This is a genomic window from Burkholderia sp. Ap-955, assembly GCF_011753045.1.
Lineage (GTDB): Bacteria > Pseudomonadota > Gammaproteobacteria > Burkholderiales > Burkholderiaceae > Burkholderia > Burkholderia lata_D.
Genome location: NZ_VWWH01000051.1, coordinates 1 through 52,520, shown reverse-complemented (window position 1 = coordinate 52,520; position 52,520 = coordinate 1). Strand labels below are relative to the sequence as shown.

Sequence of the window (52,520 nt, the reverse complement as noted above, 5' to 3'; positions counted from 1 at the left end):
TGCCTGATGACCATAGCGAGTCGGTCCCACCCCTTCCCATCCCGAACAGGACCGTGAAACGACTCTACGCCGATGATAGTGCGGATTCCCGTGTGAAAGTAGGTAATCGTCAGGCTCCCTAAGCCAAGAACCCCCGCCCGAAAAGGCGGGGGTTTTTGCATTTGGGTGGCGGAAATGCATGGGGGAGCGGAGTGGGCGGCCTGGCCATATCCAGGCGCCGCATGCGTCGATTCCGGCACTTTGCCGTTCTCGAGCAACCAACAGCGCTGCTACCACCAAAATTTTTAGGTGTGTTCCGCCACGCCCCCACACCAATCTGGCAGGTACCGAAGCGTCGAATGCGGCGTTGACGCGGGCCTCCATTGTTCTCGAGCGACCTACAGCCCCGTACCACCGAAATCTCCCGGTGCGTTCTCCTTTGGCCCACATCAATCGGCACGTCAATGAGTGCCTATATAACGTCGATCCATTCATGGATGGCGCCGTAATGGCAGAGGATGAGCAATTTTGGCTGAAAATGGCTGGTAATTGAGACGTCTGGGCGAAAGACATCCTGAGGCATCGACCGCGCCTTCGACACGCTGTGGCGACGTGATCGTCGGCGCACACAACGAACTCGGCGCCAAATCGTCATAAAAATCTATGCGCATAAAGTCCATTCGGGCGACATGCGCGGCAGAGCGGGGTGCAAGCCCTTCGGGGTAATATCGCCTTTCGTCCCGATTCCCGGCGCTTCCAGGCAACCGTGGGTGATCGGTGTCCTCCGTATTCCGTCTCCTGCACAATTCATGACTGACAGCCCAGCCCAAGGTGGTCGGACGACCGACTTCTTGCCGTATCTCGTCGCCGCGACGTTCTTCATGGAGTACCTCGACACGACCGTGATCGCGACCGCGCTACCGCAAATGGCGCGCTCGTTCGGTGTCGGACCGAACGCGCTGAGCCTCGGGATGACGGCCTACATGCTGGCGCTGGCAGTGTTCATCCCGATCAGCGGCTGGATCGCGGACCGCTATGGCTCGCGCACGGTATTCGCCAGTGCAATCGTCGTCTTTACCGGTGCGTCGGTGCTGTGCGGGTTGTCCGAGGGTGTCGTGACATTCACCGCCGCGCGCCTGCTGCAAGGCGTCGGCGGGGCGATGATGGTGCCGGTCGGGCGCATGATCGTCGTTCGCAGCACCGAGAAAGCGAAGCTGATGCGCGCGATCGCGACGATCACGTGGCCAGGCATCGTCGCACCTGTCGTCGGGCCGCCGATCGGCGGCTTCATCACGACCTATGCGTCATGGCGGTGGATCTTCCTGCTGAACGTCCCGTTCGGCATTGCCGCACTGGTCTGCACCTGGCTGATCGTCCGGAACACGCGGGCCGACGAGCAACGGCCGCTCGACTGGCTCGGCTTCGTGCTCGCCGGGGGCGCGCTGACCTGTCTGCTGATCGGTACCGAAGCGGCCGGCCAGCAGGACGTCCACTTTACGCGCGCAGCCGTCCTGGTGGGTGCAAGCGTGCTGTTCGGCGTCGCCGCCTGGTGGCATGCGCAACGTTGCGCGCATCCGCTGCTCGATTTCACCACATTGAAAGTGCCGACGTTCTCGGTGACCGTGATCACCGGGTCGATCACGAGAATGGCCATCAATGCCGTACCGTACCTGCTGCCGCTGCTGTTCCAGATCGGTTTCGGGCTATCGCCGTTCCAGTCCGGCCTGCTGCTGCTCGCGAGTGCGCTCGGCAATCTCGGGATGAAGGCGGGAACGTCGTGGATTCTCGACCGCTACGGCTTCCGGCGAGTCGCACTCGTCGACGTGACGATAGTCGGCCTCTTCACGATCGCATGCGGCTGGCTGACTGCATCGACGCCGCTGATGATCACGCTGTTCGTCGTATTCGTCTACGGACTGACGCGGTCGATGCAGTTCACGACGCTCGCCACGCTCGCCTATGCGGATATCCCGGCCCGGCAGACAAGCGCGGCCAGCACGCTGTGGAGCGCTGCTCAGCAGATGACGATCGGGATGGGCATCGCGTTCGGTGCATTGTCGCTTCGACTCGCGGCGTTGGTGCGGGGCGATGCGGTCGGCATGCACTACGTACTCGACGACTTCCGCTGGGCATTCGTCGCAGCGGGCGTACTCGCATTGCTGACGTTGCCGGGCTATGCACGGCTCGCCTCCGATGCGGGTGACCGGCTACGGGCAAATGTGGCGCGCGGGTAGGCCGGGTTTTCTGTCGCCTGTGTGCGGCGACAGGTGAGCGTCTGGGCTCTCTGTCGCGCACTCCAAACGTGGGCCCAGCGCGCAGCGACGGTCTGACGAGAAGCGAAAAGGTCATCTGTCATGGTGGCTGACCGAACTGACCGCCTGGTGATACCCGCTCGCGAAGAACCCTGATCGATCACGCGCGATTGGCACGTCGGATGCGCGGTATGTCCCGCGAGAATTCACCTGCGTGGCGGATGGCGCGGCAGCGTCGTGCTCGTTCCGATAGCCGTCACTGCGCGTCATGGAAGATGATGCCGACCGTGTGGCGATGGCCGCTCCGAATCCGGCTGACGCCGTGGCGCAGGTTGACGCGATAGACGCCGCGCGTTCCCTGCACGGGCCTGCCGTGCACGGCGAAGATGACGGCGTCGCCTTGTGTCAGTGGCACCACTTCCGCGCGCGACTGCATGCGTGGTCGCTGTTCCGTCAGCACGAATTCGCCGCCCGTGAAATCGCGGCCCGGCGCCGACAGCAGGATCGCGATCTGGAGCGGAAACACGTGCTCGCCATACAGGTCCTGATGAAGGCAGTTGTAGTCATCGGCGCCGTATTGCAGGATCAGCGGCGTCGGTCGCGTCTGTCCTGCCGCGTGGCAGCGATCGAGGAAGGCCGCGTGGTCTGCCGGATAGCGGACGTCGATCCCGAGTGCCTTGTTCCAGCGATTCGCGATAGGCGCGAGATGCGGGTAGAGCGTCGCACGCAGCTCGGCGATGATCGCGGGGAGCGGATACGCGAAATACTTGTATTCGCCGCGACCGAACCCGTGCCGCGCCATCACGACGCGCGAGCGATAGAGTGCATCGTGCGGATAGCGCGATGCGATCGTCGCGCACTCGCTTGCCGAGAGCAGGCCAGGGACGCGCGCACATCCGTAGCGATCGAGATCGGCGTCGACAGTCGTCCAGTCGATCGCGTCGATGCGTTGTGCAATGTCGAGCGATTCGACGGCAGGTTGCAGGTCGGCAATGTTCACGGGCGTCCCTCGGTTCGTCAGCAATGTGGCGCCATGTAGTCGTGCGGAATGCTTCGGGCACGTCGTCCGCACGATTGAGTCCACGGTCAATGTTGATGAGCCCAGTCTACGGATGTCCACGCGCCGGCGCGCTCCAGATCTTGCGCTTCAATTCGGGAAAGAAAGAGGGGGAGCGCTCGCGGCGGCATGGGCGCACCGAGTGCCTCGACGCGTCGAATTGGAGAAGCGGAGAAGCGGAGAAGCGGAGAAGCGGAGAAGCGGAGCGGAGAAGCGGAGAAGCGGAGAAGCGGAGAAGCGGAGAAACGGAGAAACGGAGAAACGGAGAAGCGGAGAAACGGAGAAACGGAGAAACGGAGAAACGGAGAAACGGAGAAACGGAGAAACGGAGAAACGGAGAAACGGAGAAACGAGGGTCGAGTTTTCTACGGCGGGTGGCCGGCTCCTGCCGGCCCCCGCCGCATCACCGCTTACGCCACCGACCGGAACAGCCAATAGAGCCCGCCGGCAAGCACGATCGACGCCGGCAGCGTCAGCACCCACGCCAGCACGAGGCTGCGAACCGTGCCCCACTGCAAGCCCGATCCGTTCGCCGCCATCGTGCCCGCGACGCCCGACGACAACACGTGCGTCGTCGACACCGGCAATCCGTACACGTCGGCCGCGCCGATCGTGAGCATCGCGACGAGTTCGGCCGACGCGCCCTGTCCGTACGTCAGATGCTGCTTGCCGATTTTCTCGCCCACGGTCACGACGATCCGCTTCCAGCCCACCATCGTGCCGAGGCCCAGTGCGATCGCGACCGCAACCTTCACCCACGTCGGGATGAACTTGGTCGCGTGGTCGAGCTGCTTGCGATAGTTGTCGATCGCGAGCTTGTCGTCGGCGGCGAACGCGGGCTGACCGGACTTCTCGATCAGGCGGATGGCTTCGGACACCAGATACATCGTATTGCGCACGTTGTCGACGTCACGTTGCGGCAGGGCCGCCATCGAGCCCGATGCACCGACCGCGGTCGCGAGCGACGCGGACAACTGCTGCACGGCGGGGATCACGGCAGGCGTCAGTTGGCGATGCTGTACGTAAAGCTCGACGTCGGCACGCGGGTTCGCGGACGGTGCAACGCCGTTCGTGTACTTCCCGAACGTCGCGGCGGCCTGGTTCGCAACCGCCACGAAGGTCTGTGTCTCGGCCGGCGTGACGGCCTTGTTCAGCGCATAGGCGGTCGGCACCGTGCCGATCAGGATCAGCATGATGAGTCCCATCCCTTTCTGCCCGTCGTTCGAGCCGTGCGCGAACGACACGCCCGTGCAGGTCAGGATCAGCAGGCAACGAATCCAGAACGGCGGCGGCTGGTCCTTCGGCGGCTCCTTGTACAGCTCCGGAATCCGCACGAGGGTTTTCAGCACGAGCAGCAGCAGCGCCGCGCACAGGAAGCCGACGAGCGGCGAGAGCAGCAGCGACTTGCCGACGCCGAGCGCCTGGCCCCAGTCGACGCCGCTTTTGCCGGACGGCCCGTGCATCAGCTGGTTCATCAGCCCGACGCCGATGATCGACCCGATCAGCGTATGCGAGCTCGACGACGGCAACCCGAAATACCAGGTCGCGAGGTTCCATACGATCGCGGCGATCAGCAGCGCGAACACCATCGCGAAGCCCGCACCGCTGCCGACCTGCAGGATCAGCTCGACCGGCAGCAGTTGCAGGATGCCGAACGCGACGGCGCCGCTCGAGATCATCACGCCGAGGAAGTTCCACAGGCCGGACCAGATCACCGCGACGTTCGGTGTCAGCGAGTGCGTATAGATCACGGTGGCCACCGCGTTCGCGGTGTCGTGGAAACCGTTGACGAATTCGAAGCCGAGCGCGATCAGCAGCGCGGCGCCGAGCATCAGGTACGGGAACAGCGATCCTTCGCGCATCGGCGACAGATCGTCGATCAGGTGCGTGGCGATATAGACCGCACCGATCGCGAGCACCAGCAGGAAGACGGCATAGCCGAGCTGCTTGGTACGCTCGACGGAACCCGAATTGCTCGGGGCAGACGAAGCAGGCTGATTCATGACGGTATCTCGTAAGGGAACCGCGACCGATCCTAGCTTCGGCTAGCAGTCAGTTTGATGACAGCAGGGACAACGAACGGAGCGTCTTACAGCGACGTAAGGTAAACATCGCCAGGCAATTGCGATACGACGCGACACGTCGGCTTGTGTCGTGGTCGATATCGCGAACTCAACATGGCAGGCGGCTACGTCGCAGTGTCGCGCCGATCGTCGTCGGCGATCAACGTCCATCCGTGCGGCGCCGCAGCGAATGTCGTGCACGACAGCGGTGCGACGTCGATGCGGGTTGCCGCGCCGGGATCCAGTCGCATGGCATGTGCGACGGCCGCGCGAACGATCGGCGCGTGCGTGATGGCGACGATGTCGCGGCCGTGTTGCAGCGCGTTCAACCACGTGCCGACGCGGCGCATCGCTGCATCGAACGATTCGCCGCCGTGCGGCGACGCGCAGGGATCGCCGATCCACGCGCCCAATTCGTCAGGCATGTCGCGCGCGAGGTCGTGCAGCCGCTTGCCGCGCCAGTTTCGGTAGTCGATGTCGCGCAGCGCGTCATCGATGTCGGCATGCAGGCCGAGCGCATCGGCGGTCTGCACCGCGCAGCGGGCCGGGCTGCACAGCACGCGCGCGCCGGTCACGCGTGCCCATCGGTCGTGCAGCGCCGCGGCGTCGGCAAGCCCGTGCGCGTCGAGCGGGTCGTCGTCGGGAAACGTACCGGTGCGCATTGCCCGGGTCGAGGCGTGTGCGATCAGGCGCAGCGAGGCATGCATGTTCATGTCGTTTTTCGGATGATCCGGGACGAGTGAATTCGATCACCTGCCGCCGCTTCAATACGCGAACGTTCGCGCGTACAATTCGCCCGATACGAAACGCGGAAGCCGGTGCAATCCCGGCGCGGTCGCGCCACTGTAACCGGTGATCGATGATCCCGGAAGCCAGACCTGCCTTCGTACCCATCCAACATTTGTCGGGGCGCGATTCCCCCTGAGGTGCATCCATGAGCGAAGCAGTGCTGAAGCCGGCGGTCGTGCCGGCACCCATCCCCGTCCGCGAACTGTTGCCGTGGGCCGTGTTCGTCGGCTTGATCCTGTTGCTCGCGCTGTATTTCGTCGGTGCGGAACAAGGTGCGACGTCGCTCGTGCCGGGCATGTATGTCCACGAGTTCGTCCACGACGGCCGCCATCTGCTCGGCTTCCCCTGCCACTGACGCGGAGTTCACGATGGTCGGAAAGCTGCTCATGCGCGGGATGCTCGCAGGCATCGCCGCAGGCCTCCTCACGTTCGGTTTCGCCAAAATCGTCGGCGAACCGCAAGTCGATCAGGCAATCTCCTTCGAAGAAAAAACCGAAGCCGCCCGAGGCGAAGCACCGGAACCCGAACTGGTCAGCCGCCACACGCAAGCCGGCCTCGGTCTGCTGACGGGCGTCGTGACCTACGGCGCGGCATTTGGCGGGCTGTTCTCGCTGGTCTTTGCGTATGCGTATGGCCGAGGCAGCCGTCTCCCGGCACGGCCGCTGGCTGCGTGGCTTGCGCTGGCGTCGTTCGTCGCGCTCGTGATCGTGCCGAACATCAAGTACCCGGCCAATCCGCCGTCGGTCGGAGACCCCGACACGATCGGCTATCGCACGGGGTTGTTCTTCCTGATGATCGCGATCTCGGTCGCGACGATGGTGTTCTCGGTCAGCGTGCGCCGCCATCTGCTGGCGAAGCTCGGGCAGTGGAACGCGTCGATCGTCGCCGGACTCGTGTTCGTCGCGATCATCGCGGCCGTGCAGATCGGGCTGCCGTCGGTCAGCGAGTTGCCGGCCGATTTCCCGGCGGCCTTGCTGTGGAAGTTCCGCGTGGCGGCCATCGGCATGCAGGTGATCATGTGGACGACGATCGGCCTGCTGTTCGGCGCATGGGTCGAGCGCGGCGAACGCATTGGCATGCGCGCCGCCTGACGCGCATCACCACGGAGCGCGCCTAGCGCAGCATGCGCGGCGCGCTCCACGTCGATTCGCGCGCCAGCGCGACGAACGCGGCCAGATAGTCGATCGACGAGGCCGCGCTGCGCGAAGGGCTGCCGCTGCGCCGCGCGCGGTGGGGCGAGTACCTGAAGTGGGCGGTCGAATCGTTCCGCATCACCGCGAACGGCGTGCAGGAATCCGAACGAAATCGGGCCGGGCGTGTACGACATTCATTCGCCGAACATCCCGACGCAGGCGCACATCGTCGGCCTGATGAAAAAGGCGGCTGAGCGGATTCCGGCGGAACGCCTGTGGGTGAACCCGGACTGCGGCCTGAAGACGCGCCAGTGGGTGGAAGTGATTCCGGCGCTGACGAACATGGTCGCCGCCGCGAAGACACTGCGCAACCAGGTGCACTGATCGGGGCGCGGTGCGGAAAACAGGAAGGGCGGCCAGACGGCCGCCCCCAGATGTACGAGCACCGGGCGGGCGAAGCCGCCGGCCCGGTGCGCATGTGCGTCAAGCCGTGCGTGCTGCGCGCGGCAACGTGTCGGCCGTTTTGCGGGGCACGCCCGCATCGTCGATGCTCACGCGGCGCGAGATCAGCCACACGCACAGCGACGACACGATTGCGGCGCTCGTGTACTGGAGCGCGAGCGGCCACCATTGCGGCGCGGTGTTCTGCGCGATGATGGTCGCGACGAGCGGCGTGAGGCCGCCGGCGAGCGCGCCGCACACCTGGTACGCGATCGAGATCGCCGTGTAGCGGATGCGCGCGACGAAGATGCCGCTGACGAAGCCCGCGACCACCGAGTAGTAGCCGGATTCCGCGAGCGTCGCGAGGCCGACGCCGACCGTGATCGACAGCGGCGTGCCCATGTGCACGAGCGGCAGCATGACGAACGGGACGATCGCGGCCCATGCGCCGGTGATCAGCAGCACGCGCGTGGTGCCGAAGCGCTGTGCGAGGAACGCGGCCGCGAGCTGCACGACGAACTGCAGCACGGCGACGATCGTCATGCAATGCAGCACCATCGACCGGTCGAGCGACAGGAACTGCGTCGCGTAGCTGATCATGAAGATGTTGCTGAAATACACGCCGGCGATGCCGTACACGTTCGCACCGATCGCGAGCAGCAGCAGCGGCCAGTACTTGAGCGCTTCGCGCAGCGGCTTTTGCGCGATGTTGCCGCTCTTCTTGACTTCCTCGAACTCGGGAGACTCGGACACGCTCGCGCGGATCACGAAGCCAACGATCAGCAGTACGGAACTTGCCAGGAACGGCACGCGCCAGCCCCAGCTCATCATGTCTTCCTTCGACAGCGTGCTGATCGCGCCGAACGCGAGCATCGACAGGATCAGGCCGCTCGCGCTGCCGAGCTGCGCGAACGACGCGAAGAACGTGCGCTTGCCTTCCGGCGCATGCTCGCCGGCGAGCAGCACCGCGCCGCCCCATTCACCGCCGACCGCGATGCCTTGCAGCACGCGCATCAGCACGAGCAGGATCGGTGCGATCACCCCGGCTTGCGCATGAGTCGGCAGCAGGCCGATCGCGACCGTCGACACGGCCATCAGCATCAGCGTCGCGAGCAGCGAGCGCTTGCGGCCGAAGCGGTCACCGAGGTAGCCGAACATCACGCCGCCGAGCGGCCGCGCGAAGAAACCGACCGCGAACGAGCCGAACGACGCGAGCAGGCTGATGAAGCGGTTTTCGCCGGGAAAGAACAGCGGCCCGAACACGATGGCGGCGGCGGTCGCGTAGCTATAGAAGTCGTACCACTCGATCGTGGTGCCGACGAACGATGCGAGCGCCGCCCGCTTCGGTTGCTTGACGGAAGTCCCCATCTTTATTTGTGCTCCTCTGAATCCTCTGATTTGGAATAGGTGGCGGCGCGGGGATCAGTCGCGGTACGCGACGCCCGGCAGCACGCACAGCAGCTCGTATGCGAGGTTCGCGCCGAGCAGCGCCGTGGTGCCGAACGGGTCGTACGGCGGCGCGACTTCGACGAGATCGCAGCCGACGATGTTCAACCCCTTCGCGCCGCGGATGATCTCGAGCGCCTGCGGCACCGTGAGGCCCGCGATTTCCGGCGTGCCGGTGCCCGGCGCGTAGGCCGGATCGATGCCGTCGATGTCGAAGCTGATGTAGACGGGCGTGTCGCCGACGCGCGCGCGCACTTCTTCCATCAGCGGGGCGAGCGACTTGTTCCAGCATTCCTCGGCCTGGACGACGCGGAAGCCCTGCTCGCGGCACCAGTCGAAATCCTCGGCGGCGTAACCCGTGCCGCGCAGGCCGATCTGCGTGACCTTGTCGCCGTGCAGCAGGCCTTCCTCGACCGCGCGGCGGAACGGCGTGCCGTGTGCGATCTTTTCACCCATCATCGTGTCGTTCACGTCGGCGTGGGCATCGACGTGGATCAATGCAACCTTGCCGTGCTTGCGGTGGATCGCGCGCAGGATCGGCAGCGCGATCGTATGGTCGCCGCCGAGCGTGATCGGCTTGCAGTCGTGCTCGAGGATCGCGTCGTATGCGGCTTCGATGCGCGCGATGGAATCGTGCAGGTTGTACGGATTGATCGCGACGTCGCCGATGTCGGCGATCTGCAGCGAATCGAACGGTGCCGCGCGCGTGGCCATGTTGTACGGGCGCAGCAGCACGGATTCGGTACGGATCTGGCGCGGGCCGAAGCGCGCGCCGGTGCGGTTGGAGGTGCCGAGATCGAACGGCACGCCGACGAAACAGGCGTCGAGGCCTTCGGCGCTCGCCACGTGCGGCAGGCGCATCATCGTCGCGATGCCGCCGCAGCGCGGCATTTCATTGCCGCCGAGCGGCTGGAAATGGGTGTGGTCGTTCATGGCTGTCTCTTCCGATGTGGGGTTGCCGTATCATGCGACGCGGCTTGACGCACAGTTTTACGCGCTCGGCCCGGAAAGAAGAATGCGAAGATATCGACGTAAACATCGATTTTCATCGATGTATGGAAGGGGATGAACGTGCTGGGGAATCTGTCGACCCTCGATCTGCGGTTGATCCGCGTGTTTCTCGCGGTCACGGACGCGGGTGGCGTCTCGGCCGCGCAGGCCGTGCTGAACGTCGGGCAGTCGACGATCAGCGCGCAGCTGTCGTCGCTCGAGACCCGGCTCGGCTACCGGCTCTGCGAGCGCGGCCGCAGCGGTTTCCGGCTCACGCCGAAGGGTGAGCGCTTCCACGCGATGAGCCGCAAGCTGCTCGCGGCGCTCGACGAATTCGGGATGGCCGCGCGGCACATGGACCGCCAGCTGGTCGGCACGCTGCACATCGGCCTGATTGGCCATACGCCGGTGAGCCAGAACGCGCGGATCGCCGAGGCGATCGCCGCGTTCCGCACCCGCGACGAGGCCGTGCGTTTCTCGATTTCCGTGCGCGCGCCGGGCGATCTCGAGGAGAAGCTGCTGAGCGACGAGATCCAGATCGCGGTCGGCTACTTCTGGCACCGCGTGCCGACGCTGCACTACACGCCGCTATTCATCGAGCGCCAGGTCGCGTACTGCGGGCGCGGCCATCCGCTGTTCGACGGCGCCGGCGCGTTGACGCCGGCCGACGTCGCGGGCTTCGAATGGGCGTGGCGCTCGTATCCGCTGCCCGAAGCGCAGATGTCGACGACGCCCGACCGCGTGACCGCGACCGCCGACAACATGGAGGCCGTCGCGCTGCTGATCCTGTCCGGCCACCACCTCGGCTATCTGCCACAGCACTTCGCGGCGCCGTACGTCGCGCAGGGGCTGCTCACGCCGCTCAATCCGGAGCAGCTGCGCTACGACGTGACGTTCCACATGGTCGTCGCGCGCAACGGGCGCGGCAATCCGCTCGTGGAAGCGTTTCTCGAGGATCTCGAACGCGCGCACCAGCCGCCCGACATCGTGTAGGCCGCCGGTATCCCCAATGTGGACGAGTGTTGCGGCAGCCTGCTCCGACGCGGCCCACATCGATCGGCGTCGAAGTGACGAACCGGGCGCCGGGTGCGGCTTGCGTGTGCCGCCCGCCCGCCGGCATCACGGCACCGGCAGCCCCGCGTCGTGCTTGACCTCGCGCAGCGACAGCGCCGATTCGATCGACGTCACGCCCGGCAGCATCCGCAGCGATTCGCGCAGGAACGTGCCGTAGTCGTCGAGGTCACGCGCCACGACCTGCAGCAGATAGTCGGCCGTACCCGCCACGTTGTGGCATGCCAGGATCCGCTCGATGCCGAGCACCTCCCGCTCGAAGCGGTCGGCGGTCTTGCGATCGTGCGTCGCGAACCGCACGAGAACGAATGCGACGACACCGAAGCCGAGTGCCTGGCGCGACAGCTGCGCGCGGTAGCGCTCGATGTAGCCGTCGTTTTCGAGGCGCTTCAGGCGCCGCGCGCAGGGCGTCTCGGAAAGACCCACGGAATCGGCGAGGCGGGCGATCGGCAGGCGGCCGTCGCGCTGCACCGCGGCGAGGATGGCACGGTCGGTTTTGTCGAGTTCGGTCATGTTGGCGGAATCCTTTTATGGATTTCGAGATTGTGGCGGATTCCCCTACGGATCGCCAATCCTGAACCAAAGATGGCCAATAATCCCTCGCCCTCTGGCGGCAACATATCGTCGTAAGAGGACAGGGGCAGACCATGATTTCCACGCATTTGCTGTTGATTTATCTCGCCGCGCTGGCGGCCATCTATGCCGTGCCGGGGCCGGACATGGCGCTGGTGCTGCAGACCAGCATCGGCCGCGGCGTGCGGCCGGGGATGGCGGCGGCGGCCGGCCTGTCGCTCGCGCGCACCGCGCACGTGACGCTGTCCGCCTGCGGCGTCGCGGCGCTGATTCGCAGCGCGCCGTGGCTGTACGAAGTGATCCGTTACGGCGGCGCGCTCTATCTCGCCTATGTCGCGATCCAGGTGTTCCGTTCGCCCGTGTTCGCGCTCGGCGACGGCGATGCGGCGGCGACGGCGGGCGAGCTGCGCCAGTCGTTCGTGAAGGGCTTGCTCACCAACCTGCTGAACCCGAAGGCGCTGCTGTTCTGCTCGGTGCTGCTGCCGCAGTTCGTGCGCCCCGAGGCCGGGCCGGTCGTGTTGCAGATGTTCGAGCTGGGCGCGCTGCTGGTGGCGGCCGGCGTGTGCTTCGACCTCGCGTGCGTGTTCGGCGCGTCGCGGATCGCCGCGTGGATGCGCGCGCATCCGCTCGCGCAGACGGTGCAGCGCTGGACGTTTTCCGCGGCGCTGATCGGCTTCGCGCTGCGCCTGTCGATGGACTGAGTGCCGATGCGGTGTCGCGCCGCCGCGGGTCGCGCGGCGCATCGCCGCACCCGAGGCAGGCCGCGCGCAACGCCGGCCCGCGCGTGCGCCCCGTCGCGGAAGGGCATGCGCGCAAATCGTCTGACTGTTCTAAACTCCCTGTTACTTCGCGCTGCGCGAAACCCGACCGACCGAACGGAACCGTCTCCCGCCGGCCCTGTCCGATTGCCTGGTTGTTCCGTGCAACGCGGTACCAAGGAGGGTCTGAACATGGCAAGGCATCTTCACGCCGACCGTGAACCCCGAATCGTCGCCGAGTCCAAGTGCCTCGGCCCGTGCGATCCGGCAGAACGCATCCACGTCACGATCATGTTGCGGCGGCAGGAAGAAGGGCAACTCGATACGCTGCTTCACCAGCTCGCCACCGGCGACGCGCAAGCGAAACCGGTGTCGCGCGCAACCTTCGCACAACGCTTTTCCGCCAATCCCGACGATATTCGCAAGGCCGAGGACTTCGCGCATCGTCATCAGCTGACGGTCGATCGTGTCGATCCGGTCGAAAGCGTCGTGGTGGTGTCCGGCACGATCCAGCAGTTCGAAGCCGCGTTCAGCGTCAAGCTCGAGCGCTTCGAGCACAAGTCGATCGGCCAGTATCGCGGCCGCTCCGGCCCGATCGCGCTGCCCGACGAGCTCGGCGATGCCGTCACGGCCGTGCTCGGCCTCGACAGCCGTCCGCAGGCGCGGCCGCACTTCCGGCTGCGGCCGCCGTTCAGGCCCGCGCGCGGCGGTGCGGCGGCCGTCACGTTCACCCCGATCCAGCTGGCATCGCTGTACGGCTTCCCGGCCGGCGACGGCGCCGGGCAATGCATCGCGATCATCGAGCTCGGCGGCGGCTACCGCGCGGCCGATATCCAGCAGTATTTCCGCGGGCTCGGCATCACGACGCCGCCGACGCTCGTCGACGTGAACGTCGGCACCGGCCGCAACACGCCGACCGGCGACCCGAGCGGCCCGGACGGCGAAGTCGCGCTCGACATCGAGATCGCCGGCGCGATCGCGCCGGCCGCGAAGATTGCCGTCTACTTCGCGCCGAACAGCGACGCGGGCTTCATCCAGGCCGTCAACGCGGCCGTCAGCGACACGACCAACAAGCCGTCGGTGATCTCGATCAGTTGGGGCGGCCCGGAAGCGATCTGGCAGGCGCAGTCCGCGCAGGCGTTCAACCGCGTGCTGCAGGCGGCGGCCGCACAGGGCATCACGGTGTGCGCGGCATCGGGCGACAGCGGTTCGGGCGACGGGCTGCAGGACGGCGCCGATCATGTCGACTTCCCCGCATCGAGCCCGTACGTGCTCGGCTGCGGCGGCACGCAGCTCGACGCGTTGCCCGGGCAGGGCATCCGCAGCGAGGTCACGTGGAACGACGAGGCGGCCGGCGGCGGCGCGGGCGGGGGCGGCGTCAGCACGCTGTTCGACCTGCCGTCGTGGCAGCAGGGGCTGAAGCTCACGCGCGCCGACGGCAGCAGCACACCGCTCGCGAAGCGCGGCGTGCCGGATGTGGCGGGCGATGCATCGCCGCAGACGGGCTACGAAGTGTCGATCGCGGGCACGGCCACGGTGATGGGCGGCACGAGCGCGGTCGCGCCGCTGTGGGCCGCGCTGATTGCACGGATCAATGCGACGGCCGGTGCGACTGCCGGCTGGGTCAATCCGGTGCTCTACAAGAATCCGGGTGCGCTGCGCGACATCACGCAAGGATCGAACGGTACGTACGCGGCCGCGCAGGGCTGGGATGCGTGCACGGGCCTCGGCAGCCCGAACGGCGCGCAGCTCGCCGCGATCCTGACGCGCAAGCCGTCGAGCTGACGGCCGCGGGACACGTCTTTCCGTATGGCGCGGGCTTCCTGTCCGCGCCTTTTTCTCACCTCCAGGAGCAGCACGATGGGCATCGATTCCGCATCTTCCGGCGGCGTGTATCCGCTGCATCACGGCGACCACAACTCGCATGGCGTGCCGCCGACCATCAACCCGGTCGCGCTGAGCCACGGGCGTGACCAGCCGTTCTTCGATCCGGTCGCGTACGGCAACGGCCCCGACGACTCGGTGACCGACACGACCGAGGCGGCCGCGATCACGCATCACACGATCCTGATCGACGGGAAGCACATCGCGTACACGGCGACGGCCGGTCATCTCGTGACGGTCGACCCGAGCAGTTCGCAGCCGGCCGCGAAGCTCTTCTACGTCGCGTTCACGGCCGACGGCGCAAAGGAAGAAACGCGGCCCGTGACGTTCTTCTATAACGGCGGGCCGGGCTCGTCGTCGGTATTCGTGCTGCTGGGCTCGTTCGCGCCGAAGCGCATCAAGACGTCGATGCCGGGGTTCACGCCGCCCGCGCCGTATCAGATGGAAGACAACCCGGACAGCATGATCGACCACAGCGACCTGGTGTTCATCAACCCGGTCGGCACCGGCTATTCGGCGGCCGTCGCGCCGAACAAGAATCGCGACTTCTGGGGCGTCGACCAGGATGCGAATTCGCTGAAGCAGTTCATCAAGCGCTACCTGACGAAGAACAACCGCTGGAATTCGCCGAAATACCTGTTCGGCGAATCGTACGGCACCGCGCGCAGCTGCGTGCTCGCGTACAAACTGCACGAGGACGGCGTCGACCTGAACGGCATCACGCTGCAGTCGTCGATCCTCGACTACCGGCAGGCCGGCAACCCGGTCGGCGCGCTGCCGACCGCGGCGGCCGATGCGTGGTATCACAAGAAACTCGGCGTCACGCCGGCGCCGACCGATCTCGGCGCGTTCGTCGAGGAAGTCGCGCAGTTCGCGCGCACCGACTACCTGACCGCATTGCGCAACGTGCCGCATGCCGACCCGGCCGCCGTGAAGAAGCTGTCGCAATACACGGGCATCGACACGGCGACGCTGCAGACGTGGGGGCTCGACATTGCGGGTTACAACGCGCGCGGCAATTCGCTGTTCCTGACGACGTTGCTGCAGGCGCAGGGGCTGGCGCTCGGTTCGTACGACGGCCGCGTGACCGGGATCTCGTCGGGGATCGCCGGCAAGATCGACCCGAACTCCGGCGGCAACGATCCGACGATGACGGCGGTGACGGGCGTCTATACGGCGATGTGGAACAGCTACCTGAACGAGCAGTTGAAGTTCACGTCGAGTTCCGCGTTCACCGACCTGAACGACCAGGCGTTCCAGAACTGGGATTTCCACCACACCGACCCGACCGGCGCGCAGCAGGGCATCGATGCGCAGGGGAACGTGATCCTCTATACGGCCGGCGATCTCGCGGCGGTAATGGCGTTGAACGTCGACCTGAAGGTGTTGTCGGCGAACGGCCTCTACGATTTCGTCACGCCGTTCTACCAGACCGTGATCGACCTGCAGCAGATGCCGCTCGAGGATCAGAAGGTGCGGCAGAACCTGTCCGCGCGTTTCTATCCGTCGGGGCACATGGTGTATCTCGACGGCGGCTCGCGCACCGCGCTCAAGCGCGACCTCGCGGCGATGTACGACGCAACGGTCAGCGATACGGGTGCGCGGATGCGGATTCGTGCGCTGCAGGCGACGAAGACGGGCGGGCACGCGTAGCGGTGCCCGTCGGGGGGACGCCGCGCGCAGCCGTGACGGTGCGCGCGGCGTTATTTTTCGGCGTGGGCGGCCGGCTTATGCCGTCGGCCAGTCGAACATCGTGTACGGCAGCGCGCGCTTGTGGCGCGACGCGTCGTAGAAGCGCAGCACCGTTTCGTACACACGATCGGCGACGGGCTTGCCTTCAAGGAAATCGTCGATCTCGTCGTAGGTGACGCCGTACGCGTGCTCGTCGGGGCGCAGCGGGCGCAGTTCCTCGAGATCGGCCGTCGGCACCTTCATCACGATCAGTTCGTCGCCGCCGAGCGCACGGGCCACCGCGCGCACGCGACGCTTGTTCAGCCCCGCGAGCGGCAGGATGTCCGCGCCGCCGTCACCGAACTTCGTGAAGAAACCCATCAGCGACTCGGCCGCGTGATCGGTGCCGATCACGATGCCGCGCCGCGCGCCGGCCACCGCGTATTGCGCGATCATGCGCTCGCGCGCCTTGACGTTGCCGTGCACGAAGTCCTGCTGGGCCGGCGTCTCGAACGCATGGCCGGACGCGACCAGCGCGCCGAGCATCGCGTCGGCGGCCGGCTTCACGTTGACGGTCAGTTCCTCGTCCGCGCGGACGAACGCGAGCGCGCGCTGTGCATCGGCTTCGTCGTTCTGCACGCCGTTCGGCAAGCGCATGGCGATGAAGCGGGCGTCGTAGCCGCCGGCGCGCAGCTTTTCGACCGACAGCTGTGCGAGCCGGCCGGCCGTCGACGAATCGACGCCGCCACTGATGCCGAGCACGTAGGTCCGCAGGCCGGTCGAACGAAGGTATTGCGCGAGGAACTCGACGCGGCGGGCGATTTCGGCCTCGGCGTCGAAGTGCGGGGCGACGTTCAGTTCGGCAATGATCGCGCGTTGGCGGCTGGCGTAATCGGCGGATGTCATGAAAGGAGTTCCGGAACGAAATCAAGGCGCCCATCATAAGCGCAATCGCGCCGCGGTGCCGCGCCGGGCGTGCGTTTCGGCGATTTCGCGTTGCTTCGGCGAGACGGGCCGCCTCACCGTGGTGCACGGTGCGCCGGGCGGGTGCAACGATGCCGCGTAACGGGCGTTCGCGCGGCCGGTATTCGATGCACGTGGCGGCCGGCATGCATGCACCCGAGCGACCGCACACACGGGCGGCCGCGTCAGTGCCGCGCGAGCACGACCCCCACCAGCGCGAGCGCGAAGCCGGCGAGCTGGATCGCCGCGAGCGTTTCGCCGAACAGCCAGTAGCCCTGTAGTGCCGCCAGCGGCGGCGCGAGGAACAGCAGCGACGTTGCGTGTGCGGCATTGCCGCGCCGCAGCATCCACATCAGCATCGTGACCGCGCCGCCGGACAGGAACACGACGCCCCACACGAGCGACACCCACAGCGCCGGCGCGCCGATCCAGCGCGTCTCGTGCAGCAGCGCGACGAAGACGGCCGCGACGATGGCCGCACCGAGGTTCTGGATGGTAACCGCCGTGCGCAGGTCGCTCTGCGCGAGCTTGCCTTTCTGGTACAGCGACCCGGCGGTGATCGACCCGACCGCGAGCACCGAGACGGCGACGACGAGCCACGCCGGCGCGGCGCCCGGCGGCGGCGCGACGCCGCCCGCGACCTTCGGCGCCAGCACGAGCGCGACGCCGGCGAGGCCGAGCGCCATCCCGAACCAGCCGCGCGCCGGCAGGCGCTCGTTGAACAGCGGGACGGCGAGCACGGCGGTGGCGAGCGGCTGCAGTGCGCCAAGCAGCGCCATGACGCCGGCGTTCAGCCCTTGCGCGACGGCCCAGTAGCTCGCGCCGAGATAGACGCCCTGCAGCAGCGCGCCCGCGATCAGGTGGCGCGGCCATTTGCGGCGGGCGGGCCACGGCGCGCGGGAAACGAGCGCCACCACGCCGAACAGCGCGGCCGTGCCGGCGAAACGCGCGAGCAGGAACAGGTTGGGATCGGCGTAGGGCTTGATTGCCCGCGCAACGATGAAGCCGGTGGACCAGAGGGCGACGAAAGCGGCGGCGACGAGCGAGGTCAGCATGCGTGGCGGGCCGCGACGCGGCCGGACAGAATCGTGAAGTCGGCCAGTATCGGGGAAAGCGCTGCGGGCGTCTTGTCGAATCCTGCACTCATGCTGCGTGCCGCGCATGCGGCCGCCGGTGCCGGAAGAAGGCGGGGCGCCGCCCCGGGATGCGGAGCGGGCGAGCGTGAAGAGCCGCGGAGATCAGTCGATCGAGAACGTGTCGAGCGGCTGGTTGGCGCGTGCGTCGGTCGCGAAGCGCGCGGCGAGCTGTTCGTAGAGCCGGCGGGCCTCGTCGAGCGTCAGGTCGATCCAGTACGGATCGCCGGCCGCGTCGTTGAGACGTTCGGGCGGAAACTGGATTTCGATCACACTGCCTTTGCGATACATGGCGCGAGCCCCTTTGCTTGGTCTGTCGTTCGGCGAAGCGCAAAGTGTAGCAACCGGCGCCGCGCCGATTCGCGCGCGTCAGGCAATACAGAATTTCGCTTTCGTGAAACGCGGCCCGGCGGGTTTCCCGGCGCAGTCAAATGCCCGTCAAACGGCCGTAATACAATGGGCGGCTTACCCATTACCAGTCGCCTCGGGCGCACACGCGATGCTGGCGGAACAACGTCATCAATTCATCCTGTCGGAACTCGGACGGTCGGGCGCATTGTCGGTCGCGGAACTCGTCCGCTCGCTCGACGTGTCGCGCGAGACCGTGCGGCGCGACCTGAACGCTCTGGCCGCACGCGGCCTGCTCGTGATGACGCACGGCGGCGCGCTGGCCGCGGATCGCCGCGAGCCGAGCCTGTCCGAGCGCGAAGCCGCGAACGCGGAGGCGAAGCGCACGATCGGGCGGCGCGCCGCGGAGTTCGTGCCCGACGATGCATCCGTGCTGATCGATTCGGGCAGCACGCCGCATGCGGTTGCGCTCGCGCTCGCCGACCGGCACCGGCTGTCGATCTACACGAACGACTGGCGCACCGCGTTCGTGCTCGCGCGGCGCAACGGCAATCGCGTGACGCTGCTCGGCGGCGAGCTGTCCGACGACGAGGACGCCACCTTCGGGCTCGACACGATCCAGCAGCTTGCGCAGTACCACGTCGATTTCGCGTTCGTCGGCGCCGGCGGCATCACGCCCGACGGCGAATGCACCGATTACTCGCGGCTCGCCGCCGAGGTGCGCAGCCGAATGATCGCGGCGGCCGGCACCGCGATGATCGTCGCCGACCATTCGAAATTCGGCCGCGTGACGCCGGTGCGGATCAACGGCACCGCCGCGGCCCGCTATCTCGTGACCGAACGCGCGCCCGACAAGGCCGTGCGCCGCGCGCTGACCGCACGCGGCATCGAACTGCTCGTGTGCGACTGACGCGCGTCCGACATACAAGGTTCATCGAACCGTCATTCGCAGGGAAGATCCGCCGTCAAGACTGACCCATTCACCAAGGGCCTGTTCACGCTAATAACGGGCTTGCGAACGTGCCTTGCCGGCTGCAGTGCAAGAAGCAAGGAGCGCCGTTTGGCCGAGCCAAACAAGCGACGCGCGACGCCGCAATGCGGCCGGCAAGGCACGTTCCCCTGTTTGGAAAAAATCGTTCGTGGGGCTGGCCCCCAGAAGGGCCGATCGCCGCGTCATGCTCCTCGTGAATACGTCGAGTATTCGCTTCGTCGCAATCCTTGCGCTCGGCCCTTCTGGGGGCCAGCGCAAGCCCGTTATTAGCGTGAACAGGCCCTAGACCGGCCGCCAGGCCAGGGAGCAACGAATGACCGTCAGCGTGCGCAGCTATCTTTCCCCCACCCTGGTCCTGCTGGCCTTCGACTGGCCCGACGCGGCGTCGAGGTCCGATTTCCTCGGCTTCGCGATCCGGCGCACGCCGGGCTTCTGGTCGGCCGACGGCAAGACGCGCGCGCCGAACAGCTGGCTGCCGAACCGCCTGACGTTCGATGGCCCGGCCGCCCACACGCAGGGCGATGCGCCGACCGACCAGGCGCCGATCCAGAAATTCATGTGGTGGGATGCACGCATCGATCCGCAGGATCGCGGTGCGGCGTTCCGCTACGACGTCTATCCCGTCGTCGGCACGCCGGCGAACCTGCAGGTGCTCGACGCGCAAGCCGGCGTGTGCGACGTCGTGCTGCCCGCGCACATCGAGGACGGCATCGGCACGTGGTTCAACCGTGCGGTGGTCAGCTCGCAGGCCTTCGCGAAGCAGGTGGCGGCACTGGGCCTCGCGCCGAATGCGGCGCCGAGCGCCGCGCAGGCGCTGAAGCTGCGCACGTGGCTCGCGAACGACATGGAGCAGGTGTTCGCGGAGATGCTCGACCCGGCGTCGCGCGCGGCGTCGGCCGTCTATCACCTGACCGACACGCTGTGGGCGCTGCCCGCGTTCGAAGCGTTCGGGCGCACGCACGGCGAAGCGTCGCTCGCGATCGTCTACGACGCGCACACGACGGCGCGCAAGGGCAAGCCGCCGCTGCCGTCGCCGAACCAGCCGGCCGTCGATGCGCTGCAGGGTCTCGCGACGCTCGCGCCGCGCGACAAGACGCACATCATGCACGACAAGTTCATCGTGACCGATGCGTCGTCGAATGCGGTGCCTTCGCGCGTGCTGACCGGTTCCGCGAACTTCACGACCGAAGGGCTCACGGAGCAGGCGAACGTGCTGCACGCGTTCGACTCGCCCGCGCTCGCCGCGCTGTACAACGATCGTGCGCATGCGCTGGCCGGGAATCCCTCGATCGCGGAGACGGCGCGGCTGTCGCCGGGCTGGTCGGAACCGGTGACGATCGGCAGCGCGCAGGTGCGGCTCGCGTTTTCGCCGGAGCCGGCGGGGCAGCGCACCGAAATCGACACGATTGTCGCCGCGATCGCGGCCGCGAAGCATTCGGTGTCGTTCTGCCTGTTCATGCCGACCGACGCGGCGCTGCGCGACGCGTGCTTCGCGGCCGGCGACCGCGGGCTGATGATGTTCGGGCTGGTGAACAAGATCAACGTCGGCAGCGCGACGAAGGCCGATGCCGAGCAGCAGGCCGGCCAGACGCTCGATGCCGCGACGCTCGCGAACCTCGAGCTGTATCACCGCAGCCGCGACAACCACGACGTGATCGATGCCCAGTATTTCTCGCCGGCCACCGTGCCGCCGGGTTTCGAGCCCGAACTGCGCCTCTTTCCGGGTGAACCGGCGCCGGCTTTTCCGCCCGTCGTGATCCATCACAAGTTCATCGTGATCGATGCGGAGGGGGCGAATCCGGTCGTCTATACGGGCTCGGCGAACATGAGCCGCAATTCCGAGCAGTACAACGACGAGAACCTGCTCGAGATCCGCGACCAACGGATCGCGGCGATCTATCTCGCGGAATTCCTGCGGCTGTACGAGCACTATCGCGCGCGGGCACTGGCGATCAACGCGAAGCAGCACGGCACGGGCGCGCATGCGCGGCTCGCGCTTGCGCCCGATTCGAGCTGGGCGAAGAAGTATTACGTGGCGGGAAGCCCGGAAGAGAAGGCGCGGATCGCACTGGCGTCGACCGCGCCGACGGATTGACCCACGAGAGAACGACGGGCGCGGATGTCGCGCGCCCGGCTTGAATCTGGCCGGGAAACCGGCTGACGCCGCCGCTTATGCGGCGACGTAGCGCAGCACGGCGTCGGCGATCGTGTCGCGGTGCCGCACGCGCAGGCGCGGCGCCGACGGATCGCGGCCGAATGCGGCGCCGAACGTGTAGCGGTTCGACACGCGGTGGAAGCAGAACGAGCTGATCAGCAGGTGCAGGTCGAACGCGTCGATGTCCTTGCGGAACGCGCCGCTCGCCGCGCCGCGCTCGACCAGTTCCTCGAGCGTCTTGATGATGCTGACGTTGCGGTTCTTGAACGACTTGAGCTGTTCGAGATACTTCGCGCCGTGGATGTTCTCGATCGACACGAGGCGAACGAAGTCGCGATGCTTGTCGTGATAGTCGAACGTGAATTCGACGAGGCGGCGCATGCCCTCGCGCGGCTCCATGTCGCCGACGTGCAGTTCCTGCTCGAGTGCGCGGATGTCGCCGTACACCTTCTCCAGCACGGCCTCGTACAAGCCTTCCTTGCTTTCGAAGTAGTAGTAGAGCATGCGCTTCGTCGTGTTCGTGCGCTCGGCGATGGCATCGACGCGCGCACCGGCGAGGCCCATCGCGGAGAATTCCTGCGTGGCGACGTCGAGGATGTTGCGCTTGGTTTGCTCGGGATCGTATTTGCGCCGCGCATCGGACGGAAGCGCGCGGGTGTCGGACGTGGCGGCCTTGCTTCCTGCTTTCATGTGAATTTATTGTGGCTTCGGCGGCTTGGAAAAGCCATTCTAACATGTGGGAAATCCCCGCCCGGCCGACCTTCCGCTCTAATCGGCAGGGCGGTTTCAGCCGCCGTGGCCGCCGCTCAGCGGCGGCAGGACGCGAGCGCGTCGCGGGCCTGGTACGCCGTATACGTGAGCTGCGCGGCGGCGAGGCCCGCCAGGCCGAACGTGCGCGTGAGCCCGAACGCGTTGAAGCCTTCCGGCACCGGCCGGCCTTCGGCCAGCGCGGCCGCGAGCGCTTCGCCGGCCACCGTGGTCGGCGCCATCCCGTGGCCGCCGAACGCGATCGCGTGCCACACGCCGTCCGCGTCGCGGCCGATCTGCGGCATCTTGTGCCGCGCATAGCTCATCAGCCCGCCCCACGCGTAGTCGACCTTCACGCCCTCCAGTTGCGGATAGACGCGCAGCAGGTCGCGCCGCAGCAGGCGCGCGATCGCGTCGGGGCCGCGGTCGAGCACGGAGATCCGGCCACCCCACAGGATGCGCGTGTCCTTCAGCGGGCGGTAATAGTCGAACGCGAAACGCGTGTCGTAGATCGCGTACGGTGCGTCGATCGCGTCCGGCAGGCGTGCGCCGAGCGGTTCGGTCGCGATCACGTAGGTCGCGATCGGCAGCACCGCGCGCTCGATGCGCGGCGACACGCCGCGCGCATAGCCGCCACCGGCGAACACGACGTCCTTCGCGCGCACCGTGCCCTGCGCCGTGCGCACGACGTACCCGGCGCCTTCGCGCGCGATGCCGAGCGCGGCCGAGCGTTCGTACACGCGTGCGCCGCCGTGCGAGGCGGCCGCCGCGACGCCGAGCACGTACTTGAGCGGATGGAAGTGGAACGCGTTCGGCTCGAACAGGCCGCCGTAGTAGCGTTGCGTCTTCAGCCGCTTGCGCAGCGCGTCCGTCGAAACGGGTTCCCAGTCGACGCCGAGTTCGTCCTTCATCAGCGTGCGCACGCTGTCGAGGCGGGAAGGATCGTCGAACCAGTTCGCGAGCATCACGCCCTGGTCGACGATGTCGCAGTCGATCCCGTAGCGTGCAATGCGCGCGCGGATCAGGTCGACCGCATCGACGGTGAGCCGGTACAGCCGGCGCCCTTCGTTGCGGCCGAGCGTGCGCAGCAGGTCGGCGTTGTCGAGGCTGTAACCGCCGAAGACGAAGCCGCCGTTGCGGCCCGATGCGCCGAAGCCGACCCGTTCGCTGTCGAGCACGACGACGTCATGCACGCCGCGCTCGACGAGGCCGAGCGCCGTGCACAGGCCGGCGAGGCCACCGCCGACGATGCAGACCTGCGTGTCGATCGTGCCGGTCAGTTGCGGGTAGGGCTGGCGGGTAACGGTGGCTTCGTAGAAGTTCTGCATGCGATTTCGTTGACTCGTAACGGCGGAAAAACAGGCGGCGCGCGTCGATCTTGCCTGAACGTGCGCGCCGCGTCGAATGGGGCGGTGTCGGGGCGCCGGCCGCCGTGCTCGCGTGGCGGCCGGTGCGATCCGGGTTGATCCGGGTTGATCCGGGCCGATCCGGGCCGATCCGCGCGATCAGGCGCCCGGCGTCGGGTTGGCCGGACGGGCGACGTAGCCTGCATAGCCGGCTTCAGCCTGCGGCGCGGGTTCGGGCGTCGCGTTGCGTTCGATCCAGGGAGCGATCTCCATGTCTTCGTAGCGCACGAGACGGCATTTACGCACGATCGCGTAGCCGAGCCAGATCGCGAGGAAGAACGGCAGGCCGATGTAGGTCGCGGCGACGCCGACCCAGTCGATCTTGTCGGAGAGGAACGCCTGGTAATCCTGGCCGAGCGCGATCACCGCGCACAGCGCGAACGCGAACAGCGGACCGAACGGGAACCACTTCGACCGGTACGGCAACTGGTCGAGCCGGTAGCCCTGCTTCAGGAAGCCCTTGCGGAAGCGGTAGTGGCTGACCGCGATGCCGAGCCACGTGATGAAGCCGGCCATGCCCGACGTGTTCAGCAGCCACAGGTACACGGTCTTGTCGCCGTACAGCGACGTGAGGAAGCACAAGGCGCCGACGGCCGTCGTCGCATATAGCGCGTTGCGCGGCACGCCGCCGCGCGACAGCTTCGCGAAGATCTTCGGCGCACGGCCTTCGACCGCGAGGTTGTAGAGCATCCGCGTCGACGCATACATGCCCGAGTTGCCGGCCGACAGCACGGCCGTCAGGATCACCGCGTTCATCACGCCGGCGGCGAATGCGAGGCCCGCGTGGCGGAACACGAGCGTGAACGGGCTCACGCCGATGTCGGTCACGTCGCTCTTCAGCAGGCTCGGGTCGGTGTAGGGAATCAGCACGCCGATCACGAAGATGGCCAGCACGTAGAACAGCAGGATGCGCCAGAAGATCTGGCTCACCGCGCGGGGGATCGTCGTGCGCGGGTTTTCCGATTCGCCGGCCGCGACGCCGATCATTTCGGTGCCCTGGAACGAGAAGCCCGCGATCATCGCGACGCCGAGCATCGTCGCCCAGCCGCCGGCGAACGGCGCGTCGCCGATCGTGAAGTTGCCCCAGCCCGCGCTCGGGCCGCCCTGCATGATCCCGAAGATCATCAGCAGGCCTACGCCGACGAACGCGAGCACCGTCAGCACCTTGATCAGCGCGAACCAGTATTCGGCTTCGCCGAAGCCGCGCACCGACAGCGCGTTGAGCGCGAAGATCAGCGTGAGGAACAGCGCGCTCCACCAGACGCCCGGCACGTGCGGGAACCAGTAGTTCATCACGAGCTGCCCGGCGACGAGCTCCACCGCCAATGTCACGGCCCAGCTGTACCAGTAGTTCCAGCCGAGTGCGAAGCCGAAGCCTTCGTCGACGAACTTCGCGCCGTAGGTCGCGAACGAGCCCGACACCGGCATGAACGCGGCCATTTCGCCGAGGCTCGTCATCAGGAAATAGACCATCAGGCCGATCACCATGTACGCGAGCATGGCGCCGCCGGGGCCGGCCTGCGAAATCGACGCGCCGGACGCGACGAACAGGCCCGTGCCGATCGAGCCGCCGATCGCGATCATCCGCAGATGGCGTGCCTGCAGCGCACGGTGGAGGGACGGCTTCGCGGGCGGCGAGCCGGAAGGGCGGGGCGAATCGGGGCGGGCGTCTGAATGCATGGCGGGCGCTGGGCGCTGTCTCCGGGATTGTTTTTCGGTGACGAAGCGCGACGCGTTGCCGGCCGCGGGCCGGGCAGCGGTGATGCGGTGCTGAAACGGACCGGATGAACCGGGCCGCGATGCGTGTCGCCTTCGTCTGTCGTCCGGCAGCCGTGATGGCGGCCGGCGGCGCGCCGGGTGCGGTGCACCCCGACGTCGCCACGATTGTGTGTGCCCGGTGCGCGGGCGGCAAACGATATTTCCGAATATGGTGATGCGGGAATGTCATCAACTTGCGCCGTGCCGCGATGCGTCCGATGGCCCCGCCGCGGGCTTTGGAAACGTCCCATGTCGGCGTCAATCCACGTCCGGTCGATCCGTCGAGGTATTGCGTTTTCGGAATGAAGTCGTGAGTTAATATCAATAGCGGGCCGACTTGTGGCCACCGACAATGTGTTTCATGGATCGCGCCCTGCGAGGCGGGGCCGCGCCGGACGGCGCACCGGGCCTGCCGCGCGGCGCATCCGCTTGCACAGGGCGCGCGAACGCGCTCCAATCGAATCACGCGGGCGGCGCTGCCGCCGCACCGATCAATCTGTCCCTGAAGAGGAAGTGATGCAATTCAACGACATTCTTGCCGCGCTCGACATCGATCTCGCCCAGTGGAAAGGCAATGCGCTGACCGCGCGTTCGCCGCTCGACGGCGCGACGCTCGCGACGCTGGCTGTCGACACGCCCGCCGACGCCGAGCGCAAGATCGACGCCGCGCACGACGCATTCCTCAAGTGGCGCACGGTGCCGGCGCCGGTGCGCGGCGAACTCGTGCGCGTGTTCGGCAACGTGCTGCGCGAGCACAAGGCCGAGCTTGGCCGCCTCGTCACGCTCGAAGCCGGCAAGATCACGTCGGAAGGCCTCGGCGAAGTGCAGGAAATGATCGACATCTGCGATTTCGCGGTCGGTCTGTCGCGCCAGCTTTACGGCCTCACGATCGCCTCGGAGCGCCCGGGCCACCGGATGATGGAAACGTGGCACCCGATCGGCGTGTGCGGCGTGATCTCGGCGTTCAACTTCCCGGTCGCCGTGTGGGCGTGGAACGCCGCGCTCGCATTCGTGTGCGGCGATTCGGTCGTGTGGAAGCCGTCCGAGAAGACGCCGCTGACCGCGATCGCATGCCACGTGCTGCTGCAGAAGGCGATCCGCGAATTCGAGAAGACCCACGCGGGTGTCGCGCCGGCGGAACTGAGCCAGCTGGTGCTCGGCATGCGCGATGTCGGCGAGGTGCTGACGGCATCGAAGAAGGTGCCGGTCGTGAGCGCGACGGGCAGCGTGCGGATGGGCCAGGAAGTCGCGAAGGTGCTGAGCCAGCGTCTCGCGCGCGGCATCCTCGAACTCGGCGGCAACAACGGGATGATCGTTGCACCGAGCGCCGATCTGGATCTCGTGGTGCGCGCGGTCACGTTCGCGGCGGTCGGCACGGCTGGCCAGCGCTGCACGACGCTGCGCCGCCTGATCGTGCATCGCAGCCTGGTCGAGCAGCTGCTGCCGCGTATCGAGAAGGCCTACGCATCGGTGAAGGTCGGCAACCCGCTTGAAGAAGGCACGCTGGTCGGTCCGCTGGTCGATCGCGCGTCGTTCGATGCGATGCAGAAGGCGCTGGGCGATGCACGCGAGCAGGGCGGCGAAGTGAAGGGCGGCGAGCGCGTCGATGTCGGTCACGCGGATGCGTACTACGTGCGTCCGGCCATCGTGCGGATGCCGAAGCAATCGGCGGTGGTCGAGCGCGAAACGTTCGCACCGATCCTGTACGTGATGGTCTACGACAACTTCGACGACGCGATCGAACTGCACAACGCGGTGCCGCAAGGCCTGTCGTCGGCGATCTTCACGAACGACATGCGCGAGGCCGAGCAGTTCATGTCGGCAGCGGGCAGCGACTGCGGTATCGTCAACGTGAACATCGGCACGAGCGGCGCGGAGATCGGCGGCGCGTTCGGTGGCGAGAAGGAAACGGGCGGCGGCCGCGAGTCGGGTTCGGATGCATGGAAGGCCTACATGCGCCGCGCGACGAACACGATCAACTACAGCCGTCAGCTGCCGCTGGCGCAGGGCGTGAAGTTCGACGTTTGATGCGGGGCGCCCGGATGGGCGCTGCGCAGGCGTAGAAAGGGCCGGCTGCCGCGTTGCGGTGCCGGCCCTTCGTTCATCTGCGCGACGGCAAGCGCGCGAGCCGCGTCATGCGTCTCCCGCCGCCGGCATGTTCTGCACGACCAGCATCTGCGGGCTCGACAGCGTGATTTCCGCCGCGCGCAACTGTTTCAGGATCTCGAACAGCAGGTCGCTCTTCGTCGAACCGGCGATCCGCGGGCTCGACACGTAGCCGGTCACGCTCAGCGTGATGCCGTCCGGCGTGAGCTGGCTGAACGTGACCGACGGCGCCGGCTTCTCGAGAATCGCCGCATGCGAGCGATAGGCTTCGAGCAGCAGGTCGCGCACCTGCTCGGGATCGGTGTTCAGCGGGAACGTCAGCACCAGCGTCGCGACGCCCTGCGTGCTGTTGCCCATCGTCACGTTGCGCAGGTTCTGCGAGATCAGTTGCGAGTTCGGCACGATCACGGTCGAGCGGTCGCTGAGCTGGATCTCGGTCGCGCGCACGTTGATGCGGCGGATGTCGCCTTCGACGCCCGCGATGCTGATCATGTCGCCCACCTTCACCGGGCGCTCGGTCAACAGGATCAGCCCCGACACGAAGTTCTTCACGATCTCCTGCAGGCCGAAACCGATACCCACCGACAACGCACTGACGATCCACGCGAGGTTGTTCCACCGGACGCCGAGCAGCCCGAGCGTCATCAGCACGAGCAGCACGTAGCCGACGTTGGTGAACAGCGTGATCAGCGACACGCGCATCCCGGTATCCATGCCGAGCGCGGGCATGAACTCGTTGTCGAGCCAGCGGCGCAGCGAGCGCAGCAGGTAGAAGCCGATCGCGAACCCGATCACGGCGTTCATGATCCGGTCGGGCATGATGTTCAGGCTCTGCAGCCGCTGGCTGCCGATCATCGCGACCGCGCTGTCGAGCAGGTCGCCCGGCGTCGTGCCGAAGCCGCCCGTCAGCAGCGCGATGGCCGCGATCAGCATCAGCAGGCTCGTGCCGAAGCCGGACAGGACCGTGCGGGCCTGGTCGAGGTGACGATCCTCGAGTGCGAACAGGTGCTTGATCTGCTGGCCCGTCGTCAGGCTCGACGAGAACAGGCTTTCGCTCGCGTCGCGCGTCAACTGGATCAGGATGTAGGTGGCGCCCAGCACGATCTCGAACCACACGAGCTCGTAGGTAATGAAGCGCGCGACCGTGATGTAGCCGATCAGGAGTGCGATCAGGGTCGCGACGATGGCCAGCGTGACGGCGGCATGGATCAGCCCGGCGAGCGTCGAGCGATGCTCGGGCGCTTCGCCGGCGGCCGCGAGCGCGCTGCGCGCGCGGTTCGAGCGCAGCAGCGACGCACCGACCGTCACCGCGACGACGAGCGACACGATCCCACGGCCGAACAGCGTGACCGACAGGCTGGTGTCGACGATCCGGTTGATCGATTCGAGCGTGCCGGACACCAGCAGCAGCGCGGCCAGGATGCCGGGGAACGGCTTCATCGCGAGCGCGACGGGATCGGCGAGCGCGGGCAGGCGCCACGACGGATGCTTCGTGCAGAGCAGCGCACGGCCGAGCCCGGCGATCAGGGCACAGGTTGTGGCGAGCTTCGCGAACTGGTCCCACAGATCGTTCAGCGCCGGCGTGAGGTCGTAATGGCGCGCGACAGCGAGGTAAAAGATCTGGACGGCGATGGCGGTTGCCAGCAGCGTCGACAGCGTGGTCGACAACGCCAGAGCGCTGCGGCGCAAACGGGTGGCCGGCAGGCGGTTCACGCAGAACCACGCGAGCCCGCGCTCGATGAGCCGGCGGCCGCCCATCCATGCCGCGAACGCGGCGACCAGCAGCAGCACCGTGATCGCTTTTTGTCCGGGCACCCACGACGAGCGCAGCATGTCGAGCATTTCTTCGTCGAAATCCCCGAGCCGCTGGGTGTCGTCCGGCGAAAGATGGAACAGCGGCAGCCAGAACTGCGCGCTGAAAATGCCGCCCGAACGGAACGCGAGCTGGTTCTTCAGCAGGCCGCGATGCAGCTTCGCGAACTGCTCGTTCAGGTTCGTGAGGCTGGCCTTCTGGTCGGCGGCCTGCTTCAGCGCTGCATCGAGCTGCGTCTTGCGCGCGTTGAGCGTGGCCCGTTGCTTCGCGACGGCCGGCGTTTCCGGCGCGGCGCCTTCCGCAGGGGCGGGGCCGAGCACGTCGAGCTGCCCCTGGATCTGCGCACGCTGCGGCACGAGATCGCTCTGCAGCTTCTCGACATCGGTGCTCAGCTCCTGCGTCGAGTCGCTGAGCCCGTCCAGCTCCTTGCTGTTGGACGCGGTCGAGGTCTGCTGCTTGATGCGGTCCAGTTCGGCCTGCATCTGCTTGAGTTGCGCGACGGCGTCGTTCAGCGAGATGGCCGGGACGGGCGCGCCGACGCCGCTCGCGTTCGGGGCCGAGGCGGCCGCCGGAAATGCCGACGCGGTCGCGATCGCCGCAAACTGCAGCAGCGCGATCAGGGCGATCCGGCGAGCGTAGGTGGATAGTCGTTGTATGGACATGGAATTCTTACGATTTGCCGACAATTCAGGTCGCCGAAAGGCGCCCGGAAGCCGGTGGTTGGCCCGGTAGCATGTTACCGGGGTGTGGGGACGAGCGATGTCCGAATCTGCGGGGGCGGAATTGGGGCGCGGTGAGGGGGTGACGGGCCACGTCCGGCGGCTTGTGCCCCGGTTTACCGGGCTTGCGTTGATCGTGCCACGCAGGAAAGGTCGCGGTTCATGGTGCCCGGTGACGCTGATCGGCCAGATAGATGGTTACCGAATTTACATAACATTCGGGGCAAGGCCTGCCAACAAATAGGGTGCAATGGCCCGTTTCGGGTGTGGGCCCGAGAGCCGTCACCTTTCATTTTCCGGTCGTCCATTCGTCGGTACAATGCCGCGGGTCGCTGGCACGACGTCCACGAGATGAACCGGGGACGGCTGCCGCGGGCCGAAAAAACGAACAACGAGAAGAATCCTGAGAGCATGGCAGATCAAAAACTCCCGCCGGGCGCGGAATATGAGCAGGCCACCCCGTGGCTGACCGATGTGCATCCGGACGATGTCGTGGCGTCCGGCGAAGGCTTCAACGCGTGGCTGATCCGCGTGACGGACGGCTACGTGAACGTCGACCGGCTGGCGACGGTGGCCAGCATGATTCCGGTCCTCAACAACCTCATGGCGCTGGCCGACGCGCTGACCGACATCGTCTCGATCATCCGCAAGCGCGGCGGTGAACTGCTCGACTATCTCGGGCTGGCGATCAACCTGATCGGCGTGATTCCGTTTCCGCCGGTACTGGCGCCGATGCGCCTTACGGCACGGCCGCTGCTGGCGCTGATCCGTAACCAGCTACTGATTCACAAGCGCGACATCGGGGCCGCGGTCGTGTCGATCGTCGTCACGCACGTGCAGGCGTCGTTTTCGACCGAGGTCGAGGACTTCCTGACGAAACTGCAGGCCGTGGTCAACGACCTGATCGACCACTGCGCGGCGAAAGCGCAGGAGATCTTCACGGGTCTGGCCGACGGCATCGACGCGGTGGTGGCGGGCAAGCTGTTCGATCCGACGAAGAACGAACGGGAAGCCGCCGAATACCGGCAGTTGATGAAGAAGAGCGGATGGCTCAGCACGGACCAGGTAAAGGGGGCGTGGGGTTATCTGTCCGAGTCCCTGGTGGCGAAGGGCAAGCGCAACGCCAACTCCGCCGGCAGCACGGCGGCCGGGCTTGTTCCCGAGAAGTACGTCGCGCCGATTCGCTCGATTGCGGCGTCGTTGCGCACGTTGGCGCCGGTGGTGGTCGCCAAGATCAACGAACTGAAGGGCAGCGACGAAGGCAAGCTGATGTGGCTGCTTCTGAAGCTGATCAATGCATTGCGGCACAAGCGTGAAGCGATGCGGACCGCATCGATCAAGTCGCAGGGCACGACGGAAGCAGAGGCCCGGCGGCCGCAGGTACCGATTGCAGCGGCGAAGAAGGAGGCCAAGGCGAAGGGCTCTGGCGTCAACCATTGCGAAGAGTGCGGTAAGGGCGTATCGATCGGTTCGATCAGCTATTCGTTCGGCGACGAGACGTTTTCCCATGCCGATTTTGAATTGCCGGGTGCGATGCCTGTCGTGTGGATGCGGGTCTATCGGTCCCGGCTGGCCGGATACGACGACGGCGAACTGGGCGCGCGCTGGCTGTCGCCGTACATGACGCGGATCGATGTTCGGGGCGGTAAGTGGATCTACAGCGACTCAACCGGCCGCAACATCGAATATCCGGCGCTCGCGGCAGGTGCTGTTCACGACGATCGCGTGGAAGGCGTCACGCTGAGCCGGCTCGACGACACGTGGGTGACTGTCGCGTACGGTCACGATTTGCTTCATGTCTACGAGAAGCGCGGCGATTCGTTCCGCCTCGCATTGCAGAAGGACCGCGCGGGAAATACGATCGCGCTCGATTACGACGACGCGAATCGCCTGGCGCGGCTCGTCAGCTCGGCCGGGCATACGCTCGCGTTTCGTCACGACAGTCACGGGCGTATCGCAACGATCGAGCAGATCGTCGACGCGAACACCCGCAGGACACTCGCGCAGTACCAATACGACGAGAACGGCGACCTGGTTCGGGCAACTGATCGTTACGGCAACGCACGCCAGTATGCATACCATCGCCACCTGATTACCCGCTACACGGATCGCACGGGCCGCGGCATGAACCTCGAGTGGGACGGGGCCGAGCGCGACGACAATACGAACGCACAGTGCGTGCGTGAATATGCCGATGACGGTAGTCACGACATTCGCCTGATGTGGCATCCGAACATCCGGTTGACGTATGTGACCGATGCGCTGGGCAACGTCACGCGGTACTACTACAACATCCGCGGGTACATGTACCGGATCGCGTATCCGGATGGCACCGAGGAGTGGATGCGGCGCGACCAGGACAACAACCTGGTGATGCACGTTCATCGCGACGGCGGCATCGAGGAGATGGACTACGACGCGCGCGGGAACATGACGAAGCACTATCGCGTCGACGGGGCGGTTGTCGCGATGGAGTACGACGACAAGGATCAGCTCGTTCGGCTCAAGGATCCCGAAGGGTACGTGTGGGAGCGTTCGTATGACGACGCGGGCAATCTCGTGGGGCAGAAGGATCCGCTCGGGCGTGAGACGAAGTACGCGTACAACGCGGCAGGGATGCCGATCAAGACGATCGATGCCAAGGGCGGTGCGACTTCGCTCGTCTATGACGACGCCGGGCAATTGCTGCAGTACACCGACTGCTCGGGCAAGGTGACGAAGTGGAAGTACGACGGCGACGGGAGACTCGCGCAGTCGATCGACGCCGCGGGCAATGCCACGGCCTACCAGTATGGCAAGAATGGCGGGTTGAGCGAGATATCGTCGGCGGCAGGTACTGTTCGATTCACGCATGATGCGGAAGGCCGGTTGCTGTCCCAAACCGATCCGATGGAGCGCGTCACGCGTTTTTCGTACGACGTGGCGGGGCGTGTGGCAAGCCGCGTCGATGCGCTCGGCTATACGCTTTCATATCGCTATGATCGTCTCGGTCGCTTGACTGCATTGACCGATGCGAATCGCGCGACCTATCAGTTCCACTACGATCCTGCGGGGCGCTTGCTGGAAGAGATCGGTTTCGACGGCAAGCGGACGACGTACGGATACGCCGAAGGCACGCTGCAGCCGGTGAAGATCGATGAGGCCGGGCAGGTGACGGAACTCGAGTTCGATCAGGCCGGCCGCATTACGCGCCGGATCTCGGGTGCCAGCGAGGAGCGGTTCGCGTACGACGCGAGCGGTCGGCTCATCGAGGCGCGCAACAGTCATAGCCGGATGCAGGTGTTCTTCGATCCGGTCGGTAATCCGGTTCGCGAGCATCACGCTTACCGGTTGTTCGGCGAATCGCGCAGCTACGTTTGGCATCACGAATACGATGAAATCGGCACGCGGATCAAGACGGTTCGACCCGATGGGCATGTGCTGGACTGGCTGACCTATGGCTCTGGTCACGTACACGGGCTCGTGCTCGATGGCGAGGAGCGAATCCAGTTCGAGCGTGACGATCTGCACCGCGAAACGGGGCGGACGCTGTCGAGCAAGCTGGCGCAGCAGACGCAATACGATCCGGCCGGCCGGATTGCACGGCAGGCGGTTCGGCGATCGAATGCGCCGGCTGCGCTGGCCGAGCGCCGGTATCGGTACGATGCCGTTGGACAACTCGAGCATATCGAGGACAGCCGCAAGGGGCTGATCAGTTATCGCTATGACCCGATCGGCCGCCTCATTGCGGCGATCGGGCCGCTCGGCGCGGAGCATTTTGCGTTCGACCCGGCGAGCAACATCCTTGATCCAGGCAGTCCCAAGCACGCGCGCACGCCGGGGCTGGCGAAAGCGAGCCCGGTGGTGCCGGACAGCGTGGACAGCACGTTGCCGCCCGAAGTGCCGAAGGTGCTCGGCAATCTGTTGAAGGAATACGCTGGCACGCACTTCGAATACGATGCGCGCGGGAATTTGATCGGGAAGCGTTCGCCGTCGGGTAGGCAGGAGTACGAGTGGGACGGATTCAACCGGTTGAGAATCGCGCGTGTCGAGGAATCTGAGCGGCAGCATGAAGCGCGGTATTTCTACGATCCGTTTGGACGCCGGATTGGCAAGGATGTCGATGGTGTGCGGACGGTGTTCGGCTGGGATGGCGATCAGCTTGCTTATGAAAGCAGCGAGGGCGGCGCGACGCAGTATGTGTACGAGCCGGAATCGTTCGTCCCGCTTGCCCAATATGTGACGGCGCAGCCGGTTGCGGGGATTCAGACGCCGGTGTGGCGGGAAGGCGAGCCATATGTGCCGGAGAATGATCCGCTGCAACGTGTGCCGGAACGGCAGTCGGGCGCGCATTTGTTTTACTACCACTGTGATCAGATCGGTACGCCGTTGCTGATGACGGACGAGGCCGGCGAGGTAGTGTGGGAGGCGGCGTATCGGGCCTGGGGCGAAGCGCGGGAGGTTATCGCGCGGGTGTCGCAGCGGGCAGGTATCGTGGCGAGGAACCCGATTCGGTTTCAGGGGCAGCAGGAGGATGCGGAGACGGGGCTGAGGTATAACCGGAATCGGTACTATGATCCGAGTAGCGGGCGATTCGTATCCAAAGACCCGATCGGACTCGCTGGTGGCATCAACGTCTATCAATACGCACCGAGCCCTGTCCAGTTCGTTGATCCGTTCGGCCTTGCAGCAAAGAACCAAATTGGCACCTATGGAAGCTTAAATGGAGGCGATAATGTAGGTGATGGCCTCGAAGTTCATGAGCTCGTTCGCCACGAGGCGTTGGTGAGAATGGGGTGTGCCAACAAGCGACGCAGAAACAAGGATAATCCGTCGATTGCAGTTGAGCCAAATACTCATGACTCAATTCACTCAAATGAGAATGCTCTGGCGAGAATGCATTTGGGGCTTGGTACAAATGAATTTGATTTTGATCCAAAAACGGGCCGGCCATCGAAGAGACAGATGGATGTTTGGCAGGGGGCAATTCGAAAATCTGGTGTTTCTGCCGCCGATGCAAAGAAGCTTCGCAAGAAGGCAATGGCTTATCTGAGGACGCTCGATTGCTGTTGTGATAAATGATTTGAGGAGGTGAAAGTGTATAAGGAACTGGTTTTTTCCCCCTTGAGGCCGACCAAAGGTGATGCATACGTCGGTGGAGGAGCTTATCTTCCGGCCGAAATTCAATGGCCCGTATCTGGTAACGGCGAACCTTTAACTCATCTGATGAGCCTTCCCGGGTGGTGGTTCAATGAAAACCTTAAAGGCGATAATTTCTGGATTTCCATATTTATTCCGTACGTAAGAGATCAGGTTGGGCATTATCGGCAGCTTCGTGAAAGGGATGGACGCTCTGAGGCGGTTGTTGTCGGGTACCTAGCGAGTGAATCCCTCCGAAATGAAGGCGCAAGTGAGATCAACGAAGTTGGTGGGGTCGCAATTTCACTGAGCAGTGATGCTGACGATTCTGAGAATCTTGCCTCGAAAATTGACGGAGTAGATGCATGGTTGCAGCGCTCAATTGCAGTGCCATGCATGCATAGAAGAATGTCGATATACGGTGGTGACCTTGATTTGGCGCTGCCGAATTATAAGGGCATACTTTCAGATGGAATGGGATATCTGTTTGTTGATAGTGCTGAGCTTGAGAGGAAGAACGCAGAGTTAGGTAAATTTTTTCTTCAACTTGGCTAGATTTCATGTAAATCGGTAAAGGCGCGAGGGATCGGTGCGATGAAGGTGGTAGCCGACAAGGCGGGGGCACATGAAGCATACGTTTCCCCTCGCGTTTGACTAGATAAAGAAGGCATCAGCGAGATGCCGAGCACTTCGGGATCCGTCCACACCCAAATCTCGGGTATGCAGCGGGCATTCCAAAATCAAAACGGCTTCAATACGGATGTACGGACAGAGTTTAACGAGGCTGCTCGGCAGATGAGGGCAGCGGGTGTCCCAGAAGCCGTCGTGCGACGAGCGATACGGTAGAATTACAAATATTTCGACTGTTTGGGAGATTTCAATGCTAAATAAAGCGTATCTTGGCCAACACTTCGAACTCAGAATCCCGGCGACCCTTAGCCAGATTAATGTTGCAGAGGCGAAGGCTGGGTTGTCTTTTCCTAAAGAATACGTTGAATTTCTTTCGATTACTAACGGTCTAAATTCAGCGGGTTGCTTGGCTCTTCATGAAATAGAAATTTTGCCTGAGAGAAATGTCGAATATGAAGTCCAGAAGTATCTTCCTGGATATTTTATGATCGGGGATGATAGCGGTGGCCAAGCAATTCTGATTAACTCTGCCGGAGAAGTATTTGAAGTGGGGATGGGGGTAATGAACCCGAATTTTTTGGAGAGATCGGCTGACTCGCTGACCGATCTGTTGGTGAATCTCAAAGGCTTGACGCTTGGGGAGAGGTGAATCCAAGGTCGCGCCACTCGGAGCCGTTGATCAAAAGTCCGGTGGCTTGATGTTGTTTGTGCGCACGGACCCAATGTCAATGTGAGAAGCAAGACGGCCAGATGAGGCCGGTGGTACAAAAGGGGCGCGAGTACTTCTGCTGATGCTTGCGATTAGCGATAGTTGGGTTTGCCGGGCGAGGAACTGTCTGCCGTGAAGTATTACGTTCTGTCTCAAAGAGCAGACCCGGGATGCCCGATCGGCATGCTGAATGGCGCGCTGTACGACAAGTACCATCAGGACGCCACGAGTGTAGACGTCGGGCACTTCCCCTGGTATGCAAACCCGTCGCGGGGGAAGGCGCACGAAAAATTTCCGGATGGCGTCGTCTTCATCACCAAAGACGACCGGTACGATTTTGATGTCCGCGCAGACTTGGGTTTTCATTACCTGATGAGCGAAAGATTTGGTGCTGTCGTTTCTGAACTGAACGTCCCGATGGTGGACGTCGCACCGGTCAAGATTTTGTCTTTGGAAGGAACGCCCGCATCGGGAGACGGCTATTGTGTTGCGATCTTCCCGAGCTTTCGACCTGAAGAGGTGGACGGCGGCGAATCGAAGTTTGTAGACGGGAAATTTGGCGGAATCGCAAGAATAAGGAAACTGGTTGTATCCGACGATTTCGCATGCCCTATCTTCAAGCTGATCGGCATGGAAGGGAGCAGCAACGCGCTGATCTGCTCCGAGGAATTTCGCCACGAAGCCATCAGGCGTGGCATCAAGGGAGTCGAATTTCTGGATGCAGAGAGCGTCGATTGGCCGGCGGTGAAGCCCGTATGACGTTGTGCTCCGATCGCCAGTGACGGTGGAACTGGCTTGATCAAGGCTGCTCCTATGCGTTGCGGCGCGCGACCGCGCGTCAGATGACTGATGTGTTCCGCCGCTCGCCTCGCTAAAATGCGCGAAGCCGCTCGCCAACGCCCCTCTGGTAGCGCCAAGACAATCAAGAATCCGGAGACTTGCCACCATGGCATCCACCCAGCCCGACCCGCTCGCCGCAGCGGGCGCCACCCGCGTCGCGGCGATCGACCCCGGCTCCATCTCGGCCCGCCTCGACCGCCTGCCGCCCACCCGCACCGTCTGGAAACTCGTCGTCCTGCTGAGCCTCGGCTTCTTCTTCGAGCTCTACGACCTGCTCTATAGCGGCTACGTCGCGCCCGGCCTCGTGAAAAGCGGAATCCTGTCGGCAACGACGCACGGCCTGTTCGGCACCACGGGCGTCGCGAGCTTCATCGCCGCACTGTTCTCCGGGCTTTTCATCGGCACGATCGCGTGCGGCTTCCTCGCCGACCGCTTCGGCCGCCGCGCGATCTTCACCTGGTCACTGCTGTGGTACACGGCCGCCAACGTCGTGATGGCGTTCCAGGACACCGCCGCCGGGCTGAACTTCTGGCGCTTCGTCGTCGGTCTCGGCCTCGGCGTCGAGATGGTGACGATCGGCACGTACATCTCCGAGCTCGTCCCGAAGCAGATCCGCGGTCGCGCATTCGCGTGCGAGCAGGCGGTCGGGTTCGTCGCGGTGCCGGTGGTCGCGTTCCTCGCGTACCTGCTCGTGCCGCACGCCCCGTTCGGCCTCGACGGCTGGCGCTGGGTCGTGCTGATCGGCGCGCACGGCGCGCTGTTCGTGTGGTGGATTCGCCGCGAACTGCCGGAAAGCCCGCGCTGGCTCGCGCAGCAGGGCCGGGTCGAAGAAGCCGATCGCATCATGCGTGCGCTCGAGGCGAAGGTCGAAGCCGAATACGGCCGGCCGCTGCCGCCGCCCGCGCCTGCCGAGCCCGTGCCGCCGCGCGGCAGCTTCCGCGACATGTGGGTACAGCCGTATCGCAGCCGCACGATCATGATGACGATCTTCAACGTGTTCCAGACGGTCGGCTTCTACGGCTTCGCGAACTGGGTGCCGACGCTGCTGATCAAGCAGGGCATCACGATCACGTCGAGCCTGATGTATTCGAGCGTGATCGCGCTCGCCGCGCCGATCGGCCCGCTGATCGGCCTCGTGATCGCCGACCGCTTCGAGCGCAAGTCGGTGATCGTCGCGATGGCGGCGGCGATCGTCGTCTGCGGGCTGCTGTTCAGCCAGACGACGGTGGGCGCATTCCTGATCGTGCTCGGCATCGGCCTCACGCTCGCCAGCAACATCATGTCGTACAGCTTCCACGCGTATCAGGCCGAGCTGTTCCCGACGTCGATCCGCGCACGGGCCGTCGGTTTCGTCTATTCGTGGAGCCGCTTCTCGGCGATCTTCTCGTCGTTCGTGATCGCGGCCGTGCTGAAGGGCTTCGGCACCTTCGGCGTGTTCGCGTTCATCGCGGGCGCGATGGTGATCGTGATGGCTGCGATCGGGTTCATGGGGCCGCGCACGAAAGGCATCGCGCTCGAAACCATCTCGAAGTAACCGGTGGTTGCGCACGCATGCCGCACGATTCGTGCGGCGTGCGTGCGATGCGATGGCGATTGCATCGCGCGCAGGGTGTGTACCGCGTATCGGGAATGATCTGGCATACGAATCGATTTGAAGATCCTGTCGTGCGTTGGCGAAACACACCGCTTCCTGTATCGATCTCGAACGCCCAATGAGCGAGACTGCCACGTAACGAAAAAGCGAGCGGCAACGAGTTGAAACAAAGCGTGACGAAGCGAAAAACCGCGACGTTCGCGCCTGCCGATTCTTACCGAAACGCGTAAAATGAAGGGCCTGACGACTCATTAGCCGCCATCGGACCGACCGCGTTGCAACAGCGAACGGCTCCGCCGCGAAGAGGCGTCGGCGCCGGGCGCACACGATGCGCCGGACGTGTCGATGGCTCGCGCGGAAGATGCGCCGCCCGCAACTGCAGCATGCGGCGGACGGATCGGCCGACGGCTTCGAACGTATGATGCCTTTCAGCTTCACGCGGCGATTTGCGAAGCCGCGTTGTCTTGCCCGTGTCGCCGCTGCGTGTATTGGGATCGCTGCGGCACTGCCGATCTCCGTGTTCGTCGAGCGGTCTGCCTTTGCGGCGTCCGACGCATCGTCGCCCGTCGCTACGTCATCCTCATCAGTCGAGTCGCCCGCGTCGGCAGCTTCTCGGGCGCATCCCGCTTCGGCGGCGCATGCATCGTCGGGTGCGTCGGCGGCCAAGCCCGCGCCTGCCGCATCACACGCGCATCCCGTGGAGCCTGCCAGCCCAGCGTCGGGCGCATCGAGTGCTTCGGGCGCATCCGCAGCATCCGCAGCATCCGCCGCGGCACCTGCATCGGCCGCTTCTGCCGCGCCCGCCAGCGAAGCCGAGGCCCCCGCACCGACACCGCCGCGCCAGCATCCGCCCCTGTCGGCCGAAGAGGCAAAAAATGCGACGGCGCACGCGATCGACATGCGCAAGCGCTTCACGCAGGAAGTCACGCGGCGCCTGAACGTGCCGGCAAGCGAGCAGCGCGCGTACGGCGAGCGGCTCCAGAAGGCGCTCGCCGACGCGGACCTCGGCGACCTCGCCGGCGAATACATCGCGATGGTCGACCGCGCGCCGAACGTCCAGGCGCTGTTCATCTACTTCCGCGCGACGCCGGCCAACGCATGGATGATGATCGGCGCATCGCCGGTCGGCACCGGGCTGCCGGGCAAGTACGACCATTTCCTGACGCCGCTCGGCGTGTTCCATCACTCGCCGGACAACATGGATTTCCGCGCGGAAGGCACGACGAACGAGAACGGCATTCGCGGCTATGGGCACCGCGACATGCGCATCTACGACTTCGGCTGGGTGGACGGCGAGCGTGGGTGGGGCAAGGGTGGCATGTCGCCGATGCGCTTCCAGATGCATGCGACCGACCCCGATCGCCTCGAAGCGCTGCTGGGCATCCGGCACTCGAAAGGGTGCGTGCGCATTCCCGCATCGCTGAACACGTTCTTCGACCAGCACGGCCTGCTCGACGACGACTACCAGGCGCGCGTCGAGGCCGGCAAGTCGCTGTGGGTGCTGCGCCGCGATCGCGACATCACGCCGATCGCGGGCCGCTACCTGGTCGTGATCGACAGCGCACGCAAGACGCGGCCGGCGTGGTCGCCGTTGCCGGGGCGCAAGGCGTGGTCGAAGCTGCCGAAGGGCGGCGACACGGCGGACTGACAACCGACGAGGCGAGCACGGGAGCGATCCGGATGAGAATAAATCCGTTTTATTGAACCATAATAAAAGCAAACTTTTGTTATCCGATTCGGGTTCGTATAGTCGAGGCCAGTTTCGCGGAACCCTGCCGCGCCTGGACCACCACCGATCACACGACCCGATGAAAACTCTCTACAAGCTCGCCCCGCTCGCGATGCTCGGCGCCTTCGCGACGCATGCCTGTGCGCAAAGCAGCATCACGCTGTACGGTCTGATCTCGGCCGGTGTCGGGTTCGCGACCAACCAGGGCGGCAAGAACGCCTGGCAGGCGCTGTCCGGCACGAACCAGAACCCGCGCTGGGGGCTGAAGGGCAAGGAGGATCTCGGGCAGGGGCTGTCCGCGGTCTTCCAGCTGGAGAACGGCTTCAACGTGATGACGGGCACGGCCGCGCAGAACGGCCGCGAGTTCGGGCGGATGGCCTACGTCGGCCTGGCCGACCGCACCTACGGCTCGCTGACGTTCGGCCGCCAGTACGACGCGATCCACGACTACATCGGGCCGGTGATCATCGCGAGCAACGGCGTGAACATCGGCGACAACGACAACGGCTACAACGACATCCGCGTGCAGAACTCGGTGAAGTACGTGAGCCCCGTCTACTACGGCCTGAAACTCACCGCGCTGTACGGCTTCAGCAACGCGACCGGCTTCGCGAACAACAGCGCATACAGCTTCGGGCTCGGCTACGAGCAGGGCCCGCTGCGCTGGAGCGTGGTCTATGCGCAGTACAACCATCCGTACAGCGCGACGAACCAGGACGGCGCGATCGCGAACGACTATGCGTCGCCGCTGCTGATCTTCAGCAAGAGTGCGATGTCGCCGGCGGCTTACGCGAGCCGGCAGCGGATCGCGGGCACGGGCGGCTTCTACACGATCGGCCGCGCGCAGTTCGCGGCGATGTTTACCGACGTGCGCTACGATTACCTCGACAATTCGCACCTGCACCTGCAGAACCTCGGCGTGAACGTCGTCTACACGATGACGCCGCAGCTCTTCCTCGGCGCCGCGTATGCGTTCACGAACGGCAAGTACGACGTGATCGACAAGCGGCCGAAATGGCACCAGGTGAACCTGCAGGCCGATTACTTCCTGTCGAAACGCACCGACGTCGCGCTGACGGTGATCGCGCAGCAGGCGGCCGGCGACGCGGACCATGCGCAGATCTTCGCGTACGCGCGCTCGACCGGCACGCGCCAGATGATGGCGACGCTCGGCGTCCGGCATGTTTTCTGAGCGCCTGACCATGACCCATCCGATCGCATCCCGCCGCACCTTCCTGAAACTGTCCGCCGCGCTGGCCGGCACCGCGCTGCTGCCCGAAACGGGCGCGTTCGCGGCCGGCGGCGAGGCCGCCCGCCGCACGGTGATCATCGATACCGACCCGGGGCAGGACGACGCCATCGCGATCCTGTTCGCGCTGGGTGCGCAGGACCGGCTCGACGTGCGCGCGTTGACCGCCGTCGCGGGCAACGTGCCGCTCGACCTGACCGAACGCAATGCGCGGATCATCCGCGACTGGGCCGGCCGCACGAAGACGCTGCCCGTCTACGCCGGCTGCCCGCGTCCGCTCGTGCGCGACCTCGTGACGGCCGCGAACGTGCACGGCAAGACGGGGCTCGAAGGCGTCGAACTGCACGAGCCGCGCGCACCGCTTGCCGCCGGTCACGCGGTGTCGTATCTCGTCGATACGCTGAGCCGCGCGGCACCGGGTAGCGTGACGCTGTGCGCGCTCGGCCCGTTGACGAACATCGCGACCGCGTTGGTCGAAGCGCCGCAGATTCGCGGCGCGCTGCGCGAAATCGTGCTGATGGGCGGCGCGTTCTTCGAGCGCGGCAACATCACGCCGGCCGCCGAATTCAACATCTACGTCGATCCGCAGGCGGCCGAAGTCGTATTCGGCAGCGGCGTGCCGATCGTCGTGCTGCCGCGCGATGTCGCGGTGAAAGCGCCGATCACGCCGGCACGCGTCGCGCCGTTCCGCGCGCTCGGCAACCGCTGCGGCGCGATCGTCGCGGACATCATGGATGCCGAACTCGCGTACAACAAGAAGCGGCGCGGCGTCGAAGACGCGCCGATGTACGACCCGACCGCGGTCGGCTATCTCGTCGATCCGACGCTGTTCGGCGGGCGCAAGGTGAACGTGATGGTCGAGACGACCGGGCAGTGGACGCTTGGCGAAACCATCGTCGACTGGAACGGGCGCAGCGGCCGCACGGCGAACGCGACGTGGATCAACGAGGTCGATGCGGACCGCTTCTACGCAGCGCTCGTCGAGCGCATCGCGAAGCTGCCCTGAAGGCGGGCAGTCACGCGGCGAACCATGAACGGTGAACGTGGACGCAATCAGATGTGCTTTGCAATCCACTCGCGGCACGCGCGCACGTGCGGGCCGCGATCGTCGCCGGCGAGCGAGATCAGCGAGATCGCGCGCGTGACGCGCGGCTTGTCGACGCGCAGCGCGACGAGTTCGGGATCGTGCAGATGCATCGTGTAGAGGCTCGGCAGCACGGCGGTCGCGAGGCCGTTGCGCGCAAGCGCGTAGAGCGGCTCGGTGTATTCCATCCGGTACGTGACGTTCAGGCGCAGCTTCTCGGCGCCGCCGGTGCGATGCAGCGATTCGCTGACGCTGCCGCGCACGAACACCGCGAGTTCACGATCGACGAGCTTGGCCCACGTGACGCTCTTCGCACGGGCAAGCGGATCGTCGTGCCGCACGACGATCACGATCTCGTCCTCGAAGAGCTGCTGGTAGCGCAGCGTGCCGTCGTCGCCGTCCGGTTCGCGCACGCCGATGCCGAGATCCGCGACGCTGTTGCGCACGGCTTCGACGAGCGCGCTGTTCGGCAGGTCGGTGAGGGTGAAGCGCAGCGTCGGATGCGCGTCGCGCAGTGCGTTGAGCGCGGGCAGCAGGCGGCCCGCGACCGACGGGATGAACGCGATGCGCACGGTCTGGATACGTTCGCCGATGAGCCGCGTCATGTCGTCGAAGGTGCCGCGCGCCTGGTTGAGCAGGCGTTCGGCGAGCGGCAGCACGGCTTCGCCGGCAGAGGTGAGGGTGAGCCGGTGCGCGGAACGCGCGAACAGGCGCCCGCCGAGCAGGAACTCGATCTGTCGGATCGACGCGGTGAGCGCGGGCTGCGTGAGCGACAGCGCCTGCGCGGCCTGCGTGAAGCTGCGTGCGTGAGCGAGCACGACGAAGTGCTGGACCTGCCGCAGCGTGAGCGCGGGCAGCAGCGACGAGCGGTCGGACGACATCGGGCAATAACGGTGGGGATGCGGTACGCGGCAGTATAAGACCGCGCTGCGTGAATCGACACAGGACAATATTCGGAATCACAGGAGAACCACCATGTCAGCGACTGACACGATGCCGGCGCGAGCGCCGGCCAACTGGCTCGAACGCCGCTTCGCGCTCGCCGCGCGCGGCACGAGCGTGCGCACCGAGACGATCGCGGGCGTCACGTCGTTTCTCGCAGCCGCGTACCTGCTCGTCGTGATCCCGTCGCTGCTGGCGACGGGCGGCATGGAGCGCGGCGCGGCGACGACCGCGACGATCATCGTGTTCGTGCTGTTCACTACGCTGATGGGGCTCTACGCGAACCTGCCGTTCCTCGTCGGCCCCGGCATCGGCGGCTCCGTGATCATCGGCGTGACGCTCGCGACGACCGAGCACGTCGGCTGGCAGACGGGCCTCGGCATCGCCTGCGTATCGGGCGTGCTGTTCTTCCTGCTGACGATCCTCGGCGCGCGCGGCGTGGTGGTGCGGCTGATACCGGTGCAGATCAAGCTCGGGCTCGGCGCGTCGATCGGGCTGTTCGTCACGATGCTCGGGCTGCGCAATGCGGGAATGGTCGTCGCGAACGCGAAGACCAACGCGTTCGCGCTCGGCGATTTCTCGCGGCCGGGCGCGCTCGTCGCGCTGATCGGCCTCGCGGTCGCGATCGTGCTGCAGGCGCGCAAGGTGCCCGGCGCGATCCTGATCGCGATCCTCGTCGCGGCCGCGGCCGGCGTGCCGCTCGGCGTCACGCATCTGCCCGCGTCGTTCGTGTCGCTGCCGCACAGTATCGCGCCGATTGCGTTCAAGCTCGACATCGGCAGCGCGTTGAGCCTCGCAGCCGCGCCGTACCTGTTCGCGTTCTTCGCGGCGGAATTCTTCTCGACGCTCGGTACGGCGCTCGCGGTCGGTGCGAAGGCGAACCTGCTCGACGAACAGGGCAACCTGCCGAACATCAACCGGCCGTTCCTCGTCGATTCGCTCGCGGCGACGCTCGGGCCCGTGTTCGGCATTCCCGCGCTGACCGCGCTGATCGAATCGGCGGCAGGCGTCGAGGCCGGCGGCCGCAGCGGGCTGTCGTCGCTGGCGGCGGCCGTGCTGTTCGCCGCGATGCTGCTGTTCGTGCCGGTCGCGCTCGCGATCCCGAAAGAGGCGACCGCGCCGGCGCTGATCCTGATCGGGCTGTCGATGTTCGCGACGATCCGCCATACGCACTTCGACGACTTCACCGATGCGCTGCCCGTGATGTCGATGGTGCTGCTCACGCTGATGTCGAACAGCTTCGGCACCGGCATCGCGGGCGGGCTGCTGTGCTACGTGCTCGTTAAGCTGCTGGCCGGCCGCTGGCGCGACGTGTCGTGGGGGCTCGTCGTGCTCGCGCTTCCGCTCGGCTACTACTTCTGGACCGTCGTGAAGCCGCACTGAGAGACGGCTTTCGCGACGCATCGGCACTACCGAAAAAAGAGACTGCAATGAAGGGAACACCAGGTAACGTCCCGGCCGCGCGCACGGGCATCGAGATCACGCCGGCCCATCGGGCCTTCTTCCGCGCGCTGCCGAAGGTTGAGCTGCATTGCCACCTGCTCGGCGCGGTGCGGCACGACACGTTCGTCGCACTCGCGGAGCGCAGCGGCGCGCCGATCGAGCGCGCGGAGATCGACGCGTTCTATGCGCGCGGCGAGAAGCCGGTCGGCGTGCTGCACGTGCTGCGCGCGCTCGACCAGTATCTGCTCACGCAGCCCGACGACCTGCGGCGGATTGCATACGAGTATCTGGAGGATGCGGCCGCGCACAACGTCCGGCATGCGGAATTCTTCTGGAATCCGACGGGTACGGTGCGTGTGTCGGGTATCGCGTATGCGGATGCGCAGGCCGCGATCGTGACGGGTATTCGCGACGCCGCACGCGACTTCGGGATCGGCGCGCGCCTGATCCCGAGCATCGACCGCGAGCAGGATCCCGACGAAGCGGTGGCGATCGTCGAATGGATGAAGGCGAATCGCGCGGACGAAGTCGCGGGCATCGGGATCGACTATCGCGAGAACGACCGGCCGCCGGAGCTGTTCTGGAAGGCTTACCGCAATGCGCGTGCGGCGGGCTTTCGCACGACCGCGCATGCGGGCGAATTCGGGATGCCGTGGCGCAACGTCGAGACGGCCGTCGATCTGTTGCAGGTCGATCGCGTCGATCACGGCTATACGATCGTCGACAACCCGGAGCTGTGCGCCCGCTATGCGGAGCGCGGGATCGTCTTCACCGTCGTGCCGACGAATTCGTACTACCTGCGCACGCTGCCGCCGGAGCAATGGGCGGAACGGCACCCGATGCGCAAGATGCCGGGCCTCGGGCTGAGGATCCATCCGAACACCGACGATCCGACGCTGCACAAGGTCAATCCGTCGGAGGCGTGGGAGCTGATGTTCAGCCATTTCGGCTTCACCGTGGCCGAGCTGAAGCAGTTCATGCTGAACGGGATCGACGGCGCGTGGGTGGACGACGCGACGAAGGCTGCGTGGCGTGCGGCGTGGGCGCCGGAGTTCGACGCGTTGGCTGCCACGCTCGCGGCGGCCTGAACGCAGCTGCGTTTTACGCCGGCCGGTGCTTCAACCGGCCGGCGACTCGTTGTGACGGAACAGCTCCGCGACGCCCGGCAGGCCGCCGGCGTCGAGCAATTCCGCGTCGCGGTACAGCAGGTTCGCGATCGCGACTGCGCTATGGGTCATGCGGGTTCCACTCTCGTTGAACGATGACGACGATGGTGCGCGACGCGCGGCGGCTCCGCTTCGTCCGGGTGGCCTGAGCCGGCACACGCCACTCCACACCTTTTCATTTCCCTGCACATCGCCGTTATGGGCACGCGCCGGCTGGCACACGTCGCCCGCGTTCGCTATATTGGCGTCCGGTAGCGATGGGTCGTGTCGCGGCCGCCGTGCGCTGTCGCGCCGGATATTCCCAAAACAATTCGAAGAGAGAGGCTTCAGCCGTGCGTACCCCCTTGTTCTGTCTGCTGTTGCTCGCGTCGCTGTCCGCGCGGGCCAGCACTGCCTGTGATGCGTTGCTCGGCGATTACGCGCCGGCGGCCGGCAAACCCGCGACGCTGCGCGTCGAGAAAGTGGGCGGCGAGATCGTGCTGCGTGTGCGCGACGCCGGCCAGTGGAGTGTCGAAACGGCGCCGACGCACGAGGCCGAGCTGGAAACCGACGGTCCCGACAAGGCGCCGCCGGGCACCTGCGTGCTCGACGTGCCGGGCGGCGAACTGATCAAGCTGCCGATCGGCGCCCCGTATCAGGTCACATCGATTGCCGGCAAGAACTTCGAGACGAAGCATTCGACGACTGGCGTCGTGATGCTGGCGATGCAGGGTTTTCAGGTCAACGGCCTGGAACTGTATCCGGTCGCGCGCAGCGGCGATTCGCCGCCGGAGCCCGTGAAGGCGGTGGCGGGGCGGGAGATTGCCGGCGCGGGCCCGTGCCCGGGCCACCGTCCGCCCGACATGAGCCAGGCCGACTTCGATGCGCTGCCGGAACCCGCGCACACGTATTTCGCCGAACTCGATCCGGTGCGGCAGCGCGCATTCGTGTGCGGCCAGGCGCTCGACGAGATCGTTGGCGACGGCCTGACGTCGAACGACGACAAGGAAATCGATACGATGTGGCGCCGGCTCGGCATGCTGTTGCGCGCGCATCAGGTGCCGCGTGACGAACTCGGCCGCGACGATCGCTGGCGCGTGGCCGGCCAGTTGCTGCGGCAGAACCGGCCCGACGCAGGCGCGCAGGCGTCGCCCGATCGCGCGCGCCGGCAGGCACTCGTGCTCGACGCGCTGGTGCCGAACCTGCCGCCGCCCGACACGCTGCGCGATGGCCGTGAAGAGCAGGCGAGCGACCTCGTCGCCGAAATCGTGAAACTGCCGGAACCGGATGCACTCGCCGTGCTCGGCAAGCTGCAGGCGCGAGGCATGCTGCGCTGGCAGCTTCGTGACAACAACCCGTACCGGCTCGCCGACGTCGCATTGCCGGACGCATTGAATCCGCCCGCGGCGGCTTCGGTCTTCGTGCTGCTCGCGAAGGAGGCGAGCCCGGACGTGCTGCATGACGATGCGCTGCTCGACGGCGAGGTGACTGCGCGCCGTGTCGACGGCGTGCAGCGCCTGCTCGACGCCGGCGTGAAGCCGTCCGCGAAAGTGCTGGCGGACGCCGCCGACACGCCGGAGATCCTGCGGCTGCTGAAGGCATCCACCGCACGCTGACGGCGGGCGAACCGACGCAATACGACGACAACAAGAACGAGGGCGACCCTTCCGATGGGCAATCGATCATGGCTGTATCTCCAGGCCGGTGACGGCGACGACGCGCGAACGATCGCGCTCGCGGAATCCAACAATCACTTTCCGCTGCTGTGGCGCGTGCTGCTCGCCGACGGCGGCGCGGGCGAGGCGATCACCGATCAGCGCGTGTTCGGCGATGCCGGCACGCCGAATCTCACCAGCGACGCGCGCACTGCGCTTGCGCGACTCAGCCGGCTCGCGTCGTTCGTCGTCGCGTATCCGCTGCCGGGCGACGATCCGGCGCTCGCGCGCCAGTTCGATGCGGTCGTGTGTCATCTCGGCGAATCGATCGACGCGCTCGGCGACGCGCACGGCGCACCCCGGTTTTCCGCGAATCTCGACGAGTTGTCGTGGCTCGACGGCGGCGATCCGAACGACTACATCGACCAGGAACGCGATACCTGCACGCGGCTGTGGTGGCAGGTGGCGAACTGCATGGATTTCCGCGACGTGCGCGGCGTGCGCGATGTGCTCGAGATCGAGTCGCCGCCCGACTGGCGCGACTGGGCGTGGGGTTTCGGGTTCGGCGGCATGTTGCATCACTATTTCGTTCGTCAGGAGCCGCCGCGCGGCGTGACGTTTGCCGAGCTGTTCGATGCCGGCGAAGTGCATGGCGACCGGCTCGGCTACGGCATGTTCAGCTTTCGTGCACGCAACGGGCTGTGGGGTGTGCGACGTGAAACCAACGATGCATGGCACGTGATCGTGCCGCCCGAGTGGACGAACCTGTGGGCGAGCGGCGCGCGTGACGACCGGCTGCTATGGGCCGAGCGCGACGGGAAGGTCGGCCTGCTGTTCGCCGATGGCGATGTCGACCGCGATGGCGACGAGATGCGGGTCGTGCGCGAACCGTCGTTCGATGCCGTGTGGGATTTCAGCGGCGACGTCGCCTGCGTGCGCGTCGGTGAGCGGTTCGGACTCGTGCGCACGGACGGCACGTGGGCGCTCGAACCGTCGCTCGACGATTTCGGCGATTTCACGGGCGGGGTCGCATCCGCGAGCCTGGACGGCCGCTGGGGCTTCGTCGACACGCGCGGCGCATGGGTGATTCCGCCGCGTTTCGACGATGCGCATGAATTCGAGAACGGCACCGTCGCGGCGGTATCCGAGGGCGAACGATGGGGGCTGATCGGGCGCGACGGGCAATGGCGCGCGCAGCCCGAGTGGGACGCGCTCGAATGGTCGTCCGAATGCGGCGCCTTCGTCGCGCGGCGCAGCGGTCACGTCGGCCTCGTCGATGCGAAAGGCCGCGTCGTCGTCGAGCCGCATTATGCGGAAGTCGCCCGGCTGACCGACGACGAACGGACGGACATGCTGACCGAACTCGGCGCGATCCGCCACATCGTGCGGCGTGACGACGGCCGTTGCGCGATCGTCGACGGGCAGGGCCGCGTGCTGACGCCGTTCGACTTCGTCAACATGGCGGCGCTGCCATGGTTGCCCGATGACGAAGCCGTGCCGGGCGAGCTGTTCACGCGTTACGCGATCGGCGTCCTGCCGGGCGAGCCGGTGCAGCTCGCGATCTGCGATCTCGAGACGGGCGCGACGCTCGTGCAGGGGCGCTACGACGATGTGGCCGGCCTGTTCTGGGGCGCCGATCACGGCTGGCTGGCCTGTGTGGAGGATGAGGGCGGCGGAGACGTGCGGGCGACGGTGCTTCGCGCGGACGGCACCGTGCTGCATCCGGCGCGTTACACGCGGATCGGTGACGATGCACTGTTCGACAACGATCGCGATGCCGCCGACGGACACGCAATGCTGATGCCGTGGTTCGTCCGCCGTGTCGCGGTCGCGCAGAACTGGAGCCTGGGCGAACCGGTCGCCGCATTGCGCGACGACGGCGTGCCCGTTTGGCTGTACGCGGACGGGCAAGCGACGACGACGCTTCGATAGGCCGAGCCGTCGTCGTGGATGCCGGCGTGGCGCGCCGGCACCCCGATCAGCGGAAGAACTTCAGCCAGTCGAACAGGCCCGGATGCGGCGTGCGCCGCCGCGGCACCGGCGCGCTGCGCGGCCGGAAGTCCGGCGAGAACTGCACGTGCGGATCGATCGCCTTCGCGCGCAGCGCCGCGTCGTAGAACGTGCCGACGATCGGCAGCGCGCTGTGCGCGCCCGCGCCCCAGTAGTCACTGCGCAGCGTCACGCTGCCGTCGTCGAAGCCGACCCACGCACCGGCCACCAGCTGCGGATGCATCAGGATGAACCAGCCGTCCGCGTTGTCCTGCGTCGTGCCCGTCTTGCCGGCGACGTCGACGCGAATGCCGTAACGCGAACGGATGTCGGCGCCGGTGCCGCGATCGACGACATCGCGCATCACGTCGACCAGCGTCTGCGCGGCGGGCTCGGGCAACGCACGTTCGGGCGGTGCGCTGCCGAAGACGGCGAGCACCTTGCCGTCGCGATCCTCGATGCGCGTGATCATCTGCGGCGCGACGTACACGCCACGGTTCGCGATCGTGCCGTACGCGGACACCATCTCCTTCAGCGTGACGGGGCTCGTGCCGAGCGCCAGCGACGGCACCGCGTCGAGCGGGCTCTCGCGCACGCCCATCGCGCGGGCGAGCTGCGCGACCTTCGCGGCGCCTTCGTGCTGCATCACCTGCGCGGTGATGCGGTTGCGCGACAGCGCGAGCGCATCGCGCAGCGTCATCGGCTCATCGGTCGGCGGCTCGGCATCGGTCGGGCGCCAGACCGCGCGCCCGTCGATCGGGATCGCCACGGGGCGGTCGACGAACGTGTCGCCCGGCCGCATGCCGTCCGCGAACGCGGCGCCATAGACGAACGGCTTGAACGTCGAGCCGGGCTGGCGCCGCGCCTGCGACACGTGATCGAACGGCTCGCTGCCGAAATCGGGGCTGCCGACCCACGCACGGATCGCGCCGTTGCGCGGATCGATCGCGACGAAGCCGGCCTGAACCTGCGTCTTGCGCTCGCACAGCGCGCGCATGAAATCCCGATTGGCGCCGAGCCGCTTCAGCGCGACGACGTCGGTCAGCCCCGTGTCGCGCGCCTGCCGATAGTCGGGCGTCTGGCGGATGAAGCCGCGGAACAGGTCGTTGCGCAGCCCGCAGCCGGACGGGCCGCGCCATGCGCCGTCGGCGATCGCCTGCAGCCGTTCGGTCTGCCGCGTCAGCGCCTGCGTCGCCATGTCCTGCAGCCGCGCGTCGAGCGTCGTGCGCACGACGAGGCCGTCCGAGTAGAGGTCGTAGTTGTTGCGATCGGCCCACGCGATCAGCCATTTGCGCAACTGCACCGCGAAGTGCGGGGCGAGGCCGGGCTGCCCCGACTGCGGCTCGAAGTCGACGCGCAGCGGCCGGCGCTGCAGTTTCGCGAGCTGTTGCGGCGTCAGCATGTGCATCTGCGCCATCCGGTCGAGCACGATGTTGCGACGCTGTACCGCGCGCTCCGGGTTCAGCACCGGGTTGTAGTAGCTGTTGCCCTTCAGCATCCCGACGAGCGTCGCGCTTTCGGCGATGTCGAGCTGGTCGGCTGACTTGCCGAAGTAGGTGCGTGCTGCCATTTCGACGCCGTACGCGTTGTACAGGAACGGCACGGTGTTCAGGTAGGTCTCGAGAATCTCGTCCTTGCTGTACACCGACTCGATCTTGAACGCGGTGATCAGCTCCTTCACCTTGCGCGTGAGCGTCGGCGCGCGGCCGACTTCGTCCGGATACAGGTTGCGTGCGAGCTGCTGCGTGATCGTCGAGCCGCCCTGGCGGTCGCCCGAGAAAGTATGCAGCCCGGCCGCGATCGTGCGGCGCAGGTCGATGCCGTGATGCGCGTAGAAACGGTGGTCTTCGGTCGCGATCAGCGCGTCGACCATGTGCGGCGAGATCTGCTTGAGCGGCACCCATTCGCGGTTGACGGGCCGGAACTCGGCGATCAGCTGGCCGTCGGCGGACAGCACGCGCGCGGGACGGTCGATGCGCGCCTTGCGGATGTCGCCGATGCTCGGCGTGAACGGGACGAACGCGAGCAGCACCAGCAGGCCCAGCGCCGGGATCGCGGCGAGCGTCAGCGCGACGCCGCGGCGCGTCGGATGGCGCAGGCGATGCAGCGCGCCGGCGCCCAGCGCGCGGATGCGCGCGCCGCAGGCG

The 52,520-nt window shown here is 66.1% G+C and carries 37 protein-coding genes, 1 rRNA gene, 1 pseudogene and 1 riboswitch; of the genes and pseudogenes, 24 read left to right on the top strand and 15 right to left on the bottom strand.

Annotation, left to right across the window (positions count from 1 at the left end; all coding sequences use genetic code 11):
- The first annotated feature begins 2 nt into the window (after positions 1 to 2).
- Together rrf and F3J15_RS23920 are read left to right on the top strand one after the other, a co-directional pair.
- Positions 3 to 115: ribosomal RNA gene (gene rrf, locus F3J15_RS23925) — 5S ribosomal RNA — on the top strand.
- A gap of 673 nt (positions 116 to 788) precedes the next feature.
- On the top strand, positions 789 to 2,213 hold the full coding sequence (locus F3J15_RS23920) for a DHA2 family efflux MFS transporter permease subunit (protein ID WP_166894449.1): 1,425 nt from the start codon (positions 789 to 791) through the stop codon (positions 2,211 to 2,213).
- 274 nt (positions 2,214 to 2,487) lie between these two features.
- On the opposite strand, the gene F3J15_RS23915 is transcribed toward F3J15_RS23920, so the two are convergent.
- The 3 genes from F3J15_RS23915 to F3J15_RS23905 all read right to left on the bottom strand — a co-directional run bounded on the left by F3J15_RS23915 (position 2,488) and on the right by F3J15_RS23905 (position 6,064).
- On the bottom strand, positions 2,488 to 3,231 hold the full coding sequence (locus F3J15_RS23915; protein ID WP_166894447.1) for a 2OG-Fe(II) oxygenase: 744 nt from the start codon (positions 3,229 to 3,231) through the stop codon (positions 2,488 to 2,490).
- A 467-nt stretch (positions 3,232 to 3,698) separates the two neighbouring features.
- Complete coding sequence (locus F3J15_RS23910) at positions 3,699 to 5,291, bottom strand: inorganic phosphate transporter (protein ID WP_166894445.1); 1,593 nt, start codon at positions 5,289 to 5,291, stop codon at positions 3,699 to 3,701.
- A gap of 185 nt (positions 5,292 to 5,476) precedes the next feature.
- Positions 5,477 to 6,064 carry a histidine phosphatase family protein gene (locus tag F3J15_RS23905; RefSeq protein WP_166894442.1) on the bottom strand — a complete coding sequence of 196 codons (588 nt, stop codon included), beginning with the start codon at positions 6,062 to 6,064 and terminating at the stop codon, positions 5,477 to 5,479.
- A 45-nt stretch (positions 6,065 to 6,109) separates the two neighbouring features.
- Positions 6,110 to 6,252: riboswitch (cobalamin riboswitch) on the top strand.
- A 33-nt stretch (positions 6,253 to 6,285) separates the two neighbouring features.
- Here F3J15_RS23905 and F3J15_RS23900 point away from each other — a divergent pair.
- The 3 genes and pseudogenes from F3J15_RS23900 to F3J15_RS23890 form a co-directional block, all read left to right on the top strand.
- Positions 6,286 to 6,495 carry a CbtB-domain containing protein gene (locus F3J15_RS23900; RefSeq protein ID WP_006488502.1) on the top strand — a complete coding sequence of 70 codons (210 nt, stop codon included), beginning with the start codon at positions 6,286 to 6,288 and terminating at the stop codon, positions 6,493 to 6,495.
- Positions 6,496 to 6,508: 13 nt separating this feature from the next.
- Entirely contained in the window at positions 6,509 to 7,231 is a 723-nt protein-coding gene (locus tag F3J15_RS23895; RefSeq protein WP_166894440.1) for a CbtA family protein, read from the top strand.
- A 92-nt stretch (positions 7,232 to 7,323) separates the two neighbouring features.
- Positions 7,324 to 7,657, top strand: a pseudogene (locus tag F3J15_RS23890) (5-methyltetrahydropteroyltriglutamate--homocysteine S-methyltransferase); the annotation flags it as partial.
- Between the two features lie 99 nt (positions 7,658 to 7,756).
- On the opposite strand, the gene F3J15_RS23885 reads toward F3J15_RS23890, so the two are convergent.
- Both F3J15_RS23885 and speB read right to left on the bottom strand, forming a co-directional pair.
- A complete protein-coding gene (locus F3J15_RS23885; protein WP_166894439.1) occupies positions 7,757 to 9,082 on the bottom strand; it encodes an MFS transporter in 1,326 nt (441 codons plus the stop codon).
- A 54-nt stretch (positions 9,083 to 9,136) separates the two neighbouring features.
- Complete coding sequence (gene speB, locus F3J15_RS23880; RefSeq protein WP_011353980.1) at positions 9,137 to 10,093, bottom strand: agmatinase; 957 nt, start codon at positions 10,091 to 10,093, stop codon at positions 9,137 to 9,139.
- Between the two features lie 138 nt (positions 10,094 to 10,231).
- Between speB and F3J15_RS23875 the strand changes: the two genes are divergently transcribed.
- The gene (locus tag F3J15_RS23875) at positions 10,232 to 11,143 is read left to right on the top strand and encodes a LysR family transcriptional regulator (protein WP_166894436.1); all 912 of its coding nucleotides are present in this window, start codon (positions 10,232 to 10,234) and stop codon (positions 11,141 to 11,143) included.
- A gap of 126 nt (positions 11,144 to 11,269) precedes the next feature.
- Here F3J15_RS23875 and F3J15_RS23870 read toward each other — a convergent pair whose 3' ends face one another.
- Positions 11,270 to 11,734 carry an Lrp/AsnC family transcriptional regulator gene (locus F3J15_RS23870; RefSeq protein WP_046549763.1) on the bottom strand — a complete coding sequence of 155 codons (465 nt, stop codon included), beginning with the start codon at positions 11,732 to 11,734 and terminating at the stop codon, positions 11,270 to 11,272.
- Positions 11,735 to 11,868: 134 nt separating this feature from the next.
- Here F3J15_RS23870 and F3J15_RS23865 point away from each other — a divergent pair, with 134 nt between their 5' ends.
- The 3 genes from F3J15_RS23865 (at position 11,869) to F3J15_RS23855 (ending at position 16,089) form a co-directional block, all read left to right on the top strand.
- Positions 11,869 to 12,495, top strand: a complete 627-nt coding sequence (locus tag F3J15_RS23865) for a LysE family translocator (RefSeq protein WP_027790530.1) — start codon at positions 11,869 to 11,871, stop codon at positions 12,493 to 12,495.
- Positions 12,496 to 12,744: 249 nt separating this feature from the next.
- Positions 12,745 to 14,337 carry a S53 family peptidase gene (locus F3J15_RS23860; RefSeq protein WP_166894434.1) on the top strand — a complete coding sequence of 531 codons (1,593 nt, stop codon included), beginning with the start codon at positions 12,745 to 12,747 and terminating at the stop codon, positions 14,335 to 14,337.
- A 75-nt stretch (positions 14,338 to 14,412) separates the two neighbouring features.
- Positions 14,413 to 16,089, top strand: a complete 1,677-nt coding sequence (locus F3J15_RS23855) for a peptidase S1 (protein WP_166894432.1) — start codon at positions 14,413 to 14,415, stop codon at positions 16,087 to 16,089.
- 75 nt (positions 16,090 to 16,164) lie between these two features.
- On the opposite strand, the gene nadE is transcribed toward F3J15_RS23855, so the two are convergent.
- From nadE to F3J15_RS23840, 3 genes are all read right to left on the bottom strand, one after another.
- Positions 16,165 to 17,013 carry an ammonia-dependent NAD(+) synthetase gene (gene nadE, locus F3J15_RS23850; RefSeq protein ID WP_089448345.1) on the bottom strand — a complete coding sequence of 283 codons (849 nt, stop codon included), beginning with the start codon at positions 17,011 to 17,013 and terminating at the stop codon, positions 16,165 to 16,167.
- A gap of 242 nt (positions 17,014 to 17,255) precedes the next feature.
- Positions 17,256 to 18,125, bottom strand: a complete 870-nt coding sequence (locus F3J15_RS23845) for a DMT family transporter (protein ID WP_166894430.1) — start codon at positions 18,123 to 18,125, stop codon at positions 17,256 to 17,258.
- 183 nt (positions 18,126 to 18,308) lie between these two features.
- Positions 18,309 to 18,494 (bottom strand): hypothetical protein, encoded by a 186-nt coding sequence (locus F3J15_RS23840; RefSeq protein WP_006480515.1) that lies wholly within the window; start codon positions 18,492 to 18,494, stop codon positions 18,309 to 18,311.
- 208 nt (positions 18,495 to 18,702) lie between these two features.
- Between F3J15_RS23840 and F3J15_RS23835 the strand changes: the two genes are divergently transcribed.
- Together F3J15_RS23835 and F3J15_RS23830 are read left to right on the top strand one after the other, a co-directional pair.
- Positions 18,703 to 19,461 carry a DeoR/GlpR family DNA-binding transcription regulator gene (locus F3J15_RS23835; RefSeq protein WP_039339705.1) on the top strand — a complete coding sequence of 253 codons (759 nt, stop codon included), beginning with the start codon at positions 18,703 to 18,705 and terminating at the stop codon, positions 19,459 to 19,461.
- A 394-nt stretch (positions 19,462 to 19,855) separates the two neighbouring features.
- Positions 19,856 to 21,637, top strand: coding sequence for a phospholipase D-like domain-containing protein (locus F3J15_RS23830; RefSeq protein WP_166894428.1), 1,782 nt, complete (start codon positions 19,856 to 19,858; stop codon positions 21,635 to 21,637).
- 75 nt (positions 21,638 to 21,712) lie between these two features.
- Here F3J15_RS23830 and F3J15_RS23825 read toward each other — a convergent pair whose 3' ends face one another.
- The 3 genes from F3J15_RS23825 to F3J15_RS23815 form a co-directional block, all read right to left on the bottom strand.
- Positions 21,713 to 22,387 (bottom strand): TetR family transcriptional regulator, encoded by a 675-nt coding sequence (locus F3J15_RS23825; protein WP_069252503.1) that lies wholly within the window; start codon positions 22,385 to 22,387, stop codon positions 21,713 to 21,715.
- Positions 22,388 to 22,503: 116 nt separating this feature from the next.
- A complete protein-coding gene (locus F3J15_RS23820) occupies positions 22,504 to 23,772 on the bottom strand; it encodes an FAD-binding oxidoreductase (RefSeq protein ID WP_166894426.1) in 1,269 nt (422 codons plus the stop codon).
- A 177-nt stretch (positions 23,773 to 23,949) separates the two neighbouring features.
- Positions 23,950 to 25,434: an amino acid permease gene (locus F3J15_RS23815; RefSeq protein WP_231937923.1), complete on the bottom strand. Its 1,485-nt coding sequence runs from the start codon at positions 25,432 to 25,434 to the stop codon at positions 23,950 to 23,952.
- A 690-nt stretch (positions 25,435 to 26,124) separates the two neighbouring features.
- Between F3J15_RS23815 and F3J15_RS23810 the strand changes: the two genes are divergently transcribed.
- On the top strand, positions 26,125 to 27,636 hold the full coding sequence (locus tag F3J15_RS23810) for an aldehyde dehydrogenase family protein (protein WP_166894424.1): 1,512 nt from the start codon (positions 26,125 to 26,127) through the stop codon (positions 27,634 to 27,636).
- A gap of 105 nt (positions 27,637 to 27,741) precedes the next feature.
- Here the strand turns inward: F3J15_RS23810 and F3J15_RS23805 are convergent, their stop codons facing one another.
- Positions 27,742 to 30,189, bottom strand: coding sequence for a DUF3772 domain-containing protein (locus tag F3J15_RS23805; RefSeq protein ID WP_166894422.1), 2,448 nt, complete (start codon positions 30,187 to 30,189; stop codon positions 27,742 to 27,744).
- Between the two features lie 468 nt (positions 30,190 to 30,657).
- On the opposite strand from F3J15_RS23805, the gene F3J15_RS23800 reads away from it, so the two are divergent.
- The 8 genes from F3J15_RS23800 (at position 30,658) to F3J15_RS23760 (ending at position 43,121) form a co-directional block, all read left to right on the top strand.
- Positions 30,658 to 35,307 carry an RHS repeat-associated core domain-containing protein gene (locus F3J15_RS23800; protein ID WP_166894420.1) on the top strand — a complete coding sequence of 1,550 codons (4,650 nt, stop codon included), beginning with the start codon at positions 30,658 to 30,660 and terminating at the stop codon, positions 35,305 to 35,307.
- Between the two features lie 15 nt (positions 35,308 to 35,322).
- Positions 35,323 to 35,919: a hypothetical protein gene (locus F3J15_RS23795; protein ID WP_166894419.1), complete on the top strand. Its 597-nt coding sequence runs from the start codon at positions 35,323 to 35,325 to the stop codon at positions 35,917 to 35,919.
- A 325-nt stretch (positions 35,920 to 36,244) separates the two neighbouring features.
- A complete protein-coding gene (locus tag F3J15_RS23785; protein WP_166894415.1) occupies positions 36,245 to 36,643 on the top strand; it encodes an SMI1/KNR4 family protein in 399 nt (132 codons plus the stop codon).
- Positions 36,644 to 36,835: 192 nt separating this feature from the next.
- On the top strand, positions 36,836 to 37,462 hold the full coding sequence (locus F3J15_RS23780; RefSeq protein WP_166894413.1) for a hypothetical protein: 627 nt from the start codon (positions 36,836 to 36,838) through the stop codon (positions 37,460 to 37,462).
- Positions 37,463 to 37,649: 187 nt separating this feature from the next.
- Positions 37,650 to 39,077: an MFS transporter gene (locus F3J15_RS23775; protein ID WP_089475565.1), complete on the top strand. Its 1,428-nt coding sequence runs from the start codon at positions 37,650 to 37,652 to the stop codon at positions 39,075 to 39,077.
- A 388-nt stretch (positions 39,078 to 39,465) separates the two neighbouring features.
- Positions 39,466 to 40,785 (top strand): hypothetical protein, encoded by a 1,320-nt coding sequence (locus F3J15_RS23770; RefSeq protein ID WP_166894411.1) that lies wholly within the window; start codon positions 39,466 to 39,468, stop codon positions 40,783 to 40,785.
- A 160-nt stretch (positions 40,786 to 40,945) separates the two neighbouring features.
- Positions 40,946 to 42,058: a porin gene (locus tag F3J15_RS23765; protein ID WP_069252496.1), complete on the top strand. Its 1,113-nt coding sequence runs from the start codon at positions 40,946 to 40,948 to the stop codon at positions 42,056 to 42,058.
- Positions 42,059 to 42,068: 10 nt separating this feature from the next.
- On the top strand, positions 42,069 to 43,121 hold the full coding sequence (locus F3J15_RS23760) for a nucleoside hydrolase (RefSeq protein ID WP_166894409.1): 1,053 nt from the start codon (positions 42,069 to 42,071) through the stop codon (positions 43,119 to 43,121).
- A gap of 47 nt (positions 43,122 to 43,168) precedes the next feature.
- Here the strand turns inward: F3J15_RS23760 and F3J15_RS23755 are convergent, their stop codons facing one another.
- A complete protein-coding gene (locus F3J15_RS23755; protein WP_166894407.1) occupies positions 43,169 to 44,080 on the bottom strand; it encodes a LysR family transcriptional regulator in 912 nt (303 codons plus the stop codon).
- 94 nt (positions 44,081 to 44,174) lie between these two features.
- Between F3J15_RS23755 and F3J15_RS23750 the strand changes: the two genes are divergently transcribed.
- The 4 genes from F3J15_RS23750 to F3J15_RS23730 all read left to right on the top strand — a co-directional run bounded on the left by F3J15_RS23750 (position 44,175) and on the right by F3J15_RS23730 (position 50,316).
- Positions 44,175 to 45,524 (top strand): NCS2 family permease, encoded by a 1,350-nt coding sequence (locus F3J15_RS23750; protein ID WP_071331954.1) that lies wholly within the window; start codon positions 44,175 to 44,177, stop codon positions 45,522 to 45,524.
- A 47-nt stretch (positions 45,525 to 45,571) separates the two neighbouring features.
- The gene (gene add, locus F3J15_RS23745; RefSeq protein ID WP_166894405.1) at positions 45,572 to 46,672 is read left to right on the top strand and encodes an adenosine deaminase; all 1,101 of its coding nucleotides are present in this window, start codon (positions 45,572 to 45,574) and stop codon (positions 46,670 to 46,672) included.
- 410 nt (positions 46,673 to 47,082) lie between these two features.
- Positions 47,083 to 48,345, top strand: coding sequence for a hypothetical protein (locus F3J15_RS37825; protein WP_240159122.1), 1,263 nt, complete (start codon positions 47,083 to 47,085; stop codon positions 48,343 to 48,345).
- Positions 48,346 to 48,399: 54 nt separating this feature from the next.
- Positions 48,400 to 50,316 (top strand): WG repeat-containing protein, encoded by a 1,917-nt coding sequence (locus F3J15_RS23730; RefSeq protein ID WP_166894403.1) that lies wholly within the window; start codon positions 48,400 to 48,402, stop codon positions 50,314 to 50,316.
- Between the two features lie 46 nt (positions 50,317 to 50,362).
- Here the strand turns inward: F3J15_RS23730 and F3J15_RS23725 are convergent, their stop codons facing one another.
- Complete coding sequence (locus F3J15_RS23725) at positions 50,363 to 52,504, bottom strand: transglycosylase domain-containing protein (RefSeq protein ID WP_166894450.1); 2,142 nt, start codon at positions 52,502 to 52,504, stop codon at positions 50,363 to 50,365.
- Positions 52,505 to 52,520: the final 16 nt, after the last annotated feature.

What these genes read in the sequence shown, in the direction of transcription:
- F3J15_RS23825 (WP_069252503.1), bottom strand. Translation starts at nt 22,387, where the DNA reads ATGAAAGCAGGAAGCAAGGCCGCCACGTCCGACACCCGCGCGCTTCCG.
- F3J15_RS23865 (WP_027790530.1), top strand. Translation starts at nt 11,869, where the DNA reads ATGATTTCCACGCATTTGCTGTTGATTTATCTCGCCGCGCTGGCGGCC.
- F3J15_RS23765 (WP_069252496.1), top strand. Translation starts at nt 40,946, where the DNA reads ATGAAAACTCTCTACAAGCTCGCCCCGCTCGCGATGCTCGGCGCCTTC.
- F3J15_RS23805 (WP_166894422.1), bottom strand. Translation starts at nt 30,189, where the DNA reads ATGTCCATACAACGACTATCCACCTACGCTCGCCGGATCGCCCTGATC.
- F3J15_RS23770 (WP_166894411.1), top strand. Translation starts at nt 39,466, where the DNA reads ATGCGCCGGACGTGTCGATGGCTCGCGCGGAAGATGCGCCGCCCGCAA.
- F3J15_RS23910 (WP_166894445.1), bottom strand. Translation starts at nt 5,291, where the DNA reads ATGAATCAGCCTGCTTCGTCTGCCCCGAGCAATTCGGGTTCCGTCGAG.
- F3J15_RS23845 (WP_166894430.1), bottom strand. Translation starts at nt 18,125, where the DNA reads ATGCTGACCTCGCTCGTCGCCGCCGCTTTCGTCGCCCTCTGGTCCACC.
- F3J15_RS23830 (WP_166894428.1), top strand. Translation starts at nt 19,856, where the DNA reads ATGACCGTCAGCGTGCGCAGCTATCTTTCCCCCACCCTGGTCCTGCTG.
- F3J15_RS23900 (WP_006488502.1), top strand. Translation starts at nt 6,286, where the DNA reads ATGAGCGAAGCAGTGCTGAAGCCGGCGGTCGTGCCGGCACCCATCCCC.
- F3J15_RS23855 (WP_166894432.1), top strand. Translation starts at nt 14,413, where the DNA reads ATGGGCATCGATTCCGCATCTTCCGGCGGCGTGTATCCGCTGCATCAC.
- F3J15_RS23820 (WP_166894426.1), bottom strand. Translation starts at nt 23,772, where the DNA reads ATGCAGAACTTCTACGAAGCCACCGTTACCCGCCAGCCCTACCCGCAA.
- F3J15_RS23920 (WP_166894449.1), top strand. Translation starts at nt 789, where the DNA reads ATGACTGACAGCCCAGCCCAAGGTGGTCGGACGACCGACTTCTTGCCG.
- F3J15_RS23885 (WP_166894439.1), bottom strand. Translation starts at nt 9,082, where the DNA reads ATGGGGACTTCCGTCAAGCAACCGAAGCGGGCGGCGCTCGCATCGTTC.
- F3J15_RS23800 (WP_166894420.1), top strand. Translation starts at nt 30,658, where the DNA reads ATGGCAGATCAAAAACTCCCGCCGGGCGCGGAATATGAGCAGGCCACC.
- nadE (WP_089448345.1), bottom strand. Translation starts at nt 17,013, where the DNA reads ATGACATCCGCCGATTACGCCAGCCGCCAACGCGCGATCATTGCCGAA.
- F3J15_RS23840 (WP_006480515.1), bottom strand. Translation starts at nt 18,494, where the DNA reads ATGTATCGCAAAGGCAGTGTGATCGAAATCCAGTTTCCGCCCGAACGT.
- F3J15_RS23755 (WP_166894407.1), bottom strand. Translation starts at nt 44,080, where the DNA reads ATGTCGTCCGACCGCTCGTCGCTGCTGCCCGCGCTCACGCTGCGGCAG.
- F3J15_RS23730 (WP_166894403.1), top strand. Translation starts at nt 48,400, where the DNA reads ATGGGCAATCGATCATGGCTGTATCTCCAGGCCGGTGACGGCGACGAC.
- speB (WP_011353980.1), bottom strand. Translation starts at nt 10,093, where the DNA reads ATGAACGACCACACCCATTTCCAGCCGCTCGGCGGCAATGAAATGCCG.
- F3J15_RS23860 (WP_166894434.1), top strand. Translation starts at nt 12,745, where the DNA reads ATGGCAAGGCATCTTCACGCCGACCGTGAACCCCGAATCGTCGCCGAG.
- add (WP_166894405.1), top strand. Translation starts at nt 45,572, where the DNA reads ATGAAGGGAACACCAGGTAACGTCCCGGCCGCGCGCACGGGCATCGAG.
- F3J15_RS23870 (WP_046549763.1), bottom strand. Translation starts at nt 11,734, where the DNA reads ATGACCGAACTCGACAAAACCGACCGTGCCATCCTCGCCGCGGTGCAG.
- F3J15_RS23895 (WP_166894440.1), top strand. Translation starts at nt 6,509, where the DNA reads ATGGTCGGAAAGCTGCTCATGCGCGGGATGCTCGCAGGCATCGCCGCA.
- F3J15_RS23815 (WP_231937923.1), bottom strand. Translation starts at nt 25,434, where the DNA reads ATGATCGCGATCGGCGGCTCGATCGGCACGGGCCTGTTCGTCGCGTCC.
- F3J15_RS23785 (WP_166894415.1), top strand. Translation starts at nt 36,245, where the DNA reads ATGCTAAATAAAGCGTATCTTGGCCAACACTTCGAACTCAGAATCCCG.
- F3J15_RS23905 (WP_166894442.1), bottom strand. Translation starts at nt 6,064, where the DNA reads ATGAACATGCATGCCTCGCTGCGCCTGATCGCACACGCCTCGACCCGG.
- F3J15_RS23775 (WP_089475565.1), top strand. Translation starts at nt 37,650, where the DNA reads ATGGCATCCACCCAGCCCGACCCGCTCGCCGCAGCGGGCGCCACCCGC.
- F3J15_RS23810 (WP_166894424.1), top strand. Translation starts at nt 26,125, where the DNA reads ATGCAATTCAACGACATTCTTGCCGCGCTCGACATCGATCTCGCCCAG.
- F3J15_RS23760 (WP_166894409.1), top strand. Translation starts at nt 42,069, where the DNA reads ATGACCCATCCGATCGCATCCCGCCGCACCTTCCTGAAACTGTCCGCC.
- F3J15_RS23835 (WP_039339705.1), top strand. Translation starts at nt 18,703, where the DNA reads ATGCTGGCGGAACAACGTCATCAATTCATCCTGTCGGAACTCGGACGG.
- F3J15_RS23750 (WP_071331954.1), top strand. Translation starts at nt 44,175, where the DNA reads ATGTCAGCGACTGACACGATGCCGGCGCGAGCGCCGGCCAACTGGCTC.